The 55,823-nt window shown below is 63.4% G+C and carries 55 protein-coding genes and 2 pseudogenes (2 of these 57 running past the window's edge); 18 read left to right on the plus strand and 39 right to left on the minus strand.

What is annotated here, in order from left to right; genetic code table 11:
• The 7 genes from FJ979_RS07450 to FJ979_RS07480 form a co-directional block, all read right to left on the minus strand.
• A protein-coding gene (locus FJ979_RS07450) for a CpaF family protein (RefSeq protein ID WP_140496710.1) crosses the window boundary here: on the minus strand, positions 1-510 show its beginning. 999 nt of this gene lie to the left of the window's left edge; the window shows 510 of its 1,509 coding nt (coding positions 1-510); the start codon lies at positions 508-510; its stop codon lies beyond the left edge, outside the window.
• Positions 511-539: 29 nt separating this feature from the next.
• Positions 540-1,829 (minus strand): CpaE family protein, encoded by a 1,290-nt coding sequence (locus FJ979_RS07455; protein WP_140513212.1) that lies wholly within the window; start codon positions 1,827-1,829, stop codon positions 540-542.
• 34 nt (positions 1,830-1,863) lie between these two features.
• Positions 1,864-2,601 carry a CpaD family pilus assembly protein gene (locus FJ979_RS07460; RefSeq protein WP_140513210.1) on the minus strand — a complete coding sequence of 246 codons (738 nt, stop codon included), beginning with the start codon at positions 2,599-2,601 and terminating at the stop codon, positions 1,864-1,866.
• 14 nt (positions 2,602-2,615) lie between these two features.
• Positions 2,616-4,136, minus strand: a complete 1,521-nt coding sequence (locus FJ979_RS07465) for a type II and III secretion system protein family protein (RefSeq protein ID WP_140513208.1) — start codon at positions 4,134-4,136, stop codon at positions 2,616-2,618.
• Positions 4,133-4,945: a Flp pilus assembly protein CpaB gene (gene cpaB, locus FJ979_RS07470; RefSeq protein ID WP_140513206.1), complete on the minus strand. Its 813-nt coding sequence runs from the start codon at positions 4,943-4,945 to the stop codon at positions 4,133-4,135. The genes FJ979_RS07465 and cpaB overlap by 4 nt, the downstream gene beginning before the upstream one ends.
• A 201-nt stretch (positions 4,946-5,146) precedes the next feature.
• Complete coding sequence (locus FJ979_RS07475; protein ID WP_140513204.1) at positions 5,147-5,665, minus strand: prepilin peptidase; 519 nt, start codon at positions 5,663-5,665, stop codon at positions 5,147-5,149.
• A 161-nt stretch (positions 5,666-5,826) separates the two neighbouring features.
• A complete protein-coding gene (locus FJ979_RS07480) occupies positions 5,827-6,006 on the minus strand; it encodes a Flp family type IVb pilin (RefSeq protein WP_140496730.1) in 180 nt (59 codons plus the stop codon).
• Positions 6,007-6,326: 320 nt separating this feature from the next.
• On the opposite strand from FJ979_RS07480, the gene FJ979_RS07485 reads away from it, so the two are divergent.
• The 3 genes from FJ979_RS07485 to FJ979_RS07495 all read left to right on the plus strand — a co-directional run bounded on the left by FJ979_RS07485 (position 6,327) and on the right by FJ979_RS07495 (position 8,119).
• Positions 6,327-6,749, plus strand: a complete 423-nt coding sequence (locus FJ979_RS07485) for a pilus assembly protein N-terminal domain-containing protein (RefSeq protein ID WP_140496732.1) — start codon at positions 6,327-6,329, stop codon at positions 6,747-6,749.
• A gap of 127 nt (positions 6,750-6,876) precedes the next feature.
• Entirely contained in the window at positions 6,877-7,458 is a 582-nt protein-coding gene (locus FJ979_RS07490; RefSeq protein WP_140513202.1) for a TadE/TadG family type IV pilus assembly protein, read from the plus strand.
• 40 nt (positions 7,459-7,498) lie between these two features.
• The gene (locus tag FJ979_RS07495; protein ID WP_140513200.1) at positions 7,499-8,119 is read left to right on the plus strand and encodes a TadE/TadG family type IV pilus assembly protein; all 621 of its coding nucleotides are present in this window, start codon (positions 7,499-7,501) and stop codon (positions 8,117-8,119) included.
• Between the two features lie 5 nt (positions 8,120-8,124).
• Here FJ979_RS07495 and FJ979_RS07500 read toward each other — a convergent pair whose 3' ends face one another.
• Positions 8,125-9,042: a PhnD/SsuA/transferrin family substrate-binding protein gene (locus FJ979_RS07500; RefSeq protein WP_140513198.1), complete on the minus strand. Its 918-nt coding sequence runs from the start codon at positions 9,040-9,042 to the stop codon at positions 8,125-8,127.
• Positions 9,043-9,177: 135 nt separating this feature from the next.
• Here FJ979_RS07500 and FJ979_RS07505 point away from each other — a divergent pair, with 135 nt between their 5' ends.
• From FJ979_RS07505 to FJ979_RS07545, 9 genes and pseudogenes are all read left to right on the plus strand, one after another.
• Positions 9,178-10,419, plus strand: coding sequence for a phosphopentomutase (locus FJ979_RS07505; protein WP_140513196.1), 1,242 nt, complete (start codon positions 9,178-9,180; stop codon positions 10,417-10,419).
• On the plus strand, positions 10,412-11,302 hold the full coding sequence (gene mutM / locus FJ979_RS07510) for a bifunctional DNA-formamidopyrimidine glycosylase/DNA-(apurinic or apyrimidinic site) lyase (protein ID WP_140513194.1): 891 nt from the start codon (positions 10,412-10,414) through the stop codon (positions 11,300-11,302). Before FJ979_RS07505 ends, mutM begins: the two co-directional genes overlap by 8 nt.
• Positions 11,303-11,343: 41 nt before the next feature.
• Positions 11,344-12,117, plus strand: coding sequence for an enoyl-CoA hydratase (locus FJ979_RS07515; RefSeq protein WP_140513192.1), 774 nt, complete (start codon positions 11,344-11,346; stop codon positions 12,115-12,117).
• Positions 12,118-12,324: 207 nt separating this feature from the next.
• Positions 12,325-12,591, plus strand: a complete 267-nt coding sequence (rpsT, locus tag FJ979_RS07520) for a 30S ribosomal protein S20 (protein ID WP_140496747.1) — start codon at positions 12,325-12,327, stop codon at positions 12,589-12,591.
• Between the two features lie 848 nt (positions 12,592-13,439).
• The gene (gene dnaA / locus FJ979_RS07525; RefSeq protein WP_140496749.1) at positions 13,440-14,984 is read left to right on the plus strand and encodes a chromosomal replication initiator protein DnaA; all 1,545 of its coding nucleotides are present in this window, start codon (positions 13,440-13,442) and stop codon (positions 14,982-14,984) included.
• A 200-nt stretch (positions 14,985-15,184) separates the two neighbouring features.
• Complete coding sequence (gene dnaN, locus FJ979_RS07530) at positions 15,185-16,303, plus strand: DNA polymerase III subunit beta (RefSeq protein WP_140496751.1); 1,119 nt, start codon at positions 15,185-15,187, stop codon at positions 16,301-16,303.
• A gap of 11 nt (positions 16,304-16,314) precedes the next feature.
• Positions 16,315-17,457: a DNA replication/repair protein RecF gene (recF, locus tag FJ979_RS07535; protein ID WP_140580414.1), complete on the plus strand. Its 1,143-nt coding sequence runs from the start codon at positions 16,315-16,317 to the stop codon at positions 17,455-17,457.
• 39 nt (positions 17,458-17,496) lie between these two features.
• The gene (locus FJ979_RS07540) at positions 17,497-18,255 is read left to right on the plus strand and encodes a molybdopterin-synthase adenylyltransferase MoeB (RefSeq protein ID WP_140560889.1); all 759 of its coding nucleotides are present in this window, start codon (positions 17,497-17,499) and stop codon (positions 18,253-18,255) included.
• 2 nt (positions 18,256-18,257) lie between these two features.
• Positions 18,258-18,745, plus strand: a pseudogene (locus tag FJ979_RS07545) (GNAT family N-acetyltransferase).
• 30 nt (positions 18,746-18,775) lie between these two features.
• On the opposite strand, the gene FJ979_RS07550 reads toward FJ979_RS07545, so the two are convergent.
• Positions 18,776-19,777, minus strand: coding sequence for a D-glycerate dehydrogenase (locus tag FJ979_RS07550; RefSeq protein WP_140496760.1), 1,002 nt, complete (start codon positions 19,775-19,777; stop codon positions 18,776-18,778).
• Between the two features lie 148 nt (positions 19,778-19,925).
• Here FJ979_RS07550 and FJ979_RS07555 point away from each other — a divergent pair, with 148 nt between their 5' ends.
• The gene (locus FJ979_RS07555) at positions 19,926-20,486 is read left to right on the plus strand and encodes an SH3 domain-containing protein (RefSeq protein WP_140496762.1); all 561 of its coding nucleotides are present in this window, start codon (positions 19,926-19,928) and stop codon (positions 20,484-20,486) included.
• A gap of 44 nt (positions 20,487-20,530) precedes the next feature.
• Here the strand turns inward: FJ979_RS07555 and FJ979_RS07560 are convergent, their stop codons facing one another.
• Positions 20,531-20,890, minus strand: a complete 360-nt coding sequence (locus FJ979_RS07560) for a DUF4260 domain-containing protein (RefSeq protein ID WP_140580416.1) — start codon at positions 20,888-20,890, stop codon at positions 20,531-20,533.
• A gap of 49 nt (positions 20,891-20,939) precedes the next feature.
• Positions 20,940-21,371: an iron response transcriptional regulator IrrA gene (gene irrA, locus FJ979_RS07565; RefSeq protein WP_181167354.1), complete on the minus strand. Its 432-nt coding sequence runs from the start codon at positions 21,369-21,371 to the stop codon at positions 20,940-20,942.
• 242 nt (positions 21,372-21,613) lie between these two features.
• On the opposite strand from irrA, the gene fabA reads away from it, so the two are divergent.
• The 4 genes from fabA (at position 21,614) to FJ979_RS07585 (ending at position 25,917) form a co-directional block, all read left to right on the plus strand.
• Positions 21,614-22,132, plus strand: a complete 519-nt coding sequence (gene fabA, locus FJ979_RS07570; RefSeq protein WP_140496768.1) for a 3-hydroxyacyl-[acyl-carrier-protein] dehydratase FabA — start codon at positions 21,614-21,616, stop codon at positions 22,130-22,132.
• A 49-nt stretch (positions 22,133-22,181) separates the two neighbouring features.
• Positions 22,182-23,402 (plus strand): beta-ketoacyl-ACP synthase I, encoded by a 1,221-nt coding sequence (gene fabB, locus FJ979_RS07575; protein ID WP_140496770.1) that lies wholly within the window; start codon positions 22,182-22,184, stop codon positions 23,400-23,402.
• A gap of 31 nt (positions 23,403-23,433) precedes the next feature.
• The gene (gene fabI, locus FJ979_RS07580) at positions 23,434-24,246 is read left to right on the plus strand and encodes an enoyl-ACP reductase FabI (RefSeq protein ID WP_140513182.1); all 813 of its coding nucleotides are present in this window, start codon (positions 23,434-23,436) and stop codon (positions 24,244-24,246) included.
• A 126-nt stretch (positions 24,247-24,372) separates the two neighbouring features.
• Complete coding sequence (locus tag FJ979_RS07585; RefSeq protein ID WP_140523885.1) at positions 24,373-25,917, plus strand: bifunctional diguanylate cyclase/phosphodiesterase; 1,545 nt, start codon at positions 24,373-24,375, stop codon at positions 25,915-25,917.
• Positions 25,918-25,935: 18 nt separating this feature from the next.
• Here the strand turns inward: FJ979_RS07585 and FJ979_RS07590 are convergent, their stop codons facing one another.
• From FJ979_RS07590 to rimP, 10 genes and pseudogenes are all read right to left on the minus strand, one after another.
• Entirely contained in the window at positions 25,936-26,955 is a 1,020-nt protein-coding gene (locus FJ979_RS07590) for a class I SAM-dependent methyltransferase (RefSeq protein WP_140580419.1), read from the minus strand.
• A gap of 69 nt (positions 26,956-27,024) precedes the next feature.
• The gene (gene pnp / locus FJ979_RS07595; protein ID WP_140513176.1) at positions 27,025-29,172 is read right to left on the minus strand and encodes a polyribonucleotide nucleotidyltransferase; all 2,148 of its coding nucleotides are present in this window, start codon (positions 29,170-29,172) and stop codon (positions 27,025-27,027) included.
• Positions 29,173-29,585: 413 nt separating this feature from the next.
• Positions 29,586-29,897 carry a 30S ribosomal protein S15 gene (rpsO, locus tag FJ979_RS07600; RefSeq protein WP_281405124.1) on the minus strand — a complete coding sequence of 104 codons (312 nt, stop codon included), beginning with the start codon at positions 29,895-29,897 and terminating at the stop codon, positions 29,586-29,588.
• A 139-nt stretch (positions 29,898-30,036) separates the two neighbouring features.
• Positions 30,037-31,130, minus strand: a pseudogene (gene corA, locus FJ979_RS07605) (magnesium/cobalt transporter CorA).
• A 44-nt stretch (positions 31,131-31,174) separates the two neighbouring features.
• On the minus strand, positions 31,175-32,146 hold the full coding sequence (gene truB, locus FJ979_RS07610) for a tRNA pseudouridine(55) synthase TruB (RefSeq protein WP_140496784.1): 972 nt from the start codon (positions 32,144-32,146) through the stop codon (positions 31,175-31,177).
• Positions 32,146-32,559, minus strand: a complete 414-nt coding sequence (gene rbfA / locus FJ979_RS07615; RefSeq protein ID WP_140496786.1) for a 30S ribosome-binding factor RbfA — start codon at positions 32,557-32,559, stop codon at positions 32,146-32,148. The genes truB and rbfA overlap by 1 nt, the downstream gene beginning before the upstream one ends.
• Positions 32,560-32,673: 114 nt before the next feature.
• Positions 32,674-35,247 carry a translation initiation factor IF-2 gene (gene infB / locus FJ979_RS07620; protein ID WP_140513170.1) on the minus strand — a complete coding sequence of 858 codons (2,574 nt, stop codon included), beginning with the start codon at positions 35,245-35,247 and terminating at the stop codon, positions 32,674-32,676.
• Positions 35,244-35,894, minus strand: coding sequence for an RNA-binding protein (locus FJ979_RS07625; RefSeq protein WP_140497289.1), 651 nt, complete (start codon positions 35,892-35,894; stop codon positions 35,244-35,246). Before FJ979_RS07625 ends, infB begins: the two co-directional genes overlap by 4 nt.
• Before the next feature lie 38 nt (positions 35,895-35,932).
• Positions 35,933-37,528 carry a transcription termination factor NusA gene (gene nusA, locus FJ979_RS07630; RefSeq protein WP_140496790.1) on the minus strand — a complete coding sequence of 532 codons (1,596 nt, stop codon included), beginning with the start codon at positions 37,526-37,528 and terminating at the stop codon, positions 35,933-35,935.
• Positions 37,529-37,576: 48 nt separating this feature from the next.
• On the minus strand, positions 37,577-38,224 hold the full coding sequence (gene rimP / locus FJ979_RS07635) for a ribosome maturation factor RimP (protein ID WP_140557592.1): 648 nt from the start codon (positions 38,222-38,224) through the stop codon (positions 37,577-37,579).
• A 294-nt stretch (positions 38,225-38,518) separates the two neighbouring features.
• On the opposite strand from rimP, the gene FJ979_RS07640 reads away from it, so the two are divergent.
• Positions 38,519-38,683, plus strand: a complete 165-nt coding sequence (locus FJ979_RS07640; protein WP_140496794.1) for a hypothetical protein — start codon at positions 38,519-38,521, stop codon at positions 38,681-38,683.
• Between the two features lie 113 nt (positions 38,684-38,796).
• On the opposite strand, the gene FJ979_RS07645 is transcribed toward FJ979_RS07640, so the two are convergent.
• The 18 genes from FJ979_RS07645 to FJ979_RS07730 form a co-directional block, all read right to left on the minus strand.
• Positions 38,797-39,498, minus strand: a complete 702-nt coding sequence (locus FJ979_RS07645; RefSeq protein ID WP_140580421.1) for a tRNA (guanosine(46)-N(7))-methyltransferase TrmB — start codon at positions 39,496-39,498, stop codon at positions 38,797-38,799.
• Positions 39,499-39,525: 27 nt separating this feature from the next.
• Entirely contained in the window at positions 39,526-40,791 is a 1,266-nt protein-coding gene (gene metK / locus FJ979_RS07650) for a methionine adenosyltransferase (RefSeq protein WP_140496798.1), read from the minus strand.
• A gap of 169 nt (positions 40,792-40,960) precedes the next feature.
• Positions 40,961-41,380, minus strand: a complete 420-nt coding sequence (locus FJ979_RS07655; RefSeq protein WP_140496800.1) for a helix-turn-helix transcriptional regulator — start codon at positions 41,378-41,380, stop codon at positions 40,961-40,963.
• Positions 41,381-41,519: 139 nt separating this feature from the next.
• Positions 41,520-43,112: an apolipoprotein N-acyltransferase gene (gene lnt / locus FJ979_RS07660; protein ID WP_140580423.1), complete on the minus strand. Its 1,593-nt coding sequence runs from the start codon at positions 43,110-43,112 to the stop codon at positions 41,520-41,522.
• 200 nt (positions 43,113-43,312) lie between these two features.
• Positions 43,313-43,780 carry a VOC family protein gene (locus FJ979_RS07665; RefSeq protein ID WP_140580424.1) on the minus strand — a complete coding sequence of 156 codons (468 nt, stop codon included), beginning with the start codon at positions 43,778-43,780 and terminating at the stop codon, positions 43,313-43,315.
• A gap of 10 nt (positions 43,781-43,790) precedes the next feature.
• Complete coding sequence (locus FJ979_RS07670) at positions 43,791-44,885, minus strand: hemolysin family protein (protein WP_140496806.1); 1,095 nt, start codon at positions 44,883-44,885, stop codon at positions 43,791-43,793.
• 27 nt (positions 44,886-44,912) lie between these two features.
• Positions 44,913-45,419 carry an rRNA maturation RNase YbeY gene (ybeY, locus tag FJ979_RS07675; RefSeq protein WP_140556718.1) on the minus strand — a complete coding sequence of 169 codons (507 nt, stop codon included), beginning with the start codon at positions 45,417-45,419 and terminating at the stop codon, positions 44,913-44,915.
• Between the two features lie 17 nt (positions 45,420-45,436).
• Entirely contained in the window at positions 45,437-46,429 is a 993-nt protein-coding gene (locus tag FJ979_RS07680) for a PhoH family protein (RefSeq protein ID WP_246679290.1), read from the minus strand.
• 83 nt (positions 46,430-46,512) lie between these two features.
• A complete protein-coding gene (gene miaB / locus FJ979_RS07685; protein ID WP_140580428.1) occupies positions 46,513-47,922 on the minus strand; it encodes a tRNA (N6-isopentenyl adenosine(37)-C2)-methylthiotransferase MiaB in 1,410 nt (469 codons plus the stop codon).
• 64 nt (positions 47,923-47,986) lie between these two features.
• The gene (locus FJ979_RS07690) at positions 47,987-48,787 is read right to left on the minus strand and encodes a lysophospholipid acyltransferase family protein (protein WP_140580430.1); all 801 of its coding nucleotides are present in this window, start codon (positions 48,785-48,787) and stop codon (positions 47,987-47,989) included.
• Positions 48,788-48,808: 21 nt separating this feature from the next.
• Positions 48,809-49,303 carry a ribosomal protein S18-alanine N-acetyltransferase gene (gene rimI / locus FJ979_RS07695; RefSeq protein WP_140580433.1) on the minus strand — a complete coding sequence of 165 codons (495 nt, stop codon included), beginning with the start codon at positions 49,301-49,303 and terminating at the stop codon, positions 48,809-48,811.
• Positions 49,303-49,980 carry a tRNA (adenosine(37)-N6)-threonylcarbamoyltransferase complex dimerization subunit type 1 TsaB gene (tsaB, locus tag FJ979_RS07700; RefSeq protein ID WP_140580435.1) on the minus strand — a complete coding sequence of 226 codons (678 nt, stop codon included), beginning with the start codon at positions 49,978-49,980 and terminating at the stop codon, positions 49,303-49,305. Before tsaB ends, rimI begins: the two co-directional genes overlap by 1 nt.
• A gap of 109 nt (positions 49,981-50,089) precedes the next feature.
• Entirely contained in the window at positions 50,090-51,196 is a 1,107-nt protein-coding gene (locus FJ979_RS07705; RefSeq protein ID WP_140580438.1) for a DUF1513 domain-containing protein, read from the minus strand.
• Positions 51,197-51,198: 2 nt separating this feature from the next.
• Positions 51,199-52,278 (minus strand): imelysin family protein, encoded by a 1,080-nt coding sequence (locus FJ979_RS07710; protein WP_140580440.1) that lies wholly within the window; start codon positions 52,276-52,278, stop codon positions 51,199-51,201.
• Positions 52,278-53,873, minus strand: a complete 1,596-nt coding sequence (locus FJ979_RS07715) for a di-heme oxidoredictase family protein (RefSeq protein WP_140580442.1) — start codon at positions 53,871-53,873, stop codon at positions 52,278-52,280. Before FJ979_RS07715 ends, FJ979_RS07710 begins: the two co-directional genes overlap by 1 nt.
• A 12-nt stretch (positions 53,874-53,885) precedes the next feature.
• Positions 53,886-54,371: a bacterioferritin gene (gene bfr, locus FJ979_RS07720; RefSeq protein ID WP_140496826.1), complete on the minus strand. Its 486-nt coding sequence runs from the start codon at positions 54,369-54,371 to the stop codon at positions 53,886-53,888.
• Positions 54,337-54,648 (minus strand): (2Fe-2S)-binding protein, encoded by a 312-nt coding sequence (locus FJ979_RS07725; protein ID WP_140523850.1) that lies wholly within the window; start codon positions 54,646-54,648, stop codon positions 54,337-54,339. Before FJ979_RS07725 ends, bfr begins: the two co-directional genes overlap by 35 nt.
• A 107-nt stretch (positions 54,649-54,755) precedes the next feature.
• On the minus strand, positions 54,756-55,823 hold the 3' portion of the coding sequence (locus FJ979_RS07730) for an imelysin family protein (RefSeq protein ID WP_140556727.1). The gene runs 222 nt beyond the window's last position; 1,068 of the gene's 1,290 nt are visible here — the last part of the coding sequence; its start codon lies off the right edge, out of view; its stop codon occupies positions 54,756-54,758.

The following is a 55,823-nucleotide window of genomic DNA, read 5'->3' on the forward strand; positions in this document are numbered from 1 at the left end:
GATGTAGACGTTCTTGGAGCCGTTGACCATGATGTCGGCGATGTCGTCGCGGGCGAGCAATGGCTCGAGCGGCCCATAGCCAAGCACGTCGTTGCAGATATCCTCGAGCAGTTCTTCCTGTTCGGCGATCGACATCGCGAAATTCTTGATCGCGATGATGTCGTTGACGATGTCGCGGATTTCCTCGCGCGCGCTTTCGGGATCGAGCTTGGCGAGTTGCGACAGGTCGATCGTGTCGATCAGGGCGGCGAAGACCTGGCTCTTGGTGTCGTAATAGGTTTCGCTCTTTTCGCGCGCCGCCCGCTTCGGCTCCGGAGCTATCGGCGGCGCCTCGACCGCGCGGCGGGCCGGCGGTGCAACAGGAGCGCTCGACGCAGGTGCGGCCGCCGGCCTCGCAAGAACCGCCGTATCGGCCGAATCCGCGACGGCTGGCGCGGTCGGCGCCGGTGCCGGCTGGCGGAATTCCGGCTTGAACCGGTTGCCGTCGTCGCTGCCTCTCTTACCAAACATGATCGACTACCGATTCCACTGAAGAAGCATCATTTCTTGTTGCGCGAAAGCTTGCCGAGCAGATTTCCGAGACCCGCTTTTTTCTTCACCCGGATTTCGCTGCGACCGGTCAGCACATGGGCAATTTCGTTGATCGTGGCGACAACCGGGTTCTTGGCGTCCATTTCACCAAGCATACGTCCGTTGTTGGCGGCATTGCCGAACAGCAGCGGGTCAAAGCCGATGATCGCCATCGCGGCCAGGCCGAGCGGCTCGGCGAAATCGGACGGGGAAATCTCCGGACGTTTGGGCACGCCGGCCTGATTGATGATGAGTTTGGGCGGCGAGTCGTTGGGACGAAGCCGTTTGAGCATGTCGACCAAATTCTTGGTATTGCGCAAATTGGCCAGTTCCGGCGTCGCCGTGATGACGATTTCATCGGCCTTGATCAGGGTGTTCTTGGTCCAACCCGTCCAGACATGGGGAACGTCGAGCACCAGGAGCGGCACGGTGCGCTGCGCGGTGTCGACAAGCTGCGTAAAGGCGTCGGGATCGAAATCATAGACGCGTTCGAGCGTCGAGGGCGCGGCGAGCAGCGAAAGGTGTTCGGCGCACTGGGTCAGCAGCCGGTCGAGATAGACTTCATCGATGCGCTCGGGCGAAAACACCGCTTCGGCGATGCCTTGCGCGGGATCCTGGTCGAAATTGATGTTGGCCGTGCCGAAAGCGAGGTCGAGGTCTGCGACGACCACCTCGGATTTGAACAGGGAGGACATCGCCCAAGCCACGTTATGGGCGATGGTGGAAGAGCCAACGCCACCCTTGGCGCCGACGAAGGCGATCGAGCGGCCGAGCGGCTCGGCTTCCGGATCGACAAAGATCGACGATATGACGCTGACGATGTCGGCCATCGACACCGGCGCGATGACATATTCGGAAATGCCGGAGCGGATGAGCTCGCGATAGAGGCCGACATCGTTGTAGTGGCCGATTACCACCACTTTGGAAGACGGGTCGCAATATTCCGAGAGCTGCGCGAGCTGTTCCAGCAGCTGTTTGGGTTCGCTGCGCGACTCCAGCAGGATCAGGTTCGGCGTCGGCGCCGACTGGTAGAATTCGATGGCCGTGGGGACGCCGCCCATATGGACCTTGAGATGGGCCTTGGTCATGCGGCGGTCCTCGCCGGCGCGCTCGACTGGATTGGCGACACCCTCGGTCTCGCAGAATGCCTGGATCGAGATGCGGGGAACCGGCCGCAGCGCCTGCATCGCGGCGATGTCCTGCGGCGAGGTCTCACCGCCGTCCACGGGGGTGTCATAGGCAAGATTGCTCATGGTCATCTTTCCGTGACTTCTCTTTTCCTTAGGGCGCGGCTCAGTATGTCACTTCAGAATTGCCGAGGAACTCGTCCGAAATACCCCTGCTGCGGTAGACGTCGATCACCGCGCCACGATTTTCCGCGTCGATGGTGGTCTGCTTGCGCGGCCCGATCAGGTCGGCCGGATTGGCCATCTGGGCGGCGAGATTGTTTTGATAGGAGCAGCCGAAATCGGCATAGTGTTTGTTCTCAGACGTCTCCAGCAGGTCATCTGGCCATCGTCCGCATTTGTCGGTCTGGGCCTTCACGGCGATATAGGCGACCCGGATCGGGGCGGATGTCTCACTCGAGGCAGCCTGATAGGAGACGACCACGATCCGGTTGCGCTTGACGCCCGCGGCAATCGCGAGCCGGGCGAAATCGCGCGCTGCTGCGGCGGCGGCGACCTCGTTGGCCGAGCCGCTCGGAACCTGGATCGTCAGCGTCGGGGCAGCACTCTTGTCATAGCCGTCGAGGAAACCCAGGAGCGTATCGCGCTGCGAGCCGGTCATGCCGCGGTCACCTGCACCGACAGGTAGATCTATCTTTTGGTTCTTCTCGGCGATCACGATCGGATGGTTGGTGCGGTAGTCGTCTGGAATGGCGCCGACGGTGACACTGTCGCGCTGGGCGCAGCCGGCCAGCAATGCCGCCATCGCCACCGCCAGGGCAGGAATGGCGCGCCGGAGAATTCCCGAACGGCCGGAGCGCGTGGTCATGGCGATGGTCCTTGCCTGCAATGCTGACTGAGACATGTCCGCTTCCCCGTTCACTTGTAGATGAAGCCGACGACGCCGTGATAACGGCCGCTGGGCTTGTCCGTCTGCATTGTGCCGTAGACACGATTGACTCGGCCCAGGAACATACCGGCGCCATCGCTGGCGGCGTTGAAATTGTCGTCAGGTTTGGCGAGGTCGTTTCGTGCCACCGGTTTCACCAGATAGGGCGTGATGATGATCACCAGTTCGGTCTCGTTGCGCACGAAGTCTCTGCTTCGGAACAGTGTGCCGAGCACCGGGATCTTTGTCAGCCCGGGCAGGCCGGCGACAGCCTGCCTGACGTCATCGCGGACGAGGCCGGCGATCATCATCGAACCACCTGACGGCAATTCGACGGTCGTGTCGGCAAGTCTCTTGCGGATAGACAACAGCGTGGTTCCGGGCAACCTGCCTGCAGCTTCCAGCGTGGTGGCGCCTTCGGCAGTAGGCTCCGACACGGACGTCCGGACCTTGAGGCTGATCCGACCGGCCGACAGCACAACCGGTTGGAACTCCAAGCCGATGCCGTATTCAAGTTTGTCGTTGGTGTATGTGACCTGCCCTGTCTTGTTCTCGTCCGAAACATTGTTCGTACGGCTGGTGATGAGATTGAACTCGCCACCGACCCTGAATGTTGCCTTCTCACCCGACACGGCGGTGAGGGTCGGCTCCGCCAGCGTCTTCATGACGCCACCTTGCTCCATTGCGTTTAGATACGCCTGAAGCGCCGAGGTGCCGATCGAAGCTCCCGAGAATTGCGAGAGCGGTTTCCCAAGCCCGTATGCCGGGGTGCTCATCGCGTCATAGCTGATGCCGTTGCTACCGCCGCTGCCCACCATGTTGACGCCAAGCTGCTTCATCACGGAGCGGCTGACTTCGGCGACCGTCACCTTGAGCGTGACCTGGTCGTCGCCGATGATCTGCAAAAGATTGACGATTTTCGAGACGCGGCGTTCCTGGTCCGGATTGTTGATGTCGACACCACTCTGGGCCGAGCCGCCGGCCGCGGTCTGCGAATATTGTCCCGTCGTCGCTTCACCGCCCGAGACGAAGATCGTCGCCAGGTCGACGGCGCGTTTGGCGTCCAGCGGCGTGTCGACGGTTCCCGTCAGGACGACGTTGTCGTTCAGCAGTTCGACCTTGATGGACGATGTCGGGATGAAGCGCTTGATATAATCCTCCAGGCCTGCGACGTCGCGTTCGACGGCCAGATCGAGGCTGACGATCTGTTCGCCATTCGGCCCGAACACAAAGATGTTGGTCTCGCCAACCGCCTTGCCGAACAGGTAGATGCGCCTCGCGGTGCGGGTCACCGCATCGGCGACGGTCGGATTGGCGACAAGAATGTCGTAGGCATCACTCGGCAGGTCGATGACCACCGACTTGTTGAGGCCGAGCTTGACGCGCTGGGTGGCCGCCGAAGCCGAAACCTGTGCACTCTTGGCCTCGACAACGCTCTGCACGTTTGTCCCAATGAGCAGCAGGCCGAAAGCCGCTGCCATGATCGCCGGCAGTTTACCGCTTAGCCTCATTTCCTTGCCCCCACTTCGGAAACTTCGCCCGACTTGATCAGCCTGACCGTTCCCTTGCGGCCATTGCCGGAAACGAGATAGTCGGCCTCATCCAAATTCTTTTCCTGGGTGTCCGTGATCGCGCGCAGCGCGAGCGTCAGGCGATCCGCCATCTGCTGGGCGACGGTGATGATCTCCGCCTGCTTGGGCGTCAGTTCCAGCGTGGCGGTCTGGCCCACCCTGGTCTTCTTGCCTTCCTCGTCCTCCTGGATGGTCTGGTCGATCGCCAGGACGCGGATGTTCTTGAGGATGGTTTCGGTGTTGAAGCCGGAGCCGCCGCTGTTGGCATCGGCCCGGCGGGTCATAATGACGTCGACGAAATCATTCGGAAGGATGAAGCCGCCGGCAGAGGTGTCGGCCGATATCGTCGTGGCGACCGCCCGCATGCCGGAGGGCAGGATCGACGACATGAAGCTTTGCCCCTCGCCGATCAGCTTGGAACGCCGCACCGGCTCGCCCGCGTACATCGGCACACGGGCTATGGACCCCTTCAGTTTCTCCAGGGCGTCGGGAGCAGTGGCCTTGGTGATGAAATTGGCGTTGATGCCGTCGGCCGGCCAGGATTGCCAGGCAATGTTGTTCTCGAGCTGGCTGCCCATGGTGACATCACCCGACAGGACAAGCACGTCCTGCAATGCCACGGCGGGAGCCGCTGGACCGGACTCGACGATCTGCGGTGGCGGCGCGGCGACCATGTTCTTCGCGACATAGCCAGCACCACCCGCCGCGGCGACCGCCACGCTCAGAATAATCAATCGGGATGCTGGCATCTGTCCGAACCCTCGCCTTGGCAAACCACCTAGCCAGGCCGGACTTTGCAGCGGCAATCGTCAAAACAAGGTTAATGTAATGCTTACGATCGTGATTAATTTAAGGTTTACATAAATTAGCTGTATTGCGCAGCCACGGACAAACAGCCAGCCCCGCTCCGCGGAGCCAGCCGCAACACAGCCAAGGAATGATCGGTAAGGTCAGGCCGCCAGCCTGGCCAGCGCCCAGACCATCAGGGGCGAATCCGGGTAGGTCAGCAATCCGCCCAAACCGAGCGCGATGCCGTAGGGAACCCCGGTCGTCTCGTCCGCGAAGTGACGCAGGAACGGATTGCGGCCGGTAAAAACCGCAAGCGGCGACTTCCGGTAGACGAGAATGGCAAGCGTCAGCAAGCCGCCTATGAAGGTCGAGACCACGAGATACTCGACGAGCTGGATGTTGAGTCCCATCCACACGGCGGTCGCGGCCAGCAGCTTGGCATCACCGCCGCCCATGCCGCCCATTGCAAAGAGGCCGAACGTTGCGGCAAGAACCAGCGCGCCGGCGGCGAAATGCCAGCCATAGGCCGCCCATTCCATGCCGGTCAGCGGCGCAACCAGCGCGAAGACGACGACGAGCAGCACCGGCACGCGATTGGCGATCGTCATCGACAGCATGTCGGAGATCGCGGCGAACAGCATGCAGAACGGGAAGACGACGAAGATCAGGGCTTCAAGCATCGGCGCTATGCCTATTATCGGATTAAGCCGCACTCAATCTAAGCATGTTCGATTAACGATTGATGAGGCCCAGGGCAAAAAGACATTGAATAGAACAAGGGCCGCCAGGTGGCGGCCCTTGTCCAGAACGCAATCCAAGCGCTCAATATACTTGACGTCGTTCAGGGCGTCGGGACGTTGTTCAGGGACGTTCCGATAGCTTCGAACTTGGCGTTGATGGCGTTGCCAAGCGCGCCGGCGCCGACGATGATGGCGAGCGCGATGAGGGCGGCGATCAGACCATATTCGATAGCGGTCGCGCCGGATTCGTCCTTTACGAAACGTGCAATGAGATTAGACATTCGAGAGCTCCTACTCCACGTGTTACAGCACTTCCGTCAACTTCTGTGATGGTTGATCGGATGCTGCCAATCTAGGGAGAAGCTCTTTCGATCGACTTAATAAACAGCCTTACCGATTCCTTTCCCGGTTGGAACATATTGCGTGGTTAACTATGGGCTAAGCGCCGGCCGAGGCGCAATTCCCAGGCAAGCAGCCGCAAAAGAAACAGCTCCGCGGCGCGTATGACGATCGCGGCATATGGCGCCCGGGCCTGCTTAACCGTTGGTTCACCAATCTCGTTCATGTTCCGTTGAACAGTCCGCCCGCCTGGAGCGCGTCAATGGCCGAGCCGAAATCGTCGATCCTGATTGCCGTGCTTCTTGCCGCCGTGAGCTTTGTCATGCCCGCCAGGGCCGACACCGGCATCGAGGTCACCATGAACCAGGCCAAGATCGTCAAACTGTCGCGCCCCGCCGACACGATCGTGGTCGGCAACCCGGCAATCGCCGACGCGTCCGTGCAGGACGCCTCGACGATCGTGCTGACTGGCAAGGGCTTCGGCGTCACCAACCTCGTCGTCCTCGACCAGGATGGCAGCCCGATCATCGATGAACAGATCACCGTCGTGCGGCAGGCGGCCTCGTCGGTGCGCATCTACCGGCGCGCTGAAGTTCAGACCATGTCCTGCACGCCCTATTGCGAAAGCTCCTACAAGAGCGAAGCCGAAAAATCCTCAGAAGCCGAGATGAGCGTCAGCCGGTAGGCACGCGGTCCAGGTTAGCGGGTGGTTAAGGCGCCCGCGGCGACTTTAACGATCATTCAAACCGGACTTCAACTGGTTTGCACTAGTACACCTGCCGAGACCGTCTGGGGATGGGCAGGATCAGAGCATGAGCATCGAATTCGTCTCGACAAGCGACCGCAAGGCAAGACGGGCACGGCTTTTCGCACGCTTCGCCGGCGACCGCCGCGGCAGTACGGCACTGGAATTCGCGCTGCTCGCATTGCCGTTCGCGGTTCTTGTCTTCGCCATCCTGGAAAGCTGCATCTCATTTGCCGGCCAGGAAGTTATGGCCAACATCACCGACGACATCGCGCGCAAATTGCGCACCGGGCAGTTGAGACCGGCCGACGTCGCCGGGGACAAGTTGAAGACCATGATCTGCGACAAACTGAAGATCATCGTCTCGCAGGATTGCCCAAATCAGCTGGACGTGGACCTTCGCGCATATACCACGTTCGCCGACGCGGCCACGGCCAGCTTCAAGATCGAGAATGGCGAGATCATCTTGATGCAAGGCGCCAACTCGCAGCCCTTCGCGACCACGCCGGGCCTGGCAGAATCGAAGAACATGCTGCGGGTCTTCTACAAATGGCCCGTCATGACCGATCTTCTGGCTCAGTCGATGGGCGGTAACAAGACACTGCATTTTGCATCGGTGACCTGGCAGAACGAGCCATTCGACAACTGAGTTCGCGGCGGAAGCAAAAGCCAAGAAAAGGGCAACGGGCATGATGCGTGCGGGGGCACATCCAGAAATGGCAGGACGCTGGGGGAAGTGGGTCGGTTTCATACGCGATCGCCGCGGCATCGCGGCGGTCGAGTTCGCCCTGATCGTCCCCATCCTGCTGATCATGTATTTCATCACAATGGAGGCCTCTCAGGCCATCGAGACCAGCAAGAAGGTCAGCCGCATCGGCAGCATGGTCGCGGATCTGGTCACGCAGCAGCCGACCATCGTCAAGGCGGATCTGGATGCCATCATGAAGATCGGCACCTCCACCTTGCAGCCGTACAATCGCTCGAAGCCGGATATCACCATCACGGCAATACAGGTCACAACCGACACGCCGCCCAGGGTGAACGTGGTGTGGTCGCGCAAGGTGGTCAATGGTGCTTACAGTATCGGCACCGCCCTGCCCGCAACCACTACGGTTCCGGCAACGCTCAGGGTCGCAGGCACCTTTCTCATTCGTGTCGAAAGCAAACTTGGTTACAAACCGATCATCACCTGGTCCGCAGACAGCTCACAGACGGCCGGATTGACGACGGTCTTCAACAACATATCGATGGGCGAGACCTATTATCTGCGTCCGCGCAGAAGCCTGACGATCCCCTGCGGCGACTGCTGACGACCCTATCGCCGCACGCCACCGTCCGACACCAGACGCACGATGGCGTGCGCCATCTCGTAATCCTTGGGAACCACGGTGGCGAAACCGCCGGAATGCCTCGATTCCAGCAGGTCGTAGATGTCGGGCGTCGTCGATTTGAGATTGGTCAGGAAAACCGCCAACCGGCGCTTGGCTTCCGGGTCGAGATCGCTACGCACCGCGTGAGGACCGTATCTCAGCAAACCCGACGTCCATGCGACTTGAAGGGCGGTCGCCGAAAGCCCGGCGGCTTCGAGCCTTGCCTGCGTGCCCGATAGTCTTGGCTCGCCGTCGGCCGCCGCCGTCGCCCAGCCGAACAAGGCATCGGCCTGGCCATCGACCAGCATTCCTTCCGCGGCCGAGGCGGAACCGGCGTGAACCAGAAACGATGCGTCCTCTGCGATCTTGACGTGCTCGGCAGCCAGTCCGGCCAATGGCAAAAGAGAACCAATGCTGTCCGCCGGCGGCATGGCGATCCGGTGGGTTTCCATCGCGGCCAGGCTGGGCACCTTGCCATCCTTCGTCAGCAGCACGGCGCGGATGCCGACCGCGCCATCGGAATCGACCGGTGCCACAAGCGGTTCGACGCACTCGCAGCGTCTTGACGCCGTTGCATAGGCGGTCGCCGAGTAGACGGCATATTCGATGCGGGCATTGGCCTGCGCATCGATCAGCGCGGCATAGTCGCGGGCAACGACGAACTCCACCTTCATGCCCAGCGCGTTGGTAAAGGCCTCGGTCAACCGCGCCAGGCCTGGAACGGTGTTGGCTGCGCCGGGTTCGGCGACGATGCCGATGCGAAACGTGCCGATATCGTCACGCCAGTCGGCGCGCGCCGAGCCGGACCAGACCGCGCCTTGCGCGATCATGAGAGCGGCGCATGCCTTCAGGGCAGCTTTCATGGGAGACCCGGTCCTGCGATCCGTCAGTGAATTGGTTCCGGACTATCGCGCCGAGCGGTTGCCGTTTGGTTTCCGAATTGCCAATGCCGCCGTGGAACCCTATGTCTGGATGCTCAAACCGGCAACAATGTTCTCATGGCGCGTGCTTTCCTCTTCGTCCTGGATTCCTTCGGCATAGGCGGCGCCGCCGACGCCGAACGCTACGGCGATGCCGGTGCCAACACCTTCGCCCATATCACCGAGGCCTGTGCGGAAGGCCGCGCCGATCGCGAAGGACTTCGCCAGGGACCGTTGTTTGTTCCCAACATGGCGTCGCTCGGACTTGGCAAGGCTGCCGAGACCGCGACGGGGCTGGGCTTTGCCTCTTTCGGGACGGATCTCGTCGCCAATGCCTTCCACGGTGCCGCCCAGGAGGTTTCGAGCGGCAAGGACACGCCATCCGGCCATTGGGAGATAGCCGGCCTGCCGGTGCGTTTCGACTGGGGCTACTTTCCCGACGCGGTCCCGGCCTTTCCCTCCGAACTGACCGAGGCCATCATCCGCGAAGGCAAGGTGCCGGGCATTCTCGGCAACTGCCACGCGCCTGGCACCGAGATCATCGAACGGTTCGGTGAGGAGCACGTCCGCACGGGCAAGCCGATCTGCTACACCTCCGTGGACTCAGTCCTGCAAGTCGCCGCGCACGAGGTCCATTTCGGCCTGGAGCGGCTCTACGAATTCTGCAAGGTGGTGCGTCGCCTGGTTGATCCGTTGAGGATCGGAAGGGTGATCGCCCGACCGTTCGTCGGCGAGACGGCAGCCACTTTCGAGCGGACCTACAATCGACACGACTACGCCGTGCCGCCACCCGAGCCGACATTGCTCGACCGGCTGACGGCGCGTGGCAGCCGTGTCATCGCCGTCGGCAAGATCGGCGACATCTTTGCCCATCGGGGGATTTCGGAAGTGCGCAGGGCCGCGGGCAACATGGCCATGTTCGACCAGGCGCTTGATGCAATGGATGCGGCCCGCGACGGCGATCTCGTCTTCGCCAATTTCGTCGATTTCGACACCGAGTTCGGCCATCGCCGCGATGTTGCAGGTTATGCCGCCGCGCTCGAGGCCTTCGACCGGCGACTGTTGGAAGCATTCGCGAGATTGCGACAGGGCGATCTGCTGATCCTGACGGCCGACCACGGCAACGACCCGACCTGGCGCGGCACCGACCACACACGCGAACGGATTCCGGTGATCGGCATCGGACCGGGTCTGACGGGCGGCGACATCGGGCTGAGAACGACATTCTGCGACATTGGTGAAACCGTGGCCGAACATCTCGGGTTGGCGCACGGCCGCTACGGCACTTCCTTTTACCCGGATATGGGCGGCCATGCCTGAATTGCCCGAGGTCGAGACGGTCCGGCGCGGGCTGGAGCCGGTTCTGGAGGGTGCCCGCATCATCCGCGCCGAGGCACGCCGGCCGGACCTGCGTTTTCCATTCCCCGAAAAATTCGCCGAGCGGCTGATCGGCAAGACGATCACGGCGCTCGGACGCCGGGCCAAATATCTGACGATCGATCTCGAAGGCGGTCCCGCCCTGATCTGCCATCTCGGCATGTCGGGCTCGTTTCGCATCGAGACGGCCGACGCCGCCAAAATGCCCGGCGTGTTCCATCACGAGCGGTCGAAGAGTTCGACGCACGACCATGTCATCTTCGATGTCGCCTCTCGGGACGGCACCCGCTCGCGCGTGGTTTTCAATGATCCGCGCCGCTTCGGCTTCATGCTGTTTTGCGAAGGGCCGCCGGACACCCATCCGATGCTGGCGGGGCTCGGCGTCGAACCCACCGGCAATGCGCTTGATGGAGTGCTGCTGGCCTCGCTGCTGAAGGGCCGGAAATCGCCGCTGAAGGCCGCTCTTCTCGACCAGAGACTGATAGCCGGGCTCGGCAACATCTATGTCTCGGAGGCGCTATGGCGCGCCGGGCTGTCGCCGCTGCGCGAGGCGGGCACGATAGCCAAAGCCGGCAAGAAAGCGGGTGAGCAAAGCCGGGGGCTTGCCGTGGCGGTCCGCTCGGTCATCGCAGATGCCATTGCGGCCGGCGGATCGTCGCTGCGCGACTACATGCAGACCGACGGTTCGCTGGGCTATTTCCAGCACTCCTTCGCGGTGTATGACCGGGAGGGCGAACCCTGCTCCAAGCCTGGCTGCGGCGGCCATATCGAGCGCATCACGCAGAGCGGCCGCTCGACCTTCTATTGCCGGACCTGTCAGCGGTGAGCTAGATCGATCTTCAATTGCCTGGAAGAGGAGCCGAAGCCATGGCCTATGAAACGATCGTCGTTGAAACCAGGGGCAAGGTCGGGCTGATCACCTTGAACCGGCCGAAGGCGCTCAATGCGCTGAATTCCCAGGTCATGGCGGAATTGGTGGCCGCGGTAAACGTGTTCGGGGCAGATGACGGCATCGGCGCGATGGTCGTCACCGGTTCCGAGAAGGCCTTCGCCGCAGGCGCCGACATCAAGGAAATGCAGTCGATTTCCTACGTCGATGCCTACATCAAAGACTTTTTCGTCGGCTGGGAAGAATTGACCCGGGCGCGCAAGCCGATCATCGCGGCGGTGGCGGGCTATGCGCTGGGCGGCGGCTGCGAACTGGCGATGATGTGCGACTTCATCATCGCCGCCGACACGGCAAAATTCGGCCAGCCCGAAATCACGCTCGGCGTCATTCCCGGCATGGGCGGCTCACAACGCCTGACCCGGTTCGTCGGCAAGTCGAAGGCGATGGACATGTGCCTGACCGGGCGGATGATGGATGCCGCGGAGGCCGAGCGTTCCGGGCTGGTCTCGCGCGTCGTGCCTGCCGGCGAGCTTGTCGAGGAGGCCGTCAAGGCGGCGGCCAGGATCGCCGATTTTTCGCTGCCGTCGGTGATGATGGCAAAGGAAGCCGTCAACCGAGCCTATGAAACGACGCTCGCCGAGGGGCTGCGGTTCGAACGTCGACTGTTCCATTCGCTGTTTGCGCTCGACGACCAGAAGGAAGGCATGGCGGCCTTCGCCGAGAAGCGCAAGCCGAATTTCACCAATCGCTGACAGCGCACCTCCGGGGCGCGAAATGCTTCGGCGTGGCTGAAAAAATGCTCCGGCGCGACGACAGCCAAAAAGAACGCCAGCCAGCGTTGACGCGCCGGGAAAGCTGAACTATAAGCCGCACCAACCGAGGCGGCCCTGTGGCTGCCCGTTTGTTTTTTGTGCCCTGCGGCATGCCGCATGCGCCGACCAGATCAGAAGAGAGGCATCATGGCCAATACATCCTCGGCCAAAAAGGCAACGCGCAAGATCGTCCGCCGCGCGGCGATCAATAAAAACCGCCGCTCGCGCGTCCGCACTTATGTGCGCCAGGTCGAGGAGGCGCTCGCCTCCGGCGACAAGGCCGCCGCGCAGGCGGCGTTCAAGGCCGCCGAGCCGGAATTGATGCGTGCCGCGACAAAGGGCGTGATCCACAAGAACACCGCGGCCCGCAAGGTTTCACGGCTGGCCCAGCGCCTCAAGGTGCTGTCGGCCTGACGTCCCTTTCCGGACTGATCTTCTGAGAACCCGGCCGATAGTGCCGGGTTTTTTCGTTTGCCGGCAAGCACTTAAAAAGAATACTCGGAAACGGCGTCGAAAGCGGAGTTTGCGGTCCGAAATGCTTTGCCGGCATATGCGTGCCGGCTGATGGTCCAGATACTTGAAAAGTGTCGGCTAAAAAATTCTCCCTCCGCAGAAATAATCAATATTTCCCAGCTAGTTACAGATAGTCATCCACACGTTGTCCACAGCGCGGCGAAGCGCCAGGAGAACAACTGGCTGTCAAGCGATTTATTTCACAAAATTTCGCGCCAGCCCGGCTTTTTCATATTCGCCGGAAAAGGGTTTGAATCACAATGGCTTTGTCAAACTATAGTGCTGCCGCATGGCGCTTCGGCGCGCCGGACCTAACCAGATTCCTTAAAAATCCGTTAGACGTGGCCTTGCCCTATCCACAGCGATTTCGGTAATGTCGGTCCATCGAAAGGGATGGGCCGGGTGGCCCTGACCCAGCCTGAATGGGCCAGCTTAAATTGGCGGGGTTTGTGGCGCGGATCAAGTCCGCGGACAGGGTTGGTTTGCTCTTTTTCGATACGGTAGGGGACTGGCGTAACTATACATGGCAGGTCGACAGCGCCGGCGATTTTCGCCGGACGGTGTTGCATTGCCCTGACATACCCAACACGGACTGGCTTCCATGGGCCGGCACCGGTTCCCTGGATAATGGGCGACGTTCATCTGCCGGCGGCGGCAGCGGGCGTCGCAGCAAAGCGCAGTCGCTGGAACACGGATGCAGGAGGCGCATCCCCGGCGGAAAAACAGGTACAGAGACAAGGAACTCGATCATGCAGAGCGGCGTCGAAAGGGAGCTTACCAATGACATCCCATTTTCAGGAAATCTGATCGGAGCTGATGAGATGGCGGCTTCCAGCGACGCGGAACAGAAGTTCGACCGGGTCAAGGCCCAGTTGAAGGCGCGCTTGGGAACCGAAGTCTATTCGAGCTGGTTCGGGCGCATGAAGGTCGCGGAGGCTTCAAAGGGCATCGTTCGCATTTCGGTGCCCACTGCCTTCCTGCGCTCGTGGATCAACGGCCATTATCTCGACCTTATCTGCGAGCTTTGGAAGCACGAGGATCCGGAGATCCTCAAGATCGAGATCATCGTGCGCACAGCCACCCGACAGGGACGCAGCCATGCCGAACCGGAATTGGCGCCGGCGCGCAAGATGACGCGACAAACGCAGACGGCGCTGGCCGCCGGCACCGTAAGCCCCGGCAGGCTGGAGCGGGCTCCGGCGCCGCGCCCGGGCATGCCGGCCGAGAGCGAGTTCCGCCACAATGTGCTGGGATCGCCGCTCGATCCGCGTTACACGTTCGCCTCTTTCATCGAAGGGCCGTCGAACCGGGTGGCCTTCGCCGCGGCCAAGGCCGTGGCGGAATCGCAGTCGAGCGCGGTGCGCTTCAACCCGCTCTTCCTTCATGCGACGGTCGGCCTCGGCAAGACCCATTTGTTGCAGGCTATCGCCGCGGAATCGCTGAAGCAGAACCCGAAATCGCGCGTCGTCTACCTGACGGCGGAATATTTCATGTGGCGCTTCGCCACCGCGATCCGCGACAACAATGCCTTGACGCTCAAGGAACAGCTTCGCGATATCGACCTGCTCATCATCGACGACATGCAATTCCTGCAGGGCAAGTCGATCCAGCACGAATTCTGCCATCTGATCAACATGCTGCTCGACAGCGCCAAGCAGGTCGTCGTCGCCGCCGACCGGCCCCCGTCGGAACTGGAATCCCTCGAACCGCGGGTCCGCTCGCGCCTCAATGGCGGCGTCGCGCTCGAAATGTCGGCCCCCGATTTCGCCATGCGCCTGGGCATGCTCAAGCTGCGCCTCGCCACCGCCAGGCACGACGACGCTTCCCTCGACATCTCCGACGAGATCCTCAATCACGTCGCCCGCACGGTGACCGGCAGCGGCCGCGAACTGGAAGGCGCCTTCAATCAACTCCTGTTCCGCCAGTCGTTCGAGCCGCAGATCACCATCGATCGCATCGACGAGATCCTCGGCCATATCTACCGCACCGGCGAGCCGAAGCGGGTCCGTATCGAGGATATTCAGCGCATCGTCGCGCGGCACTACAATGTGTCGAAGACCGAGTTGCTGTCCAACAGGCGCACGCGCACCATCGTCAAGCCGAGGCAGGTCGCCATGTATCTGTCCAAGGTGATGACGCCGCGCTCGCTGCCCGAGATCGGGCGGCGCTTCGGCGGCCGCGACCACACAACGGTGCTGCACGCAGTGCGCAAGATCGAGGATCTTTCCGGCGGCGACAACACGCTGGCGCAGGAACTGGAACTGTTGAGACGGTTGATCAACGACCAGGCCTGAGCCGTTCGAAAACGCCTGGCGGCGTGCTTCGCCGCCTTTATCCCCAGAAAGCCCGCGTAGCCGGCCCGAACCGGTCGCGCGGGCTTGCGTTTGCTGGTTTTTTCCTGTCAGTTTACGCAGATTCTGAAGCCTGTTCAGACCTTTCGCGGGACGCCGCCAGCCGGAGACCCGCTCATTCATTCAAGCGAGCCTGGTTCGTCATGCGTGTTATCCTGGAACGGTCAAATCTCCTGAAGTCGCTCAACCACGTCCACCGCGTGGTCGAACGGCGCAACACCATACCGATCCTGTCCAACGTGCTGCTCAGCGCCGAAGGCGCCAGCCTGGAAATGAAGGCCACCGACCTCGACCTGGAGGTGACGGAAGCGACGCCGGCCAAGGTCGAGCGGGGTGGCGCGACAACGGTTCCGGCGCATCTGCTCTACGACATCGTGCGCAAGCTTTCCGACGGTGCCGAGGTGATGCTGAAGACGGACGAGGACGGCAACGCCATGACGGTGACCTCCGGCCGCTCGAGCTTCCGACTGCAATGCCTGCCGCAATCGGACTTCCCCGAGCTTTCGGCCGGATCCTTCTCGCATATCTTCCGGCTCGACTCGGTCGCGCTCAAGGGGCTGATCGAGAAGACCCAGTTCGCCATCTCCACCGAGGAGACGCGCTATTATCTCAACGGCATCTATCTTCACACACATGAGGTCGGCGGCAAGCTGAAGCTGCGCTCGGTGGCGACCGACGGCCATCGCCTGGCGCGCGCCGAGATCGACGCGCCGGCGGGTTCCGAAGGCATGCCAGGCATCATCATACCGCGCAAGACGGTCAGCGAATTGCAGAAGCTGGTCGATGATCCCGACGTGGCGGTCACCACCGAACTGTCGGACACCAAGATCCGCTTCACCATCGGCAGCGTCATCCTGACTTCCAAGCTGATCGACGGCACCTTCCCCGATTATCAGCGGGTCATTCCCACCGGCAACGACAAGAAGCTGATCATCGACCGCCAGAGCTTCGCGGCCGCCGTCGACCGCGTCTCGACCATCTCCTCCGAACGCGGGCGCGCGGTGAAGCTTTCGATCAGTGAGGGCCAGGTGACGCTTGCGGTCAACAATCCGGATTCGGGCAGCGCCACCGAGGAGTTGGCCGCCGACTATTCAGCCGACCCGATCGAGATCGGCTTCAACGCCAAGTACCTGCTCGACGTTGCCGCACAATTGACCGGTTCAGAGGCCCGGTTCATGTTGGCCGACGCCGGTTCGCCAACGCTGATCCACGACATGGCCGATGAAACCGCGCTTTATGTGCTGATGCCGATGCGGGTGTAGAGCAGTAGCGGTTGCCGGCACAAACCCATATAAGTAAGCTTACACTTACCAATTTCCGCAACTATGCGGCGCTGTCGGTCGAGCTTGAGCCGGGCGCGGTGGTGTTTTCCGGTGACAATGGCGCTGGCAAAACCAATCTGCTGGAAGCGATTTCCCTGTTGACGCCGGGCCGCGGCCTGCGCCGCGCGCCTTACGCGGACGTCGCGCGTGAGGGCGGTGACGGCGGCTTTGCGCTGCACGCACGGCTCGACGGACCTGACGGCCAAGTCGAGATAGGGACGGGCATTTCGGGTGGCGACAGTCTTGGCGAGGGCGGCAGACGGGTGCGCATCAACGGCGCCACGGCGCGATCCGCCGAGGACATGCTGGAATGGCTGCGCGTCGTGTGGCTGACGCCGGCCATGGATGCTCTGTTCACCGGACCGGCCGCGGACCGCCGGCGCTTTCTCGACCGGCTGGTGCTGGCGATCGATCCAGGCCACGGACAGCGCGCCCTCGACTATGAAAAGGCGATGCGCGGCCGGAACCGGTTGCTGACGGAAGGTTCGCGGGATTTGAGCTGGTTCGAGGCGATCGAGATGCAGATGGCCGAGACGGGCGTGGCGATCGCCGCGGCGCGCGCCGAAATGGTGCGCCTTCTGGCCGCCATGATCGACAGGCTGCCCGACAGCGGCCCGTTTCCGCAGGCCGATATCGGCCTGTCGGGCGATCTGGAAGCCGAGATCGCCACCATGCCGGCTGTCGACGTCGAGGAGCGGTTCCGCCGCACGCTCGCCGGGGGCCGCGACCGCGACCGCGCCGCCGGGCGCACGCTCGAGGGCCCGCACCGCTCCGATCTCGTGGTCCGGCACCGACCCAAGGCGATGCCGGCGGCGCTGTGTTCGACCGGCGAACAGAAAGCCTTGCTTGTCGGCATTGTCCTGTCGCATGCCAGATTGACCGGCGAGATGTCCGGCTTGACGCCAATCCTGCTGCTCGACGAGATCGCGGCACATCTCGATGGTGGCCGGCGTGCGGCGCTGTTCTCGATCCTGGAGGAATTGAACTGCCAGGCTTTCATGACGGGAACCGATGCTGCGCTGTTTTCCAGCCTGGCGGGCCGGGCGCAGTTCCTGATCGTGGATCACGGCACGGTCGCGCCGATTGCTGTGTGAGCACCTGACAAGGTTTTTCTCCCGCTATATGGTCGAGCCATGATCGCCACCGCCCTCACCGACGAAGAACTCGAACGCTATGCCCGCCACATCGTGCTGCCCGAAATTGGCGGCGCCGGCCAGCAGCGCCTGAAGCGCGCGCGGGTGCTGGTCATCGGCGCCGGCGGATTGGGCGCACCAGTGCTTGAATATCTTGCCGCAGCCGGCGTCGGCACGCTCGGCGTGATCGACGACGACACGGTTTCGCTCTCCAACCTGCAGCGGCAGGTGATTCACGGCACGGACACTGTCGGCATGCTGAAAACCCACAGCGCCAAGGCGGCAATCGCCCGCATCAATCCCAACACCGCTGTCGAAATCCACACATTGCGCCTGACCGCGGACAATGCCCAAGCCCTCGTCGCCCGTTACGACGTGGTCGTCGACGGGTCCGACAATTTCGAGACGCGCTATGTCGTGGCCGATGCCTGCGCGGCGGAGGGAAAGCCGCTGGTGCACGCCGCCGTGGGCCGTTTCGATGGCTCCGTGACCGTGCTGATGCCGTTCCAAGCCGATAGGGACGGCACCTCCAACCCCGGCTACCGCGACCTCTTCCCGGAGGCCCCACCGCCGGGTCTGGTGCCGTCCTGTGCCGAGGCCGGGGTGCTTGGCGTGCTGACTGGGGTGATTGGCACGTTGCAGGCGATGGAAGCCATCAAGCTGATCACCGGCATTGGCGAGCCGCTGATCGGACGACTGCTGCTCTATGACGCGCTGGCCGCGCGTTTCGAGACCATCCGCTACAAGAGACGAAACTGACGTTGACGCGCACTGCCGATATCGCCATCACCCGGATTCCGGCCGATTTCGACCGCTGGAACGAAGTGCTCGCCCTGATCCTGCGCGCATTCGCCTTCATGGACGGCATCATCGACCCGCCGTCCTCGGCGCACCTGCTCACCGCGGAAACCTTGCGCGACAAAGCCCGCCGCGAGACCGGCATGCTGGCGCTCAGCGGCAACAGGATCGTCGGCTGCATCTTCGCCCTGGAACGAACCGACCACCTCTATGTCGGCAAGCTCGCCGTCACGCCGGACTGTCAGGGCCAGGGCATCGGCAGGTTGTTGATGCAAGCCGTCCAGGATTTTGCCCGCAGCCGCGGCAAGGCCGCAATCGAGCTGCAGACGCGAATCGAGCTGGCTGGGAACCAGGCAGCCTTTGCCCGGCTCGGTTTCGCGAGACCGTGAGAACGGCGCATGAAGGTTATGCGCGACCGACTTCGGTCACCATGCGCAAGACTGTTTCGTAAGTTTCCACTTACATTATGTTGCGAAGCCGCTCAGGTCCTGAGCGGCAGCACGCGATCCGGCGGGCGGTGGCCGTCGACGAAGGCGCGGATGTTGATGATCACCTTCTCGCCCATGTCGATGCGGCCCTCGAGCGTCGCCGACCCCATATGCGGCAAAAGCACGACCTTGCCCTTGGTCGCGAGCTTGAGCAGTTTTCCGTTCAATGCGGGCTCGTGCTCATAGACGTCGAGTCCGGCGCCAGCGATCCTGCCATCCTGAATCAGCTTGACCAGCGCCTCCTCGTCGATGATGTCACCGCGCGCGGTGTTGACGATATAGGCGGTGGGCTGGAGCAGCGCCAGCCGCCGCGCCGAAAGCAGATGGAAGGTCGCCGGCGTCGAGGGGCAGTTGACCGAGATGATGTCCATGCGGGCCAGCATCTGATCGAGGCTTTCCCAATAGGTCGCCTCCAGCCCGTCCTCGACCGCCTGCAGCACGCGATGGCGGTTGTGATAGTGGATGGAGAGGCCGAAAGCCTTGGCACGCCTGGCAACGGCGGTGCCGATACGCCCCATGCCGACAATGCCGAGCCGTTTGCCCCAGATGCGCCGGCCAAGCATCCATGTCGGCGACCAGCCGGCCCATTTCTTGTCGCCGGTGAGTACATTGGCGCCCTCCGCCAGCCGGCGCGGCACCGCCAGCATCAGCGCCATCGTCATGTCGGCCGTATCCTCGGTCAGCACGTTGGGCGTGTTGGTTACGGTGATGCCTTTCTTGGCCGCGGCCGCCACGTCGATCTTGTCGACGCCATTGCCGAAATTGGCGATCAGCTTGAGGTTTTCGCCGGCCTGGGCGATCAATGCCGCGTCGATGCGGTCGGTCACCGTCGGCACCAGCACGTCGGCCTCCTTGACCGCCGCGACCAGTTCCGGTTGCGTCATCGGCCTGTCCTCGACGTTCAGCCTTGCGTCGAACAGCTCGCGCATGCGGGTCTCGACAGGGTCGGGCAGTTTTCGCGTGATGACCACGAGAGGCTTCTTTTTGCCTGCCATTGTTTCCCTCGTTGAGACCTCTTTAACCAAGACCGGCGAAACTGGAAGCCGGTCGCGGTAGCCGATTTACCCATGTACCAAGCGGTGCCGCCGAAGACAAAGAAAAAGGGGCGCCGGGGCCGGCAGGCCAGCGCCGAAAGGAACGAAAGTGTCTGGTTTCGCGTCGCTTCGCCTGACCCTCAGCGCAGCATTTCTCGGCGCTCTGCTCTATTCACCCCAACTGTGCGCGCAAGGTGCAGCAGCCCCCGCCCAGAGCGTCGTCACGCTCGGGCCGAGCGGCCTGCCGCTGCCACGATTCGTCAGCCTGAAATCCGGCCGCGTCAATTCGCGTGTCGGGCCGGGCGCCAACTACTCGGTCGACTGGATGTATCTGAAGGCAGGCCTGCCGATGGAGATCATCCAGGAATTCGACACATGGCGCCGCGTGCGCGACGCCGACGGTTCGGAAGGTTGGATCAACCAGTCGCTGCTTTCGGGCCGGCGCACGGCGATCGTGGCGCCGTGGCAGCGCGGCAAGGGCGCCCAGATCAATCTCCTCAGGAGCCCCGAAAAGGACGCCAGCGTGGTGGCGATCGTCGAGCCGGGCGTCATGGGCACGATCAAATCCTGCGACGGCCAGTGGTGCGAAATGACGCTCGATGGCCACACCGGCTGGCTCGCCCAATCCGTCGTCTGGGGCGCCTATCCCGGCGAACGGGTCAAGGACTGATTTTTGGCCTTGCCGCGACTCGTTTGAACCGCAGGCCGGACCGTTTAGCGGCCGATGCGGCCGAGATGGGTATCCTGAAAGCTGCTCGACAGCTTCAAGCCGTAACCCAGCGCGCGATCGATAGCGATGTGGGCGATCCAGATCAATGCAACCGCTAGAGCGGCTGCATTGCCGAACAGGCTGCCGGCAAGCACCAAAAACACCGGTGGGACCAAGATGTGGAAGGCATTGTAGCAGGCGGCGCCGACGCGCGGCCCGGCGAGATAGCCGAACATGGACAGATCAGGCGCCAGGATCAACAAGGCGAACAACCACCAGGACGCACCGGCGAGTGCATAAAAGACGATAGCGGACACCGCGACAGCGGCCCATTCCAGCCGGACAGCCAGATCGAGGGGTTTCATTCCCGGCCGTTCATACGTGCCTGGCCGTGCATACGTGCCTGACCGTCGGTCATTCGGCGCGTTTGGGGCGCAGTCTCACCACGATGTCGACATTGGCGATCTCCATCCCCTCGGGTGGTTCCGGTAGGTTGGCGACAGTGACCGGACCATTGGCGATGTCGAAAATCCGGTTTTCGCCTTCGATATAGAAATGGTGATGATCGGAGGTGTTGGTGTCGAAATAGGTTTTGGCGCCCTCGACAGCCAGAATGCGCAGGAGTCCCGCCTGGGTGAACTGGTGAAGGGCGTTGTAGACGGTGGCCAGCGACACCGGCACGCCGGCGGCGACGGCCTCCTCGTGCAGTTCCTCGGCCGAGAGATGGCGGTCGCCCTTGGCGAAAAGCAGGTCGGCAAGCGCAATGCGCTGCCGTGTCGGCCTCAGGCCGGCTTCACGAACCCGCTTGTCCACAGCGACATTTTCCTTCCGGCAGCCCCGGTCCATCTGGTCGTCCAAGCTCACAGTTCCGCCTCAAGACACGTCCAGAATGGCAAAAAAATGGATGTCTGCCGAAACCGGACCCCTTTCGACATATATTCTGTCGTCCGGATGCGATCAATAGCGCGCATTGACCCGGCAAGACTGGCGGGTTAAGCGCAAACGCCGGTTTCCGGCCTGAAACAGATTGTGTTAGGACACCAACGACAAGGGCGCGCCAGCGCCCGGGACATATGGGAACGAGATTGATGGCGGGTTCGAAATCCAGCTACGACTACGAAGAATTGCTGGCCTGCGCCCGCGGCGAGCTGTTCGGACCGGGCAATGCCCAGTTGCCTTACCCGCCGATGCTGATGTTTGACCGCATCACCGAGATCAGCGAAACGGGCGGGGCTTTCGACAAGGGCTTCATCCGCGCCGAATTCGACATCAAGCCGGACCTGTGGTTCTTTGCCTGCCATTTCATCGGCAATCCCATCATGCCTGGATGCCTGGGCCTCGATGCCTTGTGGCAGCTGACGGGTTTCTATCTCGGCTGGCTGGGCGAACCCGGCAAAGGCATGGCGCTGTCGACCGGCGAGGTCAAGTTCAAGGGAATGGTCACGCCTTCGGTTAAAAAGGTCGAGTATGGCGTGGAATTCAAACGTGTGATGCGTGGCCGGCTGGTGCTGGGCATCGCCGATGGTTGGCTAAAGGCGGACGGCGAACCCATATACGCGGCAACGGACCTGAAAGTCGGTCTGTCCAAGCAGTCGGCGGTCGCTTGACCGTCGCCCTGGCCGACTTCGTGGCCAGCATTCCTGGAAGGAGTTGCGAATGAGACGTGTCGTAGTCACAGGCCTCGGCATCGTGTCGTCGATCGGCAACAATGCCAACGAGGTGCAAGCCTCGCTGCATGACGCCAAATCCGGCATCAGCTTCTCCGACTCCTTCGCCGAGCACGGCTTCCGCTGTCAGGTCTGGGGCGCGCCGACGCTCGATCCCAGCGCCATGATCGATCGCCGCGCAATGCGCTTCCTGAGCCAGGGAGCGGCCTGGAACCATGTCGCCATGGACCAGGCGATCGCCGATGCCGGCCTTGGCGAGAGCGACATCACCAATGAGCGCACCGGCATCGTCATGGGCTCGGGCGGGCCTTCCACCCGCACCATCGTCGAGGCGGCCGAAACCACGCTCAAGAATGGCAGCCCCAAGCGCATCGGCCCGTTCGCGGTGCCGAAGGCGATGTCGTCGACCGCGTCGGCGACGCTGGCCACCTGGTTCAAGATCCACGGCGTCAACTATTCGATCTCGTCGGCCTGTTCGACCTCGGCGCATTGCATCGGCAATGGCTACGAACTGATCCAGTGGGGCAAGCAGGACATGGTGTTCGCCGGCGGCCACGAAGATCTCGACTGGACGATGTCGGACCTGTTCGATGCCATGGGCGCCATGTCGTCGAAGTACAATGACAGGGCATCTGCCGCTTCCCGCGCCTATGACGTCGATCGCGACGGCTTCGTCATCGCCGGCGGCGCCGGCGTGCTGGTGCTCGAGGAACTGGAGCATGCCAAGGCGCGCGGCGCCAAGATCTATGCAGAGATCGTCGGCTACGGCGCCACCTCGGACGGCTTCGACATGGTTGCGCCCTCGGGCGAAGGCGCGGTCCGCTGCATGCGGCAGGCGCTGGCGACCGTCACCACCCCGGTCGACTACATCAACACCCATGGCACCTCGACGCCGGTGGGGGATTCCCGCGAAATGGGCGCGATCCGCGAGGTGTTTGGCGAGAAGATGCCCTTCATCACCTCGACCAAATCGCTGACGGGCCATTCGCTGGGCGCGGCCGGCGTGCAGGAATCCATCTATTCGATCCTGATGATGCAAGGCGGTTTCATCGGCGAAAGCGCCCATATCGAGACTCTCGACCCCGAATTCGAGGGCATGCCGGTGGTGCGAAAGCGCATCGACAACGCCAGGATCGACACCGTTTTGTCCAATTCCTTCGGCTTTGGTGGCACCAACGCAACGCTGGTTTTCCAGCGCTATTCCGCATAAGGCCACGTTTTTTCCACGAGGATTGGCGATCATGGACGGATTGATGAAGGGCAAGCGCGGGCTTGTCATGGGCGTCGCCAACGATCATTCGATCGCCTGGGGCATAGCCCGGAAACTGTCTGAACATGGGGCCGAACTTGCCTTCACCTACCAGGGTGACGCCTTCGGCCGCCGGGTCAAGCCGCTTGCCGACAAGCTCGGCGCGGCGCTGGTGGTTCCCTGCGATGTCGAGGACAGCGCCTCGGTCCACGCCACCTTCGAGACCTTGGGCAAGGCCTGGGGCGGGCTCGACTTCGTGGTCCATGCCATCGGCTTTTCGGACAAGAATGAGCTCAAGGGCCTCTACGCCGACACCAGCCGCGACAATTTCATCCGCACTATGGTCATCTCCTGCTATTCCTTCACCGAGGTCGCGCGCCACGCCGCGGCCCTGATGCAGGATGGCGGATCGATGATCACCCTGACCTATGCCGGTTCGGTGCGCGTCATGCCGAACTATAACGTCATGGGCGTCGCCAAGGCCGGCCTCGAGGCCAGCGTGCGCTATCTCGCCAACGATTACGGCCCGCGCGGCATCAGGGTGAACGGCATATCGGCCGGACCGGTGCGAACGCTTGCCGGCGCCGGGATTTCCGATGCGCGCCACATGTTCTCTTACCAGCAGCGCAATTCTCCGCTGCGCCGCACCGTGACCATCGACGAGGTCGGCGGCTCGGCACTCTATCTCCTGTCCGACCTCGCTTCCGGCGTCACCGGCGAAATCCACTATGTCGATTCCGGCTATCATATCGTTTCCATGCCGACGCTCGAGGAGCTGAAGCAGACGGATCGCGCGAGCGAATAGGCCATTTCGCGAAATAGTCTTTTCTCCTGCGAAGAAATAATTCCCTTCCAATAAAATTGGATGCATTCGCGGAAACTCATTTTAAGGGCCTATCGGCTATAGAGTCCCGCAATTTGGGGACTTTCAATGCCTGCCGTCAGCAACCCGAACCGCACACCGGTGTTCCGGCTGATCACCATAGCCAGTTCGGGCATTGGCAGTTTCATTCTCGGCATCTGGGGGCTGAAGCACGCGCTTGGCGACGGCTTTGCCGGCATGCCGGCGGACGTGATGGTGGCGATCATGGCTGCCCTTTGCGCATTGGCGGCGGCGGGAGCCGCGATGTCTTTCTTCGCCGGCGTCGATGAATCGGCTGATTTCGTCTTCAACGAAACCCAGTTCGACAAGCTGACCGGATTGCTGGCGCGTCCGGCGATGGTCGGCAAGATCGCCGAGGCAGCCTGCGCGACGAGCCGCACCGGGGCCCCGATGTTCCTCATCGACATCGACATCGACCGGTTCAAGCAGATCAACGACGCGATCGGCTACAGCCAGGGCGACGAACTGATCCGCGCCTTCACCAAGCGGCTGCAGGCCTGCGTAACCGAGCGCGTGCAGATCGGGCGCATCGGCGCCGGCGAGTTCGCGGTGCTGCTTCCCGATCATCAGATTCAGGGAACGATGGAAGCTATGGTGGAGAGGCTCATCGACGAGATGATGGAGCCCTATGAGCTCAGCAGCCACCAGCAATCGGTGAGCCTGTCGGTGGGCATCGTGGCGATGCCCAAGGACGGCGTCGACCCGGTCCTCATCCTGCGCCGCTCCAACCTGGCGCTGCAAAATGCGCGCGCCAGGGGAGTCGGCAACTGGTCGGTCTTCGATACCGAGATGGGGCGGGTCGCCGATCATCGCCAATGGGTCGAATCCGAGCTGCACATCGCATTCGAGCGCGGTGATTTCGACCTTCACTATCAGCCGCAGCTGGACCTGCCGAGCGGCCGCATCGTCGGCTATGAAGCGCTGATCCGCTGGAACCATCCAGAACGCGGCATGATCCCACCTCTGGAGTTCATCCAGATCGCCGAGGAAACCGGCATGATCAATCCGATCGGCGAATGGGTTCTGCGCAAGGCATGCAGCGACGCCCGCCATTTACCCGACGACTGCTTCGTCGCCGTCAACATCTCGCCGGTCCAGTTCATGACCAAGGACTTCATCGGCCTCGTGCGCGACACGATGCGGACCACCGGCATCAAGCCGTCGCGGCTGGAGCTGGAAGTCACCGAGACGGCCATGATGCAGGACCGCGACCGCGCCGCCGCCATCCTGAAAGAGCTTGCCGATATGGGCATCTCGGTTGCCGTCGACGATTTCGGCACCGGCTATTCCAATCTCAGCTACCTGATCGATTTTTCCTTCGGCAAGCTGAAGATCGACCGCTCCTTCGTCAGCCGCATCGATACGGATTCGAGCTCCGGCGCCGTCGTATCGACCATTGTCGGCCTCTCGCGAGCACTCGGCGTCAGTATCATTGCCGAGGGTGTCGAGACAGAGGACCAGGCGACACTGCTCAGGGCAGCCGGTTGCGAGGTGGTGCAAGGTTATCTGTTCGGCCGGCCGGCGCCGCTTGCGGTCATGGCCGGCGAGGGACATGTCATCGAGGATTCGAGGCGCGTCGCCAATCTGCACTGAGTGTCACGCCGTTGCGTGTCAGCGACGCGCGGAAAGAACCTTGAACATGCCGTCACGGGCGAGCTCGGCATGGCTGGAGAAGGCGGCGGCCAGTACCGGCTCGTAGGGCAGCTGGCGGTTCGCCACCATGTACAGCCGTGCTCCCGGCTTCAGCGCCTTTGCCGCTGCCCGGATCAGGCCGGCGCCGATCTCCGGTTCGGCCGCGCGGCTGCGGTGAAAAGGCGGGTTCATGATGACCGCGTCGTAGCGACGCTCGACCGGCTCCCCCTGCAGGTCCGTCCAGAAGAAACCTTTCGCAACCGACTGGCTGGCCGTGGCAAGATTGGCTTTGGCGGCTTCGAGAGAAGCGAAATCCGCCTCATAGAGATCAAGTGCCGAGATGCCGGGCGAACGCGCTTCCATCTCCGCCGCCAGATAGCCCCAGCCGGCGCAGAAATCGGCGACATGGCCGCGCAGGTCGGCCGGAAGATGGTCCGCCAGCAACTTCGAACCGGCATCGACACGATCGAAGGAAAACATGCCGGGCGCCGTGCTGAAACGGCCGTCGACCAGCCCGGCGGGATTGGCGGCACGCAGCGCTGCTGCCGTCTCCGTCCCGGCCGGCCGGCGAAGCCAGAAGGCGATGCCGTGATATTTGGGCAGATGGCCTTCGAGCGGCACAAGCTCGTCCATGCGCTTGCGCAGGCTGGCGATGCCATCATCCTTGCCGCCGGCAATGACGATTAATCCGCCCTCGGCGACGCGCTCCAGCGCATCCGCGATGCGCAGCTCGTTCTGGCCGCGATGGCGGCCCGCGAGCACCAGCGCGGCGTCAAAGCCATCGCCTTGCGTTTGCGGGGTGACAGTGAAGCCCGCAGCTTGCAGCGCGCGAAAATGCGGCCGGAAGCCTTGCACCACGTGCAGCTCGGCGTCGAAGTCCCGCGGTGTCCGCAAGCCGGATTCGGCCCCGAGAAAAAGCATGCGCTCGCCCTTTCGCGGCAAGGCGACCGCCTCGGCCTCGAATGGATGGAACAGCGTCTTCAGCACTTCAGCGGACATGCCTTTGCTCCATAAACGAAAACGGGCGCGACATGAGCCGCGCCCGCTTCGATTTTTCCGTTAGCCAGTTCAGGCGGCGTTTTCTTCGCTCTCGGCCTTCTTGTCGCGAACGATTTCCTTGCCGGTGGCCTGGTCGACGACCTTCATCGACAGGCGGACCTTGCCGCGCTCGTCGAAGCCCATCAGCTTGACCCACACCTTGTCGCCTTCCTTGACGACGTCCGAAGTCTTGGCGACCCGGTCGTTGGCAAGCTGCGAGATGTGGACGAGGCCGTCACGCGGGCCGAAGAAGTTGACGAAAGCGCCGAAGTCGGCGGTCTTGACGACCGTGCCTTCGTAGATTTCGCCGACTTCCGGCTCGGCGACGATGGTGTGGATCCACTTCTTCGCCGCCTCGATCTCCTTGGCGTTCGCCGAAGCGATCTTGACCGTGCCGTCATCCTCGATGTTGATCTTGGCGCCGGTCTTCTCGACGATCTCGCGGATGACCTTGCCACCGGAACCGATCACGTCGCGGATCTTGTCGGTCGGGATGTGCATGACCTCGATGCGCGGCGCGAACTCGCCGAGCTCGGCGCGCGCGCCGGACAGCGCGTGGCCCATTTCGCCGAGAATATGCTGACGACCGTCCTTGGCCTGGTCGAGAGCGATCTTCATGATCTCCTCGGTGATGCCCTCGATCTTGATGTCCATCTGCAAGGAGGTGATGCCGTTGGCGGTGCCGGCGACCTTGAAATCCATGTCGCCGAGGTGATCCTCGTCGCCCAGGATGTCGGAGAGCACGGCGAAGCGCTCACCTTCCTTGATCAGGCCCATGGCGATACCGGCGACCGGCTTGGCCAGCGGCACGCCGGCGTCCATCAGCGCCAGCGAGGTGCCGCAGACGGTTGCCATCGACGACGAGCCGTTGGACTCGGTGATCTCCGAGACCACGCGCAGCGTGTAGGGGAACTGGTCTGATGTCGGCAGCATCGGGCGGATGGCGCGCCAGGCGAGCTTGCCGTGGCCGATCTCGCGGCGGCCGGGCGAGCCCATGCGGCCGGTCTCGCCGACGGAATAGGGAGGGAAGTTGTAGTGGAGGAGGAACTTCTCCTTGTACATGCCGGTCAGCGAATCGACATACTGCTCGTCCTCGCCGGTGCCCAGCGTGGCGACGACCAGCGCCTGGGTCTCGCCGCGGGTGAACAGCGCCGAACCGTGGGTGCGCGGCAGGACGCCGACCTCGGATACGATCTTGCGCACGGTCTTCAGGTCACGGCCGTCAATGCGCGAACCAGTGTCGAGAATGTTCCAGCGCACGACCTTGGCTTGGAGCTCCTTGAACACGCTGCCGATCTGCTCGGAGGAATATTTCGGCTCTTCGCCTTCGGCCGGAGCGAAGGCCGCCTTGACCTTGGCCTTGACGGCGTCCACGGCGGCATAGCGCTTCTGCTTGTCGGTGATCTTGTAGGCGTCGCGAAGCTCGTCGCCGACGATCTTCAGCATCTCGGCTTCGAGAGCGGAATAGTCCGGCGCGGTGAAGTCGCGCGGGTCCTTGGCGGCGACTTCGGCCAGCTTGATGATCGCGTCGATCACCGGCTGGAAACCGCGATGGCCGAACATGACCGCGCCGAGCATCAGGTCTTCACCGAGTTCCTTGGCTTCGGACTCGACCATCAGCACGGCGTCGGCGGTGCCGGCGACGATCAGGTCGAGCTTGGATTCCTGCATCTCGTCGACATGCGGGTTGAGCACGTATTCGCCGTTGATGTAGCCGACGCGGGCGCCGCCGATCGGGCCCATGAAGGGCACGCCCGACAGGGTCAGGGCCGCCGAAGTGGCGACGATCGACAGGATGTCCGGATCGTTCTCGAGATCATGCTGGACGACGGTGACGACGATCTGCGTGTCGTTCTTGTAGCCGTCGGCAAAGAGTGGGCGGATCGGGCGGTCGATGAGGCGCGAAACCAGCGTTTCCTTTTCGCTCGGACGACCTTCACGCTTGAAATAGCCGCCCGGGATCTTGCCGGCGGCGTAGGTCTTTTCCTGGTAGTTGACGGTCAGCGGAAAGAAGTCGAGGCCCGGCTTGGGCTCCTTCATCGAAACGACCGTGGCGAGAACCTTGGTCTCGCCGTAGGTGGCGAGCACGGCGCCGTCGGCCTGGCGCGCGATCTTGCCGGTTTCGAGGATGAGCGGGCGACCGCCCCATTCGATTTCCACTTTGTGGTGATTGAACATGTCTTGTCCTTCATATGAGGAAAGGGCCGCGCCGTTTCAGCGTGCGCGGGTGCCCTTTCCCCTGGCTTCCTTTCTCGGGCAGCCACGGGCAAGACAACGGGAAGCTCGATCCATGTCGGCCGGATGGCCGCGCGAGCGTCCTGCAATCCTGCCCCATGACCGTCCATGGGGTGGCTTCGAGGGGGCCCTCTGCACGCTCGAAACCGGATTTGGCCAATCGATCCGACTGGCCCTGCGCATGACCCCACAAGCAGCGGCTTGTGGAATGCGTCACGCGCAAACTCAACTTGTTGGAGCGTCCGTCCGGCATCCGGATGGGTGCGCGGCGCTCCAGTACCTGCATTCGAGATCGGATTGGTCCGGTGCTCAAATGCGCGACCGGCGGGCCCTTGTGAGGCCCGCCGGTCAATTCGTCAACGGCGCAGGCCGAGCTTCTCGATCAGCGTCTGGTAGCGCGTGTCGTCCTTGCGCTTGAGATAATCAAGCAGGCTTCGGCGCTGGGAGACGAGAGCGAGCAGACCACGGCGGGAATGGTTATCCTTCTTGTGGTCCTTGAAATGGTCGGTCAGGTTCTTGATGCGCTCGGATAGGATGGCTACCTGAACTTCCGGAGACCCGGTGTCGCCCTTGGCGGTTGCGAATTCAGTCATCAATTCCTGTTTGCGCTCGGCAGTAATCGACATCGTGTTTTTCCTTATCTGTTCGAGGAAACGGGTCGCCCTCAGCCGGGATGTCGTCCAGCAGGGGCCGGTGCAAGCAGAGCGTCATAGCGCTAAGCTGCGGCGCATATAGTGCAATTCCCAAGAAAACACCAGCCCAATTCACGAAGCCGGCTTTTCACGCCAAAACGGCAAGTTATCCCTGTCAAAGCCATTTTTTCCATTTGAAGAAGGCAATCAGCCCAACCGCGACCACGGCCATGAACAGCAGCGACAAGGGATAGCCGTAATAGGCCTTCAGCTCAGGCATGTTCCAGGGCGACGTCTCCGGATCGAAATTCATGCCCCAGACGCCGACCAGAAACGTGAGCGGCATGAAGATGACCGAGACGATCGTCAGATAGGAAATGACGTCGTTGGTGCGTGCCTGGCTCAGCGACAGATGCATCTCGATCAGGCCGGTCAGCATGTCGCGCTGGTTCTCGACCAGCTCGATCAGCCGCAGCGCGTGGTCGAGCGTATCGTTCAGGAAGACCTTGGTTTCGGCCTTCACATAGGGCACGTCGTTGCGGATAAGCGTCGCCAGCGCGTCGCGCATCGGCCACAGCACCCCCTTCAGCACATTGGCGTCGTGCCGCAATCCATGAAGCTGCTGCATCTGATGCTTGTGCGGTGCGTGCAGCATCTGGTCCTCGATGCTGTCGACGAGTTCGCCCGCCGCCTCGATCGGCGGAAAGTAGCTGTCGACGATGGCGTCGATCAGCGCATAGGCGAGATAGTCGGCGCCACGGGCGCGCAGCCGGTTCGGCGCCGAGCTTTCGATGCGCTTGCGCACCGGATCGAACGGATCGCCTTCGCGCTCCTGGAAGGTGACGACGAAATTCTTGCCAAGGAAAACGGCGATCTGCTCGTAGCGGTGCGAGGCGACGTCGTCGATCATCCGCACGACCACGAAAGCAGGTCTTCGTAGAAATCCACCTTCGGCCGCTGGCCCGTGTTGACGACGTCCTCCAGCGCCAGCGGATGCAGGCTGAAGATGCGGCCGATCTCCTTGATCAGCTCGATATTGGCCAGGCCGGTGCAGTCCAGCCAGATGACCGGCCACTTTTCGCAATTGGCATTGACGTCGTCGATGCTGGCATTGTCGATCGTTTTGGACTTTTGCGGCGAGATCAGGGTGAGCCGCAGTTCCGAGCGTCGCGCCGCGGGATCGGCGATCAGCGTTCCGGGCGATGCACCGACCGGCGGCCGCCTGGCCCTGAGCGGCGCCCGCGTCTTGATCGCCTCAACCTTTGCCATGCGGTCCCTCGGATAGATGTCGCATGGAGATTAGACGAGGGCCCTCACCCGGCAAAGACCCGTTTGGGCTTGAACATGCCCTGCTCGACGGCGCCGATGGCCACCAGCTTGCCGCGCGCGGTCGCGCAGGCTTCCTCGGCCTCCACCGGCGCGTCGCGGCCCCGGATGATGACGGGATTGCCGAGGCGGATCTTCGTCGCCGCATCGTCGCTGATGGCGATCTGCGGCAGGCAGTCGAGTGCCGCCGAGGTGTCGACAAGCAGCGCGTCGATCGCGCCAAAATCGATCGGCGCTTCTATCGAATCGGGGGACGGTTGCTGCGTGCCATGACCCTGCTCGCCGAAGCGCGCCGCCTCCAGTTCGGCGACGGTGACGAAATCCTCGGCGGTGAACGGCTCGACCTCGATCCGGCGCAGTTCAGAAATATGGCCGAAGCAGCCGAGATCGCGGCCCATGTCGCGGGCCAGCGAGCGCACATAGGTACCCTTGCCGCATTCGACCTCGAAAACCGTGTGATCGGCCCCGTGCTCGACGATGTCGAGGCGGCCGATTTCGATCTCGCGCGCGGGAATGTCGACCGTCTCGCCGTCGCGGGCGAGATCATAGGCGCGTTCGCCCGCGATCTTGATGGCCGAGAATTGCGGCGGCGTCTGCATGATGACGCCGGTGTATTTCGACAGCAGCGCCTGCACTTCGGCCTCCACGGGGCGCCGATCGGAGTCCCGCGTCACCGGACCTTCGAGGTCGTCGGTCGAGCGCTCCTGCCCCCAGGCGACGGTGAAGCGGTAGATCTTGGCGCCGTCCTGGACGTAGGGCACGGTCTTGGTGGCTTCGCCGAGCGCGATCGGCAGCATGCCGGAAGCGAGCGGATCGAGCGTGCCGGCGTGGCCGGCCTTCTCCGCCTGGAACAGCCACTTGATCTTGGAGACGGCCTCGGTCGAGCCCATGCCGACCGGCTTGTCCAGCACCACCCAGCCCGAGACCGGCCGGCCCTTCTTCTTGCCGCGGCGCGCCATTATTCGCTGTCCTTATCGTCGTCGTCCGCATCCAGATCGCGCGCCACTTCCGGCGATTTCAGGAGATCGTTGATCCTGGCGAAATTGTCGAAGGAGGTGTCGAGCCGGAAGCGAAACTCGGGCATGTACTTCATCTGCCGCAGCGCGCCGGAGACACGGCCGCGGATGAACTTGGCATGCTTGTTGAGCGCCTCGACCACCGCGCCGGCGTCCGTGGCGCCGAGCGGCGAGATGAAGGCGGTTGCGATCTTGAGGTCGGGCGACATGCGCACTTCCGACACCGAAACCACGGCATTCTCGACCAGCGGATCGATGATCTCGCCGCGCTGCAAGGTTTCGGACAGCGCATGGCGCACCTGCTCGCCGACGCGCAGCATGCGCTGGGATGGGCCTGATGTGGTCGAACGGGGCATTTTTTCTCGATCCTGAAAGCGTGGGGCGCGGGATAGGACCGTGCCTCATGTCTCAAATGTTTGCCAGGCGGCGGCCTCTCGGCCACCGCCTGGCATGACGGACGTCACACGAACTCAGAGCGTGCGGGTTACCATCTCGACGCGGAAGCACTCGATGATGTCGCCGACGCGCATGTCCTCGTAGTTCTGGAAGGCCATGCCGCATTCCTGGCCGCCCGGGACTTCCGAAACCTCGTCCTTGAAGCGCTTCAGCGTCTTCAGCGTGCCTTCGTGGATGACGACGTTGTCGCGGATCAGGCGCACGCCCGCGCCACGCTCGACCTTGCCTTCGGTGACACGGCAGCCGGCGATCTTGCCGACCTTGGTGATGTCGAATATCTCGAGTATCTGCGCATTGCCGATGAAGGTCTCGCGACGCTCCGGCGAGAGCATACCCGACAGAGCCGCCTTCACGTCATCCACGAGGTTGTAGATGATCGAGTAGTAGCGGATCTCGATGCCAGCGGCCGCGGCAGCGGCGCGTGCCTGCACATTGGCGCGGACGTTGAAGCCGATGATCGCCGCGCCCGACGTCTCCGCCAGTGACACGTCGCTTTCGGTGATGGCGCCGGCGCCGGCATGGACGATGCGCGCACGCACCTCGTCGGTGCCGAGCTTGTCGAGCGCTGCGTTGATCGCCTCGATCGAACCCTGCACGTCACCCTTGATGACCAGCGGGAACTCCTTCAGTCCGCTCGTCTGCAGCTGCGACATCATCTGTTCGAGCGAACCGCGCTGGCCGGCATGACGGGCAACCGCCTTCTCGCGGGCCAGACGCTGGCGGTACTCGGTGATCTCGCGGGCGCGGGCCTCGTTGTTGACCACGGCGAAGCGGTCGCCGGCCTGCGGCGTGCCCTGGAGGCCGAGCACCTCGACCGGCATCGCCGGCGGCGCTTCCTTGACGTGTTCGCCACGATCGTCGACCAGCGCGCGCACCCGGCCCCATTCATTGCCGGCGACAAGGATGTCGCCCGGCATCAGCGTGCCGGTCTGCACCAGCACGGTGGCGACGGGGCCACGGCCCTTGTCGAGCTGCGCCTCGATGACGACGCCCTCGGCGGTGCGGTCCGGATTGGCCTTGAGGTCGAGGATTTCGGCCTGCAGCAGGATCGCTTCTAGCAGCTTGTCGAGGTTGGTGCCCTTGGTCGCCGATACTTCGACATCAAGCACTTCACCGCCCATGGATTCGACGAATACCTCATGGCGCAGAAGTTCCGAGCGCACTTTTTGCGGATCGGCGTCATGCTTGTCGATCTTGTTGATCGCCACGATGATCGGAACGCCGGCCGCCTTGGCATGGCTGATCGATTCGATCGTCTGCGGCATCACGCTGTCGTCGGCCGCCACCACCAGGATGGCAATGTCGGTGGCCTGGGCGCCGCGGGCGCGCATGGCCGTGAAGGCGGCGTGGCCGGGCGTGTCGATGAAGGTGATCTTCTGACCGTTCTTCTCGACCTGATAGGCGCCGATATGCTGGGTGATGCCACCGGCCTCGCCGGAGACGACATTGGCGTTGCGGATCGCGTCGAGCAGCGAGGTCTTGCCGTGGTCGACATGCCCCATGATGGTCACGACAGGCGGCCGCGACACCAGGTCTTCCGGACGGTCGGCGATGTTGAACAGGCCTTCCTCGATGTCGGACTCGGCGACGCGGCGGACCGTGTGGCCGAATTCGGTGGCGACCAGTTCCGCCGTGTCGGCGTCGATGACGTCGCCCGGCTTCAGGATCTGGCCCTGCTTCATGAAGAACTTGACCACATCGACGGCGCGCTCGGACATGCGCTGCGCCAGTTCCTGGATAGTGATGGTTTCGGGCAGGATCACTTCGCGCATAACCTTCTCGCGCGGCTCATTGTGCATCGCGCGCTTGAACTTTTCCTGGCGGCGGCGCATCGACGACAGCGAACGGGCCCGCGCATCCTCGTCGGAAAGCGCGGAGTTCAAAGTCAGCTTGCCGCGACGGCGGTCTTCCTCGCCCTTGGTCGGCTTGGCCGGACGCGCCACTTCGGGCGTCACCAGACGGCGCACCGGCGCACCGGCGCCAGTCCGCTTCGGCTTGACCTCTTCTTCCTCGTCGGCGGTCGCCAGTTCGGCGGCCTGCGGCGCGCGGCGACGCGCCTCTTCCTCGGCGCGGCGGCGGGATTCGGCCTCGGCCTGCAACCGCGCTTCTTCCTCGGCCTGGCGGCGTGCGGATTCCTCGCGCTCGCGCTTGCGGCGCTCCTCATCCTCGGCGCGGCGCTTGGCTTCCTCGACGGCGCGCTGGCGGTCCTCGACCTCGCGCGCCTTGGAGCCTTCGAGCGCCCTGCGGCGCGCTTCCATTTCGCTGCGCGACAGTTCGTTCAACACCATGCCGCTGCGCTCGACCGGTGCCGGCGGAGGTGGAGGCGGCGCCTTGGGTGCCTCCTGCACGACGGGAGCCGCCGCGACCGCCGGCTTCGGGGTGAACACGGGTGCCGCCACCGCCGGCTCCGGCTTGTCGCCGGGCAGCGAGAATTTGCGCTTCTTGGTCTCGACCACGACCGACTTGGTGCGGCCGTGCGAGAAGTTCTGGCGCACGGTGCCCTGTTCCATGCCGGGGCGCTTCAGCGTCAAGGTCTTCTTCGGCGTAACACTCAACGTCTTGTCGTCGCCCGATTTCGTATCGCTCATTCCATATCCTCTGCGGCCTCATCTTCGTCAGCAACGGCCGCAAGCATTGCCAGATCGTCCGGGGTACCGCCCCGATATCGGTCGAGCGCAACCATGCGCTTCTGGACCGCCTTACCCGCGTCTCCCGCGAGGACGGCAGCATGTATCACATTTGTACCCCCCAATGCCAAGCTCAACTCGGCCTCGGAGAAAAGTTTGTAGGCAAGGATGGAGGGGCCGCCAATATGGACGGTCGCCCGCCGCGCCTGGCTGATCTTGCGCACGCCATCGTCTGAGGCTTCGGTCGCGTGGAGCACGAAAAGCGCCAATCCACCGCGCACCGCGCTCTCCACCTTGGTGGCGCCCAGCGCGATCGCCCCTGCCTTGCGAGCGAGACCCAGCATGCCAAGGGCGGATCTGGAAAGCAGCCCATCGACCATGCCGCCGAGATCGGGCGGCACGACCACCTGTGCCTTAAAGGCGCGGCTAAAAAGGTTCTTGGCCGCCGCCTTGTCGATATGTAGGCGGTCGGCGCTCACCCAGCAACCACGGCCGGGCAGATTTCTCTTGAGATCCGGAACGACGGCCGAATCCGGGCCGACGACGAACCGGATCAGTTCATCCGGTTCGGCCTGCTTGCGGGTGACGATGCAGGTGCGATCGTTCATCTCGTCCAAGGGCGGTTTCTGTGCGATGCGGTTTCACCTCACGCACCAACGGCTTCGTCAGCCGGCGCTTCTTCGGCTGCAAGCTCGTCTTCGGAAATCCAGCCGGCCTTGAGACGGGCCGCGAGCACCATCTGCTCGGCATCGGCGCGCGAAACGCCATGATCGGCCAGCACGCCCGGATACACCTTGGTCTCGCCGTCCTTGCGTTCCTTCCAGCCCGTGAGGTCGTCGGCGGCATAGCCGGCGAAATCCTCGATCGTCTTCACGCCGTCCTCGCCTAGCGTCACCATCATGGCGGTGGTGATGCCGGGGATTTCGCGCAGCTCGTCCTTGACGCCCAGCGCCTTGCGCTTTTCGTCGTGCTCGGCTTCGATCTTCTCCAGATATTCGCGGGCCCGGGTCTGGATCTCCGAGGCGGTATCCTCATCGAAGCCGTCGATCGAGGCGATTTCGCCGGCATCGACATAGGCGACTTCCTCGACACTGGTGAAGCCTTCGGAGGCGAGCACCTGGCCGACCATCTCGTCGACGTCGAGAGCTTCCATGAACAGCGCCGAGCGCTCGACGAATTCCTTCTGGCGGCGCTCGGATTCCTCGGCCTCGGTCAGGATGTCGATATCCCAGCCGGTGAGCTGCGAAGCGAGGCGCACATTCTGGCCGCGGCGGCCGATGGCCAGCGAGAGCTGGTCGTCCGGCACCACCACTTCGATGCGCTCGGCGTCCTCGTCGAGCACGACCTTGGCGACTTCCGCCGGCTGCAGCGCGTTGACGATGAAGGATGCGGCCGAGGGCGACCACGGAATGATGTCGATCTTCTCGCCCTGCAATTCGGCGACGACCGCCTGGACGCGGCTGCCGCGCATGCCGACGCAGGCGCCGACCGGATCGATCGAGCTGTCGCGCGAGATGACGGCGATCTTGGCGCGCGAACCGGGATCGCGGGCGACCGACTTGATCTCGATAATGCCGTCATAGATCTCCGGCACTTCCATGGTGAAGAGCTTGGCCATGAACTGCGGATGGGTGCGCGACAGGAAGATCTGCGGGCCGCGCTGCTCACGGCGCACGTCGTAGACATAGGCGCGGACGCGATCGCCATATTTGTAGTTTTCGCGCGGGATCAGCTCGTCGCGGCGGATGATCGCTTCGCCACGGCCGAGATCGACGATGACATTGCCGTATTCGACGCGCTTGACGGTTCCGTTGACGATCTCGCCGATGCGGTCCTTGTATTCGTCATACTGGCGGTCGCGCTCGGCCTCGCGCACCTTCTGCACGATGACCTGCTTGGCCGACTGGGCGGCGATGCGGCCGAAATCCATCGGCGGCAGCTGTTCGGCGATGAAGTCGCCGAGCTGGGCGTCGGGATTGCGCTCGCGCGCCGAGGAAATGGCGATCTGCGTGGCATAGTCGTCGACCTTCTCGACCACTTCCATCAGCCGCTGCAGCTTCATCTCACCGGTGTTGGGGTTGATGTCGGCGCGGATGTTGGTCTCCTGGCCATAACGCGAGCGTGCCGCCTTCTGGATCGCATCAGCCATGGCGGCGATGACGATCGACTTGTCGATCGACTTTTCACGCGCGACCGCGTCGGCAATCTGCAGCAGTTCAAGTCTGTTGGCGCTTACAACCATGTTTTTTCTCCCGAGCCTGTTTGCCGGCCCCTGGGGCCGGCAGCTCAATCAACTTTCCTGTTCGTGTTCTTCCGTAGCGCCCGGTTCCGTACCCTCCGGTACGTCGTCGTCCGGTTCGCCGCGGCGTTTCTTGGCTTCCTTGCGCGCCCTATTGTCCTTCGACAATGCATCACGGATGAGGTCGTCGGTCAGGATCAGCCGGGCTTCGGCAATGGCGTCGTAGGGCACGCGCACTGTCGGCTCCTCACCGTAGGCCGCCTTGTCGCGCTCGATCAGCACATCGTTCTCACCGGCTTCGGCGATCTTGCCCTTGAAGCGCTTGCGATCCGCGACAACGACCGATGTTTCCATCTTCACCAGATGACCGGTCCAGGTCGAGAAATCCGATTTGCGCACCAGCGGCCGGTCGATGCCGGGCGATGAGACTTCGAGATGATACGCCTTCTCGATGGGATCGTCGACGTCGAGCGCCGGCGACACCGCACGGCTCACCTCTTCGCAATCCTCGACCGTCATGGTGCCGTCCTCGCGCTCAGCCATGATCTGCAGCGTCAGCCCGTTCTGGCCGGACAGATGCACGCGTACAAGGCGAAAGCCGATGCCGCGCAGCACCGGCTGGACGATCAGCGCGATGCGTGCATCGATGCCGCTTTCGCGGATGATGCGATCGTCGCTCTCGCTTGCCGTTGACGTCATTCGATTCCTGTCGATCATTCTCTAGCCGTCGGCAGGTAATAAAAAAGAGCGGGACCGGGTGGACCCACTCTTCGTCATACCGACCAAGAATTTGAGGCTGATATAAACGATCCGCCCCGGTGTTTCAAGCCCGCCGTCCCAACTGCGCGAATGTCCTGGCGCATTGGGGTTGCGCCAGGTGCATGCCATCCATGCGGCAACGGCCCTTGTTGGTCCTCAAGCCGCGCTCCTATCTATGTTGCATTGCACAAAGCGACAGCGATAGCGCGTCACCGCACGCGAAAGGACATGACAATGAACAGCCGCAAGGTTTTTTCCGCCATAGGCGATCTCTTCACCACATTCGGCAGCGCCGTAGCCGCGTCGCGGGCGGTGGAAGCCGGCCGCAAGCCGCGCGCCCAGGATCTGCGCAGCCTCGGCATGGATCCGACGGCTTTCGACAAGATCGGCCGTTTCTGAACTCCGGCCAACGGGCGACATTCGATTTCTGTGTCCCCGCAACAATTGAAGATCTCTCCCTCACGAAGGGCCCAGATCCTGATGCCCAAATCCCGATGCCTGGGACCTGATGCCTAGGTCCTGATGAAGGTAAGATAGGCCGGCCGCCTGCCCTCGCGGACGGCTTTCGCCTCGTAGCGGGTGCCTGGCCAGCCATCGTAGGGGCGATGCCAGTCGACGGCCTCTGAAGCCTGCCAGGCGAAACCGCCATGCGCACGGCAATGCAGCAGGGTCCAGTTCACATAGGTGTCGATGTCGGAAGCGAAACGGAATTCGCCGCCACGCTTCACAACGCGTGCGAAACGATCGAGATTGACCGGGCTGACGAAACGGCGCTTCCAGTGCTTCTTCTTCGGCCACGGATCGGGATAGAGCAGGTCGATGCCATCGAGCGAGGCCTGCGGCAGCCAGTCGAGCAGCCGCGTGGCGTCGTCGTCGTAGACCCTGAGGTTGGCCAGCGGCTTTTCCCGCACCGCCATCATCATCTTGGCCATGCCGTTGACGAAGGGCTCGACACCGATAAAGCCGGTCATCGGCGCTTCGGTCGCGCGATGCAGGAGATGCTCGCCGCCGCCAAAGCCGATTTCGAGGCGAACGGCGGAAACATCGGCTTCGAACAGAGCCCGCAGATCCGACGGCGCCTCGGTCGTCAGATCGAGCCGATAGGCGTCGAGGCCGCTTTCCAGCGCCGCCGCCTGCTGCGGGCGAACCGGCTTGCCGCGCCGACGGCCGAAGAAGGCTTCTGTCGCGCGGCTTGGCCTGTCCCCGGAACTCATCGGCTGATCAAGGTCCTGTCGCCGCCCTCAGGCAGCGACAGCATCCTTGAGCGCCTTGGCGAGATCGGTCTTTTCCCAGGAAAAAGATCCGTCGCGGCCGGCCTTGCGGCCGAAATGACCGTAGGACGAGGTCTTGGCGTAGATCGGCTTGTTGAGGTCGAGGTGGCGGCGGATGCCGGACGGCGACAGGTCCATCACAGTGCGCAGCGCCTCCTCGAGCCTTGCCTCGTCGACCTTGCCGGTGCCGTGCAGGTCGACATAGACCGACAAGGGCTGGGCGACGCCGATGGCGTAGGAAAGCTGGATGGTGCAGCGGTCGGCAAGTTTCGCCGCCACAACGTTCTTGGCCAGGTAGCGCGCCGCATAAGCGGCCGAACGGTCGACCTTGGTGGTGTCCTTGCCCGAGAAAGCGCCGCCGCCATGGGGTGCGGCGCCGCCATAGGTGTCGACGATGATCTTGCGGCCGGTCAGCCCGGCGTCGCCATCAGGCCCGCCGATAACGAACTTGCCGGTCGGATTGATGTACCACATGCAATCGTCGGCGATCTTGAGGTCACCCAATGCCTCGCGGATATAGGGCTCGACGACCTTGCGCACCTTCTTGGAATCCCAGCTCGCATCGAGGTGCTGGGTCGACAGCACGATCTGCGTCGCTTCGGCGGCCTTGCCGTCGATATAGCGGACGGTGACCTGGCTCTTGGCGTCCGGCCCGAGCTTGCCTGCATCGCCGTTGTTCTGGTGGCGGGCGGCGGCCAGGAGTTCGAGGATCTTGTGGCTGTAGTAGATCGGCGCCGGCATCAGGTCCGGCGTCTCGCGGCAGGCATAGCCAAACATGATGCCCTGGTCGCCGGCACCCTCCTCGCCCTGGCGGTCGGAGGCATTGTCGACGCCTTGGCCGATGTCGGGCGACTGGCCATGCAACAGAACGTCGATCTTGGCCTTTTTCCAGTGGAAGCCGGCCTGCTCATAGCCGATCTCGCGGATCGCCTTGCGGGCGACCGACTTGAACTTCGCCGGGTTGACGACCGGATGGCCGGCGGCATCCCTCAGGATGTTGCCTTCCTTGTCCTTCTTCAGCAGCGTCTCGGGAACGCGCACCTCGCCGGCGATGACGACGCGGTTGGTGGTCGCCAGCGTCTCGCAGGCGACGCGGACTTTCCACGGGTCCATGCCCGTCTTCTTGGCCTCACGGTAGACCAGGTCGACGATCTCGTCGGATATCCGGTCACAAACTTTGTCGGGATGGCCCTCGGCAACGGATTCCGAGGTAAAGAAGTAGTTCTGCCGCGTCACGGGTGTCCCCTCTTGAAAAAACGATCGGCAGGCTGCCGATTTGGCGCGCCACGTGTTAGCGGGGCGAAGCGCCGCTCGTCAAGCGGTGCCGCCCTTCTGGCATGAATGTCGATGTCGATATTTTGTACCACCAGCGGCCGAAATGCCGCCGGTCGAGTCCTGTTGCGGATCAGTCGGAATCTTCGGACGCCAGCGACTTCACCAGGTCTATGATCCTGCGACGCACCTTGACGTCGGCGATCTTGACGAAGGCCCGGTTGAGTTGAAGGCCCTCCGGGCTGCCGCAGAATTCCACGGCGAAAGCCATCGAAGCATCCTCCGCGAAACCGCGGCCGGCCGGGCTCTCCTGGCCCGGCGCATCCTCGAAAAAGAAGGCGACAGGCACGCCGAGTATGGATGCTATCGCCTGCAGGCGGCTTGCGCCGACCCGGTTGGTGCCCTTTTCATATTTCTGTATCTGCTGAAATGTGATGCCGAGGTTCTCGCCTAGTTTTTCCTGGCTCATTCCCAACATATTGCGGCGAAGCCGGATGCGACTTCCAACATGGATGTCGATCGGATTCGGTTTCTTCTTGTTATCTTCTGTCATTTTTTCCTCGCCGAATTTTTTCGGCTTTGTGATTTTTTTCCTACCCAAACAAAGCCGGAGGCGACTGCCCCAACAGAACGATCCACCGGCTTCGAGAAATTTTCAGGCGTTACAGTATGAGTTTCTAATGTGTCGACTGTCAATTCACCCGTAGCCTTTGCCTTACATTGAACAGGACGGCAGCCAGGGCAAACAGCAACATGATCAGCATTCCGTTAATGCGCAGCTGGCCGGCGGACACGACCGCTTGCCGCGAGATTGGCACACGGACGTCAATGGCCCCGCGCGCGTCGATCGCCAGCGCATCGACGATGCGCCCCCGTGGGTCGACAACCGCCGAGATGCCGTTGTTGGCCGCACGCAACAAGGGCAACCCGTTCTCCACCGCGCGAATCTGAGCCTGCCTGAAATGCTGATAGGGACCCGGCGTATCGCCGAACCACGCATCGTTGGTAACGTTGACAATAAGCTGCGCTGACGTTGCGTCAACCGCCACCAGTTCGGGAAAGATCACTTCGTAACAGATGAAGGGCAAGGCGCGGACGCCATCCGGCAGCGTGATCGCATGCCGCTCATTGCCTGCCGTGAAGGTCACCGGGCCAGCGACCAGTTGTTCGATGCCGAAACGATCGAGCAGGTCGGCGAAAGGCAGGTATTCGCCGAACGGCACCAGATGGACCTTGTCGACGGCGTCAGCGATTTCGCCCTTGTCGTTGATCGCCACCACGGAGTTGTAGTAGCGGCTGCCGGCACCGGCCGCCGCACCGCCTTCCTCGCGCACGACGCCGGCGATCAGCATCTGGCCGGCGTCCAGCATGTCGCCCAGTGCGGTCAAAGCGTCCGGCCGCTCGGTGAGGAGGAACGGGACCGAGGTTTCGGGCCACAGGATCAGTTGCGGCTTTTCATGGCCGGGGTCCGGCGCCTTGGCCGACAGGCCTATCAAGGTGGCGAAGATACGGTCGCGCACCGAGGCGTCCCACTTTTCCGAAAGGTCGACGGCCGGCTGGACGATGCGCACATTGATCGTGCGGGCCTCAGGCGCGGCCGGAGCGTTGAGCCTGAGATAGCCGAAGCCGGCATGAGCGGCGACGAGCACGACAAGCAGCGCGACGCCAAGACGAAGATGCGTGCGCGCCGCCAGCAGCGCCGGCAGCGAGAAGACGAACACGGCGAGCACGTTCATGCCGACCATCCCGGTGACCGAGACGCTCTGCATCAGCAGGGGCACCGGCATCGCCGCGTAGCCGATCGCGTTCCAGGGAAAGCCGGTGAACAGGAAGCCGCGCAGCCACTCGGCCAGCCCGAAGGCGGCGGCCAGGGCCGCGATGCGGCCGATGTCGTTGCTCCACAGGAGCCGGGCGACCATGGCCGCAAAGCCGTAGAAGAAGGCCAATGCAAAGGGGATGCCGACCACCGCGAAGGGCAGCGCCCAGGCGAAACTGTCGGCCTCTACAAGCAGCGCCGATCCGATCCACCACAGGCCGGCGAGGAAATAGCCGAAGCCGAACCACCAGCCGACGGCAAAGGCCGGCCGCAGCCGCGCAAACAGGCTGCCCGAGGCCTCACCGGTCGCCCCGTCGAGCAGCCAGACCAGCAGCGGAAACGAAATGAAACAAGCGGCAAAGAAATCGTACGGCGCCTGGCCGAGCACCGCCAGGGCGCCCGCGAGGAACGCCACGAGCGCACGCCGCCAACCCCAAAACAGAATTATCCGGCCGGCCAGGCGGTTCATGCATTGTTCCGAGTCGTGCGAATCACGGCAGCAGATTTATCAGGCCGCGGCCTGCGCTCCAAACTTCGGGTGGTCTGCCGTGAAACCCACTCACCACTGCTGGAGCGCATCGCGTTTGAACTGATCAGACGACGCGCCTTAGGTCTTTGTTTTTGTGCATGTCCTCCTCCCAAAACCGAAGTTACTTAGGGCGACATGGATCAGCGGTGCCACCCTTCTATGCGCACGTCGCCGAGCCGTTCGGCCTCTTCCAGCGGAACGGAGCGGATGGTCTGGGTGAAGGTCCAGACATGGCCCTCGGGATCGCGCGCCCGATACTGGCGCTCGCCGTAGAACTGGTCCGCCGGCTCCTGGATTATACCGGCACCCGCCGTCCGCGCCTGCTCGCAATGTGCATCAATGCCGTCTTTCAGCCTGACATAGACCGACTGCGTGTTCTTGCCCGAGACCGAGGCCGGGCTGGCGACGTAGTCGCTCCATTCGGAATCGACAATGATGTAGCAGTCGCCGAACCGCATCTCGGAATGGACGAGCTTGCCGTCGGCATCGCTGACCACCATGCTGCGGTCGAAGCCGAAAGCTGCCTCCAGCCAATCCAGCGCGGCCCGCGGATCCCTGTAGAACACGCCGGATCCCAAGGCGGCGTGCTTGAAAGGGTCTTCGGTCATCCGCAGGCGCTTAAGCCTGCTCGGTGCGCGCCGCGGCGCGGCGGCGACGTTCGCCCTTCTGGTTCTGCACGATGCGCACGCGCTTGACGCGGCGCGGATCGGCGTCGAGCACATGGAACTCGAAGCCAGGGATGGCCTGCACCACCTCGCCGCGCGCCGGCACCCGGCCAAGCGTGTTGAAGATCATGCCGCCGATGGTGTCGACATACTCGCCATGTTCGCCGGCGGCGAAATCCCCGCCGATCATCTTGGCGACCTCGTCGATCTCGGCCTTGCCGTCGACGACGAACACGCCTTCACCGGTCTGGGTGATCATCGGCTCGTCGTCGTCGTGCTCGTCCTCGATGTCGCCGACCACCATCTCGACGATATCCTCGAGCGAGACGAGCCCGTCGGTGCCGCCATACTCGTCGATGACCAGCGCCATCTGCGTGCGGGTCGTCTGCATGCGGCCCATCAGATCGGAGGCCAGCATGGACGGGGGCACGAACAGCACCGGCCGGATCAGGTTCAGTTCGCCTATGGTGCGCGAGAGGTCGACCTGGGTGAGGTCGAGAACCGTGGCGGCGGGTGTCTTCCTGGTCGCCCGGCCTTTCCTGACGCGCGCAATCTTGGTGATATGGGCCAGCACGTCGCGGATATGGACCATGCCGCGCGGGTCGTCGAGCGTCTCGGCATAGACCGGCATGCGGGAATGGCCGGACTGCTCGAACATGCCAAGCAGATCGCCAAGCGTGGTCGTGATCTCGACCGCCTCGATGTCGGCGCGCGGCACCATGACGTCCTCGACGCGCACCTCGCGCAGCCGCAGGATGTTGTTGAGCATGGCGCGTTCGCCCGGCGAAAAGGATTCGACATCGCTCGTGGTCTCGGCGAGCGCGCCGGCGATCTCCTCGCGCAGGCTGGTTCCGTTGCGTTGCCTGAACAGGCCCAGAACGCGGTTGAACAGGGAAGGCCCGGCAGGCGACGGCTCACTGGCAGCGCTGCCGGTGTTGGCAACGCCAGGGGTAATGGTACTCGGACTTGATCCCTCTTCCGACGTATCGGAAGCCTTGGTCGCACTGCCGGCGTCGGGGCGGACGGCAGTTTCAGGTTTGTCGTTCATCTTCGTCCGTCAATTGGTTAGAAGTAGTTACGCGTAGGGATCGGGAATGGCAAGTCTGGCGAGCGCGGCGCGCTCGACGGCCTCCATCTCCTCGGCCTCGGCATCGGTCTCGTGATCATGGCCCATGAGATGCAGCAGGCCGTGGATGACGAGATGGGAAATATGGTTCTCCAGCGGCTTGTCTTCCAGTCCCGCCTCGCGCGCCACCGTCTCCGCGGCCAGCACGATATCGCCGAGCATCGGCGGCAGGGGACCGCCCTTGGGGAAAGGAAAAGCCGGAAAAGACAAGACGTTGGTCGGCTTGTCCTTGCCGCGCCAGCCGGCATTGAGCGCCTGGACATGGGCATCGTCGGAAAAAACGACGCTGAGTTCGGAATGGCCCGTGGCGCCCGTCTCGGCGAATGCAGCGGCGGCGGCGGCGCCGACCAGCCGGACAAGCTCGGCTTCGTCCGGCCAATGCCCGGCCTCGACCGTCAGATCGATGTCGACGGGCAGCGGCGGAGCCGGCCCGTTCGGCGTTTCGGGCTCAACCATGAGGTCGCTCGATCAAATCAGCCTTCGGTCCCCAGACCGCGGGCGAGCTTGCCGTCACGGTCGTAGGCCTTGACGATCTCGGCGACCAGGGGATGCCTGACGACGTCGCCTTCATTGAAGCGGACCGTCACCATGCCGGTCACACTGTCGAGAATCCGGAGCGCCTCGACAAGGCCGGACTTGGTGTTCTGCGGCAAATCGATCTGCGTTGGGTCGCCGGTGACGATCATGCGCGAATTCTCGCCCAGACGGGTCAGGAACATCTTCATCTGCATCGGCGTGGTGTTCTGCGCCTCGTCGAGAATGACGGCGGCGTGTGCCAGCGTGCGGCCGCGCATGAAGGCGAGCGGTGCGATCTCGATCACCTCGGCGGCGATGGCGCGTTCGACCTTGTCGGCCGGCATCATGTCATAGAGCGCGTCGTAGAGCGGCCGCAGATAGGGATCGACCTTCTCCTTCATGTCGCCCGGCAGGAAGCCCAGCCGCTCGCCGGCCTCGACGGCAGGCCGCGACAGCACGATGCGCTCGACCATGCCGCGTTCGAGCAGCATCGCCGCATGCGCCACCGCCAGGTAGGTTTTGCCGGTACCGGCCGGGCCGATGCCGAACACCAGTTCCGAGCGCTCCAGCGCCCGCATATAGGCATCCTGCGTGAGCGAGCGGGCGTAGATCGTCTTCTTGCGCGTCGATATCTGGGCGGCCGAAACCTTGCCCTTGCGCTCCAGCGTCGGCAGCGTGAGCTGGTCATCGGCGGCGACCGCCATGCGCACGGCGCCGTCGACATCGGACTGGCCGATATCCACCCCCTTCTGGAGAATGCCGTAGAGATTGTCGAGCGCCCGGCGGGCCTGCTCGGCGGCGGAAGCCGACCCCTTGATGGTCAGCTGGTTGCCGCGCGAGCGGATGTCAACGCCCAGTTTCTGCTCAAGCCGGGCGAGGTTCTCGTCGAACTGGCCGTAGAGGGCGCTGGCAAGCTTGTTGTTGTCGAAAGTCAGTACGATGTGCGCCATGTCAGAAGCCCCAGATGCCGGTACCGGGGGCAGGTTCTTCAGCTCCGCTGCGCTCAACCGTCTCTCCTCATCTGCCGAGGTCATCAGACCAATTCGGCGAACAGGCTATTGTAACCCGTCTTCGTGATTCGCACCTGGATAATGTCACCGATTTCGCCGGCCTTTTCATCAACAATAACGGGCTGAAGCCAAGGTGAGCGTCCGACCTTCTGGCCGGCCTGGCGACCTGGCTTCTCAATCAGCGTATCTATGGTGCGGCCGACGAGACTCAAGCCGAAATCCTGCTGCTGCTTCAAAAGCAGCGCCTGGAGCCGCTGCAAACGCTCGTCCTTGACCGCTTCCGGCACATGGCCGGCCATCTCGGCGCCCGGCGTGCCGGGGCGCGGCGAATATTTGAACGAGAAGGCCGAGGCGTAGTTCACCTGGCGCACCAGCTCCATCGTCGCCTCGAAATCCGCCTCGGTCTCGCCGGGGAAACCGACGATGAAATCGCCCGACAGCGCGATATCGGGCCGCACGGCGCGGATGCGGTCGAGCAGCGCCAGATAATCATCCGCCGTGTGCCTGCGGTTCATCGCCTTCAGGATGCGGTCGGACCCGGATTGCACCGGCAGATGCAGATACGGCATCAGTGCCGGCAGGTCGCGATGGGCCGCTATCAGCTCGTCGTCCATGTCGCGCGGGTGGCTCGTGGTGTAGCGCAGGCGCGCCAGCCCGGGAATTTCGGCCAGCCTGAACAGAAGGCGGCCAAGGCCCCATTCCTCGCCGTTTTCGCCTTGCCCATGCCAGGCATTGACGTTCTGGCCAAGCAGCGTCACCTCGCGCACCCCGGCTTCCGCCAGGCGCTCGGCTTCGGCGACGATCTGTGCCACCGGCCGCGACACTTCGGCCCCCCTGGTGTAGGGCACGACGCAGAAGGTACAGAACTTGTCGCAGCCCTCCTGGACGGTGAGAAAGGCGGTGACGCCGCGCTTGATCACCTCGGCGCGCTTCGGCTGCGGCAAGTGCTCGAACTTGTCCTCGATGGCGTAGTCGGTCTCGACGATCTTCTCGCCGCCGCGCACCCTGGCCAGTACGTCCGGCAGCCGGTGATAGGTCTGCGGGCCGATGACCAGGTCCACGGCGGGCGAGCGGCGGATGATCTCGGCCCCTTCGGCCTGCGCCACGCAACCGGCGACGCCGATTAGCAATTCGCGGCCGGCGGCGGCGCGTTCGGCCTTCATCTCGCGAATGCGACCGAGCTCGGAATAGACCTTTTCAGCCGCTTTTTCCCTGATATGGCAGGTGTTTAGCAGCACCAGGTCGGCTTCGCCGATGGTCTGCGTCGCCGTGTAGCCGTCGGCGGCCAGCGCATCTGTCATGCGCTGTGAATCATAGACGTTCATCTGGCAGCCATAAGTCTTGACGAAGACCTTTTTCGCCGCCGCGGAAATTACTGCCTGCTCTCCAGCCGCAGTCCCGATGTCGTCGCTTTCAACCGTGTTCAAGTCCATCCGGCGGCTTCTAACGCCTTTCCGCGACAAAAAACAGACGATTCTGCCTGGGGGCCTTCGGGATTCAGCGGCTCGGGCGCGGCGCGGCCAGTGCCGCCTGCATCATTTCGCGCACGCGGCTTTCCATCAGCTTGGCCGTTTCCTTCCGGTTCGACCCCTTGGCGAAGGCAATCGGTTCGCCGAAATGCACCTCGACATCGAGCGCGCCTTCCGCCATCAGCACTTTGAGATGCGGCATCAGGTCCTCGTCGCCGATCCACGCCGCGATCGGCCGGTGCCGGCGGCCGAGCGGCACGCCATGCAACCGGGTATAGGCGATCGCTACCGGCTGGATGAAGACCTGCTCCGCCGCGCCCTCCGAAATCGCCATCGAGGCGGCACCGAACAGCGTGCTCTTGAAGGGCAGGACGACGTTGCCGTCGCCCGTCGAGCCCTCGGCAAACAGCACCATGGCATCGCCCTTGGCCATGCGGTTGGCGATCTCGCTCGCCTGGTCGCCGGACGAGCGCTTGCGCTCACGCTCGATGAAGACGGTGCGCTGCAGCTTCGACAGCATGCCGATCAGCGGCCAGCCTTCCATGTCGGCCCTGGCGATGAACTTCACATCGGCAAAAGAACCCAGCACCATGATGTCGGTCCAGGAGATGTGATTTGAGGCAATCAACAAGGGGCGGCGGTCGGACATCGTGCCGTTGACATGGATGCGCATGCCGAGCGCCCTGACGATCAGCCTGTGCCAGATCTTGAGGATGAAGGTTTCCGGCCACCAGCCGGTCTTCATCGACAGGACCTGCAAAGGCACCAGGATCAGCGAACCGGCGACGACCAGCCCTATCGCCAGGAAAATCCTGATTTTTCCGATCATCGCTCCACCCCGAAACCCTGGCTAGCGAAGATCGCGGCGCATGACAAGCGCGCCGGTCGGTCCATGCTCGGGCGACCTGTAATAGTTGGGGCGCTTGCCGACCTCGCGGAATCCGAGACGCCTGTAGAGGGCGATCGCGGCGACATTGGTCTCGTCGACCTCGAGGAAGAGCGCTTCGGCGCGTTGCGCGTGCAGTTCGCGCAGCACCGCGTCCATCAACTGCCAGCCCAGCCCCTGGCGGCGATGCGACCGCGCCACCGCGACGGTCAGGATCTCGCCCTCGCCGGCCGCCAGCCGGGCCAGCACGAAGCCGACCGGCGGCTTGGCGCCCTGCCCGGTTTCGCGCGCGGCATAGCCGAACACGGTGTCCTGTTCGAGCAAGGCCGCGAACTCGCCATCGGTCCAGGGGCGGACGAAGTCCTCGAGGTGCAGCAGCGAGACCGCCGGACTGTCGGTGGTCCTGAGCGGTTCGAGCGCGTAATCGCGGCGGCGCGACTGGAGAAAAGGTATGCGCATTATTTCCCTTGCCTGGAAAGTATGAACCCGGCCTGCGGCTTGGCGTCGGCGCCGCGCAGATAAAGAGGTTTCGGCCTCTCGCCGTCGCCCTTGGCGACCGCCAGGCGGGCGTAAGTGAGAATGTCCGCGGTCGCCGTCTCGGGTCCGATGTCGAAGGAGCGTCCGGCGGATGCCGCGATCCGCGTCGCGGCGGTTCCGGCGAGCACCGAAGACCGCTCGCTCGCCATGGCCACGGCATCCGCCAGTGTGACCACGGCCGGACCGTAAGTCAAAACCGACATCTCATCATAGAGAGCGGCATGGATCTCCTCGCGTCCGGCATCGAGCGCGGCCAGCACGGCGCGCCCGGGAAATGCCCGTGCCGCCTCGGCTGCCAGCGCCTCGAGCGTCGTCACGCCGATTGCAGGCACCTTGAGCGCCAGCGCCAGGCCGCGCGCCGTGGAAACCCCGACGCGCAGGCCGGTGAAGGAACCGGGGCCGACGGAGACGGCGATGGCGCCAAGACCGGCATAGGCGGTTGCACCGGCCTTCAGCGCCTCGGCGATGACGCCCATCAGATGCTCGGCATGGCCCTTGCCGAGATCGAGCACCGCGCGGCCGAGTTCCTGCCTCGCCCCGGCATCATAGACGCAGGCGGCGCAGAGGTTGGCGGCACAGTCGATGGCGAGCACTTTCATGAAACGACCGGTTCGAAAAACAATTCCCTGTGCCTGCCACAGCGCGCCACCGCAAGGGGATAGCGCATAATTTGTTAAGCGGCTTCGTTCCGGCACAGCGGGAAGGTGTCTATGCGGCCGGCTCTATGCGCAGCATATGGTTGTCCCAGACGTAGTCCGGTTCGGACCGTGTCGCGCCATTGCCCTCGACGATTTCGCCGGCTCCGGTGGTAGCCATGAAACCCGTCCCGTCTGGCGCCACGCCGCAGACCTCGACCAGTGCGCTTGACGAGACGAGCCGCCCGCTCGCCGCATCGATCACCACAAGCGAATTGCCTTCCGGCGAAGAGACGGCAATGGTGCCGGCAACCGGATTGGCGGCGACGGAACCGATATAGTTGCGGAAGCCGGACAGGACATCCCGCGGCATGTCGAGGAGCTGCAAATCCTTGCCGCGCGCCGCGCGGCCGACCAGCAGCGGACGGTCGGTGCCGGGCCCCCTGTACTGGCAGCCGAACCAGACGGTGCCGGTCTGGTCGGTGTCCATGTGGCGGATCGACAGCTGGTGCAGCGCCGCCGGCAATTCGTGCTTCTCGACCAGATCGCCGGTGACACGGTCGATGAGTACATAGGATGGCTTCATGGTGGCGATGTTGAGCTCGGCGCGGCCATAATCGGGATGAGTCTCGATGCCGCCATTGGCAACGGCGATCGTCCTGCCGTCGCCCAGGAGCAGAAGCTCGTGGGGTCCCATGCCATAGGTCGGGAATTCACCAAGGCGCTTGAATTTCGCCCGCGCGTCGTAGACGCCGACGACGCCGGCCGCGTTGTCGAAATCGTTCTCGGTGGCATAAAGCAAGGCGCCGTCCGGGGAGAACACGCCATGGCCGAAGAAATGCCGGCCGGTGATGCTGGCGATGGTCAGCGGTTCATCGCGCCCGGCGTGATCGAAGACCACGGCGAAGGTGCCGGGCTGGCGGGCGAACACCACTGAGCGCTTCGATATGGGATCGAAGGTGACGTCGTGGCCGCGGTCGGGCAAGTCGATCGCGTGCAGGAGCTTGCCGGCCTCGGACAGGATTGCGGCGCCATAGCTGCCGTCGCGCTTGACGAAGGCGGTGGCGAAGACGGCATCGGCGGCAAGCGTATTTGCCCAGGCCGGCGGCGCCATCGCCGCCACGAAGCCTGCTCCGGCGGCCCTCAGGAAATCGCGGCGATCGATGAGAGAGGTTTTCACGCTCAGTCCCCATCCAGCGAGGAAAAACCGGCGGTCAGGCCGAATTCGGCGGTCAGCCTGGTGCCGAACAGGGTCGACAGGCTGGAGGTGATCAGCGCGAGATGCTCGAGCTTTGCGCGCAGCGCCAGGTCGGCCAGCGCCATGTCGATCGGCCCCTGGACCGACTTCGCGGTGGCGACGCCGTTGAGCAGCTGGATGTGGATCGATTCCGCCATCCAGCGCGCATCGGCCGGCAGCGCATCGCCGAGCTCCGAGGCCTCGAACAGCCCGTCGATGCCGGCAAGGTTTCCGGCCAGCGAATTGGTGGTGTTTTGCGAACGCCAGTAGATCGCCTGTTTCGGCTTGTCCGCCTCCGGCTTGCCGCCCAGGAAGCCTTTCAGGCGCACGTCGCGAACCATTTCCAGCTCGTTGATGAAGATGCCGACCAGTTCCGTCACCGCTTCGGTGCCGTCGTGATAGAGCGGATTCTGCGGCCCCGGATTGGCCCAGCGCGCCGCAAAGCCGTCCGGCTTGTTCCAGGCGTCGGCGACATCGCCGGCCATGGTTTCGATGTTGCCGGCAACCGCCGCACCATAGGCGCAGCGATAGGGATCGTTCTTGCCGGCAAGCGCATCGGCGCCGTCACCGTAGAGCACGAACTCCAAGGCGCCGAGCCCCTGCATGGCGACGCTCTTGCCGGAAAGCTGTGCCGGATCGGTGGCGCTCGGGTCTTGGGCGGCCAACGCCGCCTGCACCTGTTTCAGGCCGATGCTTTTGCGATCCGGCCAGAACAGCATTCGTTCCAGCCGATTGTTTTCCTTGACCGGGCCGAACCCGATGATCTCGGCCGACGACCAGGCATCCACCGTGCGCGAGAATTCGGCGCGTGCCGCATCGAGATCGCCCTTTGAGGGTTTTTCGCAAAGCGCGTGCATCGCCTTGTTCAAGCCCGCCGCGCGGTCGTGCAGACTGGCATAGGCCGGCCGGACAAAGCCGTCGATTGCCCGCTGGATGACGTCGGTGGCCTTCACCGCCGCCGATGCGGGGCTGACGCCCAGCAGGGCCAGAGGAAGAAGGATTACCAGCGCGGGACGCTTCAACATCACAGGGACTCCAGGAATTTGAGCAATGCCTCGCGGTCGGCGGCGCCGGCGGCGGCGAAGCGGTCGCGCGATTTCTGGCCCTCGCCGCCATGCCAAAGAATCGCCTCGACCAGGCTGCGGGCGCGGCCATCGTGCAGATAAAAATTGTTGCCGTTGACCGTTTCGGTGAGGCCTATGCCCCATAACGGCGGCGTGCGCCATTCGTTGCCCGTCGCCTCGCCCACCGCCTGGCCGTCGGCAAGGCCGGGGCCCATGTCGTGCAGCAGGAAGTCGGAATAGGGCCAGATAAGCTGGAAGGCCTGCGCCTTGTTGGGCGCGTCGCGGCGGGTTACGAATTTCGGCGCGTGGCAGGAAACGCAGCCGATCTCGTAGAAGAGTTTCTTTCCGGCGAGCACATCCGGGGCGCCGAGGTCGCGGCGCGCCGGCACGGCCAGGTTCTGCGAATAGAAGGTGACGAGGTCCATGACCGGCGCCGGCGCCTCGGCCGGACCGAGCCGCTCCTGCACGCCGTCCGGCATGGCAAGGCAATCCTTCTCGGCGGCGGTGCAGTCGCCCCAGTGTTTGGGCTCCTCCGGCGTCGAGATGCCGATGTCGCCGGCAAAGGCATCCGCGGCCTGCTGGCGGATCGACGCGGTCTGCGCCTTCCAGCCGAAACGACCAAGGGTGAGCGCGCCGCTCATGCCGTCGCGCACGATGTTCGGCCTGCCGGAAATGCCGTCGCCGTCCCGGTCGTCCGGATCGGCATGGGCGATTATATCAGCGGGCGCGATCTGCTCGATCAGGCCGAGCCCGATCATCGGCGGCGTCAGGCGCGGCGACAGCGTGGTGCGCGGATCGAGCAGGCCGTAGGCCAGATCATCGACCGCGTAAGCGGGCTTGCGCAGTGAAACCACGGTGCCGTCGCCGAGCCCGACTTTTTCCTCGCTGTAGTCGACGCGCATCCGGCCCTCGCCGCGCAGGCCGGGGACGGCAAGATCCTGCAGCTGCGAACCGTAGACCGGATCGGGGATGTTGAGCAGCCTGTGGTCGGCAAGCCCAGCCTTCTCCTCCTCGGTGCTCGCCTCTCGCGCCAGCCGCAGGAACATCGACGTGCTGCCGGTGCCTTGCGGCGGACGGCCGCGGCCGTCCTTCAGATGGCAGTTCTGGCAGGCGCGTTCGTTGAACAGCGGTCCGAGCCCGTCGGAAGCCTGCGTCGAGGACGGCGACGACACCCAATTCTTGCGGAACAGGGCGTTGCCCAGCTTGAAGGTGCCTTCTTCCTCGAAGGTGATGTTGGCCGACGATTGCGAGAAGGAATCGCGGTTGACGTCCTTCCTGGATGTGCCGGCGCCGCCTTGCATCAATTCGAACTGCTCGGGTTTCGAGAAGTCCTTGGTCGGCCTGGTAACGGCTGTGACGCGCGCCTGATCCTTCGGGCTGAGGTCGGTGCGCGTGGCGGCGAAATTGGCGGGCTGCTGCGAGCCGGACCCGCCCGTGGCGAAGGCCAAAAGAATGATGGCGGCCGAACCGGAAAGCACGACGCTTCCCGGTTTTCTGTTTGACGACAGGCCTTCGGCCCGCCGCCAGCGGCGCAGCAATGCTAGGGTGCGCCGCATTCCCGCATGCCCTTACTCCGCCTCGTCCGCCGATGCGGCATTGAGCTGGCCGTATTTTTCCTCGCCGATCGAGGCAAGCAGATCGAGCTGCGTCTCGAGGAAGTCGATGTGCCCCTCCTCGTCGGCCAAGAGTTCCTCGAACAGTTTCATGCTGACATAGTCGCCGGCTTCGTTGCAGACCTCGCGCGAGCGCTTGTAGGCGGTGCGAGCGTCATACTCGCCGGCAAGGTCGGATTCGAGCACTTCCTTCACGTTCTGTCCGATACGCAGCGGCGCCACGGACTGCAGATTGGGGTGCCCTTCCAGGAAGATGATCCGGGCCACGAGCTTGTCGGCATGGTGCATCTCCTCGATCGATTCGGCGCGTTCCTTCTTGGCGAGCTTGGCGTATCCCCAGTCCTCCAGCAGACGGAAATGGACCCAATACTGATTGACGGCACCAAGCTCCAGGAACAGAGCCTCGTTAAGCCGCTCGATGATCTGTGGTTCGCCTTTCATGGGTTCTGCTCCCGTATTGGACGCGCAGGCCTCTGACGCGATCCAGATGTGAAACGATGTCAACGCCGCTCGCCTGCGAGCGGGCGTGGTAGTTCTCGGTGACCCGAATGATCGTTTCGACCACATTTGGGAAGCAGCCGCAACAGCGACCGCGCTTGTGCATGGCGTGATAGACTTTTGCCGGCACGATGAGCTGCCAGGGATCCTGGTCCAGCAGCCCGACGATCGTCTGCTCAATCTCCTTCTCGGTGATGATGTTGCAATGGCAGATCAGCATAAACTTGCTCGGATGGCTGACGGCGCCTTCCGCGCCGTGTGGCTTGACTCTATCTTCCCCGCGCCGAAGCCTTTGTGACTTCGGCCCGGGCTTCCAGGCTTCGACGCTTACTGGAACACCTTGTCCGGCGCATCGAGGCTGTCTGAACCCTCAAAGGCGATGGCGTTGAGCTTCAGCGCGCCGACGGCGCGTTCGACCGATTTGGTCTGGTCGACCAGTGCGTCGATTGCCGCCTGCACCGTGGCGTTGCCCTCGGTGTTGCCTTCGGCGATCTGCTGGTCGTAAGCCTCGCCGCCTTCGGCGCGGGCCTTGATCGCCTCCATCTTGGCGACGGTGGCATCGAGCTTGTCAGACAGTTCCTTGTCGATGGCCGGATCGGCCGCCTTGACCATGTCCGCCACCGACGGCCCTGAAACGACGGTGCCGTCCAGCCTGGTGTAGCTGGCGTGATAGGCGGCGCGGATACCGACGGCGTCATAAAGATGGGAATTGTAGGTGTTGTCGGAGAAGCAGTCATGCTCCTCTTCCGGATCGTGCAGCAGCAGGCCGAGCTTCATGCGCTCGCCGGCGAGTTCTCCGTAGGAGAGCGAGCCCATGCCGGTGAAGATGGCCGAAATAGCGGCGTTCGGCTCGCCGTCGACCAGGTTCTTGCGCGCAGCGCCGCCTTCCTTCCAGTCGCCGACCATCTCCTGGAGGTCGGACACCAAAAGCGTGCTGGCTGACTTCAGATATTCCGCGCGGCGGTCGCAATTGCCGCCGGTGCAGTTCTTGAGATCATAGTCGGTGTAGGGGCGCTCGCCGGCGCCCGGTCCGGTGCCGTGCAGGTCCTGACCCCAGAGCAGGAACTCGATGGCATGGTAGCCGGTGGCGACATTGGCCTCCACGCCGCCGGCCTCCTGCAGCGTGCCGGAGAGGAATTCCGGCGAAAGGTTCGAGGCGTCCACCTTCTTGCCGTTGATCTCGATCTCCTTGTTGGCGATCACATTGGCCGTGTAGAGCGAATTCGCGTCGGATTCTGTGCCGTAGCTCTTGGCGACATAATCGATCAGGCCTTCGTCCAGCGGCCAGGAATTCACCTTGCCTTCCCAGTCGTCGACGATCTTGTTGCCGAAGCGGTAGACCTCGGTCTGCTGGTAGGGAACGCGCGATGCCTTCCAGGCCTCGCGGGCGGCATT

The organism is Mesorhizobium sp. B1-1-6, from assembly GCF_006443035.1.
Taxonomy (GTDB): Bacteria; Pseudomonadota; Alphaproteobacteria; order Rhizobiales; family Rhizobiaceae; genus Mesorhizobium.

Bases quoted from the DNA above. Each gene is read 5' to 3' on its own strand.
- FJ979_RS07455 (WP_140513212.1), bottom strand. From the start codon at position 1,829: ATGACCATGAGCAATCTTGCCTATGACACCCCCGTGGACGGCGGTGAG.
- FJ979_RS07460 (WP_140513210.1), bottom strand. From the start codon at position 2,601: ATGTCTCAGTCAGCATTGCAGGCAAGGACCATCGCCATGACCACGCGC.
- FJ979_RS07465 (WP_140513208.1), bottom strand. From the start codon at position 4,136: ATGAGGCTAAGCGGTAAACTGCCGGCGATCATGGCAGCGGCTTTCGGC.
- cpaB (WP_140513206.1), bottom strand. From the start codon at position 4,945: ATGCCAGCATCCCGATTGATTATTCTGAGCGTGGCGGTCGCCGCGGCG.
- FJ979_RS07475 (WP_140513204.1), bottom strand. From the start codon at position 5,665: ATGCTTGAAGCCCTGATCTTCGTCGTCTTCCCGTTCTGCATGCTGTTC.
- FJ979_RS07480 (WP_140496730.1), bottom strand. From the start codon at position 6,006: ATGTCTAATCTCATTGCACGTTTCGTAAAGGACGAATCCGGCGCGACC.
- FJ979_RS07485 (WP_140496732.1), top strand. From the start codon at position 6,327: ATGGCCGAGCCGAAATCGTCGATCCTGATTGCCGTGCTTCTTGCCGCC.
- FJ979_RS07490 (WP_140513202.1), top strand. From the start codon at position 6,877: ATGAGCATCGAATTCGTCTCGACAAGCGACCGCAAGGCAAGACGGGCA.
- FJ979_RS07495 (WP_140513200.1), top strand. From the start codon at position 7,499: ATGATGCGTGCGGGGGCACATCCAGAAATGGCAGGACGCTGGGGGAAG.
- FJ979_RS07500 (WP_140513198.1), bottom strand. From the start codon at position 9,042: ATGAAAGCTGCCCTGAAGGCATGCGCCGCTCTCATGATCGCGCAAGGC.
- FJ979_RS07505 (WP_140513196.1), top strand. From the start codon at position 9,178: ATGGCGCGTGCTTTCCTCTTCGTCCTGGATTCCTTCGGCATAGGCGGC.
- mutM (WP_140513194.1), top strand. From the start codon at position 10,412: ATGCCTGAATTGCCCGAGGTCGAGACGGTCCGGCGCGGGCTGGAGCCG.
- FJ979_RS07515 (WP_140513192.1), top strand. From the start codon at position 11,344: ATGGCCTATGAAACGATCGTCGTTGAAACCAGGGGCAAGGTCGGGCTG.
- rpsT (WP_140496747.1), top strand. From the start codon at position 12,325: ATGGCCAATACATCCTCGGCCAAAAAGGCAACGCGCAAGATCGTCCGC.
- dnaA (WP_140496749.1), top strand. From the start codon at position 13,440: ATGCAGAGCGGCGTCGAAAGGGAGCTTACCAATGACATCCCATTTTCA.
- dnaN (WP_140496751.1), top strand. From the start codon at position 15,185: ATGCGTGTTATCCTGGAACGGTCAAATCTCCTGAAGTCGCTCAACCAC.
- FJ979_RS07540 (WP_140560889.1), top strand. From the start codon at position 17,497: ATGATCGCCACCGCCCTCACCGACGAAGAACTCGAACGCTATGCCCGC.
- FJ979_RS07550 (WP_140496760.1), bottom strand. From the start codon at position 19,777: ATGGCAGGCAAAAAGAAGCCTCTCGTGGTCATCACGCGAAAACTGCCC.
- FJ979_RS07560 (WP_140580416.1), bottom strand. From the start codon at position 20,890: ATGAAACCCCTCGATCTGGCTGTCCGGCTGGAATGGGCCGCTGTCGCG.
- irrA (WP_181167354.1), bottom strand. From the start codon at position 21,371: ATGGACCGGGGCTGCCGGAAGGAAAATGTCGCTGTGGACAAGCGGGTT.
- fabA (WP_140496768.1), top strand. From the start codon at position 21,614: ATGGCGGGTTCGAAATCCAGCTACGACTACGAAGAATTGCTGGCCTGC.
- fabB (WP_140496770.1), top strand. From the start codon at position 22,182: ATGAGACGTGTCGTAGTCACAGGCCTCGGCATCGTGTCGTCGATCGGC.
- fabI (WP_140513182.1), top strand. From the start codon at position 23,434: ATGGACGGATTGATGAAGGGCAAGCGCGGGCTTGTCATGGGCGTCGCC.
- FJ979_RS07585 (WP_140523885.1), top strand. From the start codon at position 24,373: ATGCCTGCCGTCAGCAACCCGAACCGCACACCGGTGTTCCGGCTGATC.
- FJ979_RS07590 (WP_140580419.1), bottom strand. From the start codon at position 26,955: ATGTCCGCTGAAGTGCTGAAGACGCTGTTCCATCCATTCGAGGCCGAG.
- pnp (WP_140513176.1), bottom strand. From the start codon at position 29,172: ATGTTCAATCACCACAAAGTGGAAATCGAATGGGGCGGTCGCCCGCTC.
- truB (WP_140496784.1), bottom strand. From the start codon at position 32,146: ATGGCGCGCCGCGGCAAGAAGAAGGGCCGGCCGGTCTCGGGCTGGGTG.
- rbfA (WP_140496786.1), bottom strand. From the start codon at position 32,559: ATGCCCCGTTCGACCACATCAGGCCCATCCCAGCGCATGCTGCGCGTC.
- infB (WP_140513170.1), bottom strand. From the start codon at position 35,247: ATGAGCGATACGAAATCGGGCGACGACAAGACGTTGAGTGTTACGCCG.
- FJ979_RS07625 (WP_140497289.1), bottom strand. From the start codon at position 35,894: ATGAACGATCGCACCTGCATCGTCACCCGCAAGCAGGCCGAACCGGAT.
- nusA (WP_140496790.1), bottom strand. From the start codon at position 37,528: ATGGTTGTAAGCGCCAACAGACTTGAACTGCTGCAGATTGCCGACGCG.
- rimP (WP_140557592.1), bottom strand. From the start codon at position 38,224: ATGACGTCAACGGCAAGCGAGAGCGACGATCGCATCATCCGCGAAAGC.
- FJ979_RS07640 (WP_140496794.1), top strand. From the start codon at position 38,519: ATGAACAGCCGCAAGGTTTTTTCCGCCATAGGCGATCTCTTCACCACA.
- FJ979_RS07645 (WP_140580421.1), bottom strand. From the start codon at position 39,498: ATGAGTTCCGGGGACAGGCCAAGCCGCGCGACAGAAGCCTTCTTCGGC.
- FJ979_RS07655 (WP_140496800.1), bottom strand. From the start codon at position 41,380: ATGACAGAAGATAACAAGAAGAAACCGAATCCGATCGACATCCATGTT.
- lnt (WP_140580423.1), bottom strand. From the start codon at position 43,112: ATGAACCGCCTGGCCGGCCGGATAATTCTGTTTTGGGGTTGGCGGCGT.
- FJ979_RS07665 (WP_140580424.1), bottom strand. From the start codon at position 43,780: ATGACCGAAGACCCTTTCAAGCACGCCGCCTTGGGATCCGGCGTGTTC.
- FJ979_RS07670 (WP_140496806.1), bottom strand. From the start codon at position 44,885: ATGAACGACAAACCTGAAACTGCCGTCCGCCCCGACGCCGGCAGTGCG.
- ybeY (WP_140556718.1), bottom strand. From the start codon at position 45,419: ATGGTTGAGCCCGAAACGCCGAACGGGCCGGCTCCGCCGCTGCCCGTC.
- FJ979_RS07680 (WP_246679290.1), bottom strand. From the start codon at position 46,429: ATGGCGCACATCGTACTGACTTTCGACAACAACAAGCTTGCCAGCGCC.
- miaB (WP_140580428.1), bottom strand. From the start codon at position 47,922: ATGGACTTGAACACGGTTGAAAGCGACGACATCGGGACTGCGGCTGGA.
- FJ979_RS07690 (WP_140580430.1), bottom strand. From the start codon at position 48,787: ATGATCGGAAAAATCAGGATTTTCCTGGCGATAGGGCTGGTCGTCGCC.
- rimI (WP_140580433.1), bottom strand. From the start codon at position 49,303: ATGCGCATACCTTTTCTCCAGTCGCGCCGCCGCGATTACGCGCTCGAA.
- tsaB (WP_140580435.1), bottom strand. From the start codon at position 49,980: ATGAAAGTGCTCGCCATCGACTGTGCCGCCAACCTCTGCGCCGCCTGC.
- FJ979_RS07710 (WP_140580440.1), bottom strand. From the start codon at position 52,278: ATGTTGAAGCGTCCCGCGCTGGTAATCCTTCTTCCTCTGGCCCTGCTG.
- FJ979_RS07715 (WP_140580442.1), bottom strand. From the start codon at position 53,873: ATGCGGCGCACCCTAGCATTGCTGCGCCGCTGGCGGCGGGCCGAAGGC.
- bfr (WP_140496826.1), bottom strand. From the start codon at position 54,371: ATGAAAGGCGAACCACAGATCATCGAGCGGCTTAACGAGGCTCTGTTC.
- FJ979_RS07725 (WP_140523850.1), bottom strand. From the start codon at position 54,648: ATGCTGATCTGCCATTGCAACATCATCACCGAGAAGGAGATTGAGCAG.